The following is a 55246-nucleotide window of genomic DNA, read 5'->3' on the forward strand; positions in this document are numbered from 1 at the left end:
CCGGCCGAGCAGCCTGCCGAACAGGCGGCGCCCGCCAACGACAACGCGCCGCAGGACAAGCTGCGCAGGAAGAAGCGGGATCAGCAGCAGACCGAGACCGCCCCGTCCGAACAGGCGCCGAAGACCGAAGCCCCCGCCGGCGGGCCCGCACAGCAAGCCGAGCCGCAGCAGAACAATCGGCAAGCTGCGCCCGCCGAAGGCGAACAGCCTCTGGACAAGGCAAAGAAGCGCAGGAAGGCTCTCGGCGAGCAGCCCGGCGCCGGTCAGGCCGTGACGGGAGAGCAACCTTCGAGCAAGCAGCCCGCCAGCGAAGGCCAGGCAACCACCGGCGGCCAGCCCGCTACCGGCGAACAGCCAGCTGAAGGCGGCGCGAACGCCGGCGCTGCCGCGCAGGGCGAAGCGCCTGCCAACGCGAATGAGGCTCCAATCCTCGACAGCCAGAAAGACGTCGTTCGCAAGCGCAAGGGCCGCCAGCCGGCTGGCCCGAACGAGAATGGTCAGGCAGGCGTCGAGCAAGGCGGCAACCAGGCTGGACAGCAAGGCGGCAACCAGGCCGAACAGCAGGGAGGCCAGCAAGCGCAGCGGCCTGCCCCGGTCGATCAGGGGCCGCCGCCCACCGACGACAAGACGGCGCAGCAGGCGATCCAGCCTGAAAAGATCGCTCCCGTCACCGAGGAAAAGGGCAAGCGCGTCGAACTCACGCCGCAGGACGTTGTCCGCGAGCGCCGCCGGCCGCAGGGTGCTGATGTGGTCAGGCAGTTCGGCGACCGCGTGATCCTCCAGTTCAACAACCAGACATTCGTGGAAAGCAACGAGGCACCTCGCATCACGCGCGGCGCCAGAGATGTCTACTACGAGGATCTTTCGGGCGGCCGAACCCGTGAAATCGTGGAGCGCGACAACGGCATCAGGATCATCACGATCCGCAACCGCAATGGCGATGTCGTCAGGCGTTCGCGCATCATGCCGGATGGGCGCGAATATGTGCTGAGCTATGTCGACGAGCGCTACTACAACGACGTCGACGAGTGGCGCGATCCCGGCGACGACCTGCCGCCGATGCGGCTCACCATCCCGCGGCGGGACTACATCCTGGATTCGGAGGAAGTCGAGGATCCGGACGAGTATTACACCTTCCTCGAACAGCCGCCGGTGGAGAGGGTGCAGCGCCTCTACTCGATCGACGAGGTGAAGCGGTCGGCCCGCGTGCGCGACATCGCACGGCGCATCGATCTCGACACGCTTAACTTCGACTTCGGGTCGGCTACGATCTCCGACACCGAGGTGCAGAAGCTCGATGGCGTCGCCAACGCCATGGAAAGGCTGCTGAAGAAAAATCCGGCCGAGACCTTCCTGATCGAAGGCCACACCGACGCCGTCGGCACGCCGGATGCCAACCTCGCTCTGTCGGACCGTCGCGCTGAGGCGGTTGCCGAGGCACTTACCAATGCCTTTGGCATCCCGGCCGAGAACCTCACGACGCAGGGTTATGGCGAGGAATATCTCAAGGTAAACACGCCTGGCCCGAACCGTGAGAACCGCCGCGTCGCCATCCGCCGCATCACCTCGCTGGTGGCGCCGGTAGCGAGCAACGGCGAGCAGTGACCAATCCCATGTCGCCCAAAAGTGTGCAGCGGTTTTGGGACCACGACATGCATTGACAAGGACTAGAGCGTTTCACCGTTTCGCGGAAACTGCGAAATGCTCTATGTCTTTGTTTTGACGCAATTCCTGACGGAAAACCGTGTCACACTTTTCCTGGAATTGCTCTAAGGCGCGTCACCTGACTCCGGGTCAGCGCGACGCGCTTTGGCGTGTGATTTCAAGGTGCTGATCCGATTTTCGGAATCAGCGCCTCAGATGAGGGCCCGTCCGCATCGGACGGGCCTTTTTCCTAGCCGGCTCAAGAAGAATTGTCCTGCTTGACCCGGCCTGCTCATTGAATCGCCGCATTGCCGCACCCAGATTCTGGGCAGGGCGTTCCCTGCCCTGTCCCGACTCCAGCGGGACACACTGAGCCCCGCCGGGTCCCCCTCTCCGGCGGGGTTTTTCGTCTGTCTGGAAACTTCTGCGGAGCCCTCATGAATGGCGCTGGCCAAGGACACGAGGCCGAGACCGATCGAGACGGCCTGCGGCCAGTCAGTAGATTCTTCTGACTTTCGTCTGCGAGTTCGCGAAGACCTCGTCGGGGACGAAAAAGTCGCCCGCGAGCTGATCGGCCCCGCCCGGCGCATAGAGTGAAAAATCCGTGATGCCTTCGGCGCGCAGCACTTCCTCGTCGATGTAGAAATTGCCGGTCGCCTCGCGCGACGCCCGCATGAAGATTGCGCGCGCCGCATCGGCCATGATCTCGGGCGAGCGGCTCATCGCCGCTACCGTCGCGCCGCCGAGAAGATTGCGCACGGCGGCCGTATCGATGGTCGAGATCGGCCACAGTGAATTCACCGCGATACCGTCCTTGGCGAACTCGGCGCTCATGCCCAAAGTGCACATCGACATGCCGAACTTGGCCATGGTGTAGGCGACATGGTTCTTGAACCACTTGGCCTTCATGTCGAGCGGCGGCGCCAGATTCAAGATGTGAGGATTGCTGGCCAACTTCAGGTGCGGAATGCACGTTTTGGAAACCAGGAAGGTGCCGCGCGTGTTGATCTGGTGCATCAGATCGTAGCGCTTCATGTCGGTTTCCAGCGTGCCGGTGAGCTGGATGGCGCTGGCATTGTTGACGCAGATGTCGATGCCGCCGAACCGCTCGACCGTCTTGGCCACCGCAACGGCGACCTGCACCTCGTCGCGGATATCGCAAAGCACCGGCAGCGCCTTGCCGCCGGCCTCCTCGATTTCCTCGGCCGCCGTGTAGATCGTGCCCGGCAGCTTCGGATGCGGCTCGGCGGTCTTTGCCGCGATCGTCACATTGGCGCCGTCGCGCGCCGCGCGCAGTGCGATCGCCAGCCCGATGCCGCGCGATCCGCCCGAGATGAACAGCGTCTTGCCCTTGAGCGACATGTCTCGCCTCCCTGTCTTCCTCGCGCGATCCTTGCCTGCACCGCCCCCGGGACACAAGGGTCAGCGCGCCCAGTCCACGGTGACGCAACGGAGCCTCGCTATCTTGCGCAGCCTCGCGATCGGGACGATCGCCTTTGCTGGCGATCACGCCGCCGTCGCGCGCCAGGCCTTCCTTCGCTACGGCAAAGGCCGCATGCCGCGGCCCTGAACTTTGGCGACGGCGTCGCCTATGCGGCGCGGCTCGAAGCGATGCCGCTGCTGTTCAAGGGCGACAATTTCCGCCCGACCGATATCGAAGCGGCTGTCTACCTGGACGCATCAGACCAGCACCAGCCCCTGCCGCATCGCAATCGCAATCGCATCGGTACGGTTGGCGGCACCGAGCTTGATCAGGATCGCGGCGACATGGAACTTCGCCGTGTGGACGGAAATGTTGAGCCGCCTGGCGATCACCTTGTTCGGCGCGCCTTCGGCCAGCAGCGCCAGCACTTCCGCCTCGCGCGGCGACAACGCCGGGCGGGACTGATGGTCGTCCGGCACGTCCTCTTCCGCGGATCCATCGTGGAAATCGCCAGGCGCGACCTCCGGCGATCCCGACCTGCTGATGTGATAGCCCGAAGCGGCCAACCGCGCCGCGGCGGCGATCAGCTGACCATCCGCCGACGGCGGCAGCACGGCGAGCACGTTGCCGGGAAGCCGCTCGCTGCCGCTGTGTCGGGAAAGCAGGACGGTGGGTATGGTAGAAGCGACAGCTCGGCTTGCCAAAGCCGTGTCATCGGTCACCGCGACATCCGCCGCCTGACCCGTGATGCTCCCCGCCAGCGTCAGCAGCAGATCGTCACTGACGGCGAGCGCATCGGCAAGTTGTTCGGCGCGCCGGGCATCGCCGAGCGCCACCAACACCATCAGCCGGTGGGCCGACGGTTCTGGTCGCTCGATCGTTTTTGCAGCCGTGCTCGCCATCGATCCTCTCAGTTCAGCGGCTTTTCGCCGATGGTGATTGAAACGTCTCGCTGCACGCCGCCACTCGATACGCCGAGCGTCACGGACGTGCCGGCGCTGTCGGGACCGAGCTTGCGGATAAGCTCGCGTGGACCATGCACGGCCTCGCCATTCCAGGCGACGATGATGTCGCCGACATGCAGGCCGGCGGCCTTGGCCGGACCGTTGTCGTCGAGGCTCATCACCATGGCGCCTTTCGTATCGCCATTGCGGATCGGATGCAGCCCGGCACCGAGATAGCCGCGCGCCACATGGCCTTTCTCGCGCAGCGTCGCCACCGCGCGCTCGATCGTCTCGTACGGCATCACCAGCGCACGCCGGCGCGGCCCGAACAAGAGCATGCCGATGAGGCCGCCCCTGGCGTCGAGCACCGGGCCACCCTCGAAGCGACCTCCGGTGTTGATGGCGAGGTTGATGCGCCGATCGATGGTGCCGCCGCGCATCGAGCGCCAAGCCGGACCGACCTCGCCGACGGTGCCGAATACGGCAAGCGCGGCGCCTTCGCTGTTGCCGGCGGCAATCGCCAGATGACCGGGCCGCACGGCAGCGGCCGGCGACAGCTGCGGCAGGTCCGAGGCGGCGGAAGCCGGCTTCAGCAGTGCAACGCCCGTCGACGGATCGCGACCGACAAGCTCTGCCTTGACGGTTTCGCCGGAAGCCAGCGTCAGCTCGATCTCCTCGCCGGCTTCGACCGCTTCCTCGGCGGAGACGAAGTAGCCGTCACGCCAGTGAAAGGCGCTCGCGGTGCGGTGGTGGTGCGTCACGAAACTCGCCACTGCCGCAGCAGCACCGCCTGCAACGTCGGCAACGGCATCGGAAAAGGCACTGAGGTTGAAGTCGCTCATAAGAATATCTCCTGGGTTCAGTGACCCAGATATCGCTCCACGGCGCCGCCCCCGGTACTCGCCTGACGGCTAGTCTGCGGCCGGACTGGCCATTTGGTCAGGTCGCGGCGCCCGCGGCTGCTCCGCACATATAGTCATCATTCCACATGGGAACACGCCGATGGCTCTCGCGGCCGAAAAACTTCCACCCGACGACATCCTGCTCGATGCCTACTCAATGTCCGTCGCCGACGCTGTCGACCGCATCGGTCCGGCCGTCTGCCGCATCGAGCGCATCGGCGCCGGCGGCCACGGCTCCGGCTTCGTCATCGCGCAGGACGGGCTGGTCGTCACCAATTTTCACGTCGTCGGCGATGCGCGCGCCGTGCGCGTCACCATGCCCGACGGCGCCGCGCGCGAGGGCCAGGTGCTCGGCCGCGATCCCGACACCGACATCGCCCTGGTAAGGGCCGACGGCAGTTTCGCCGATGTCGCGCCGCTCGGCGATTCCAAGCGCCTGCGCCGCGGCCAGATCGCGATCGCGATCGGCAATCCGCTCGGCTTCGAATGGACCGTCACCGCCGGCGTCGTCTCCGCGCTCGGCCGTTCGATGCGCGCCTCGACCGGCAGGCTGATCGACGACGTCATCCAGACCGACGCCGCGCTCAATCCCGGCAATTCGGGCGGGCCGCTGGTGTCGTCGGCGGGCGAGGTCATCGGCGTCAACACCGCCATGATCCATGGCGCGCAAGGCATCGCCTTCGCGGTTGCCTCGAACACCGCCAACTTCGTCATTTCCGAAATCATCCGCTTCGGCCGCGTGCGGCGAGCCTTTATCGGCGTTTCGGCCGACACCACCAACCTGCCGCGCCGGGCGGCGCTGCTGTCGCAGGTGACCACGAATACGGCGGTGCGCCTGCGCAGCATCGAGAAGAACGGCCCGGCGGCCAAGGCCGGCCTGAAGGAAGGCGACATCATCGCCGCCATCGACGGCCGGCCTGTTACCGGCGTTGACGATCTGGTGCGCATGCTCGACGCCGAGCGCATCGGCCGCGAGACGCTCTGCACCGTGGTGCGCCGCACCGGCGTCAGCCAGGTGGCCGTGACGCCGGTGGCGCGGAGCTAAGCCGATCCTGGACCGACGATCCGACCGAGCAGCGACACCAGCAATCGCGCCATTTCGCCGCTCGGGTCGAGGTCCGGGTCGAAAATGGTCACGTCCATGCCGATGCAGCGCTGGTCCATCGCTAACGGCGACAGGGTGGCAACGAGGTCGTCGGGATCGATGCCGGGACTGCCGGGCGAATCGACGGCCGGCATCACCGTCTGGTCGAGCACGTCGACGTCGAGATGCAGCCAGTAGCGCAAGCCGGCGCGCGCCAACGCCGCCCTTGTCGTCTCCACCATTCCCACCGCGCCCAGTTGGCGGGCTGCGAAGACATCGATGCGGGTGATCGCGGTCGCGTTTATGTCGGCCCAGGCAAAGTCGGGATCGCGGCTGTTGCGCTCGCCGATCTGCACCACCGCCTCGTCCGCGACCAGCGGACCGGCAATGCCCGGCCATTCTGTGAGCAGCGGCTCACCCCGGCCGGTGACGAGCGCCAGGTCCATACCGGCGGCGGAGCCAAGCATGGCATTGACGTCATAATTGCCGGGATGGCGGAAGTCGCTGTGGCCGTCGACATGCACCAGCGCGACGGGACCCGACCGCCGCGCGGCGGCGAGTGCGCCGAGCAGCACCGAGCAATCGCCTCCGATGACCAGCGGCCACTCGCCTTTCCCGAGCGCGTTAGCGACGGCATCCGCCAGTTCGAGATTGAAACGGCGGATGGCATGGCCGTTGCGCAGCCGGGTGCCAGGCTCCGGTTCGGCGCTATAGGCCGGCCGCGCGAGATCGGCGATTGCCGCGGGCGTCAAGGCTTCGACCAGCCCGGCCTCGTTCAAGGCCTCAGGCGCGCGCCAGGTGCCGGGCACATGGCCCGGCCGCAATGGCCGCAGCCCGAGATTGGAGGGCGCGCCGATAAGGCAGATGTCACGCATGCGGCTGGGTCCGATTCAATTCGCTCCAGCATAGATCGCCGCGAAGGGCTGCGGCCATATGGGCGCGGCCAAATGCCGACACCTGCTGCCAGATCGAAGCTCACGCTCTCGCCACGCCGTCGGCATATTGCGCCAGGAATTCCTCGCTCGGCGCAATCGGCTTGATGACGTCGATCAGCACGCCGTTGGGATCTCTGGTGATGAAGTGGCGCTGGCCGAAGGGCTCGTCGCGCAGCGAGCGCAGGATCGGCAGTCCGGCGGCGACGACGCGCTCATAAACGGCGTCCGGATCGGGGACCTCGAAATTGATCAGCAGACCGGACGTACGTCCGCGCCCCTCTTCCGGAATTGTCTCATGGTCGCCCTCGACGATGCCGAGATTGACGCGCCTGTTCTCGCTGGACCGCAGATGCACATACCAGTTGCTCGTAAACAGCGGCTCGAAACGGAAATGCTTAACGTAGAAGGCCGCCGTGCCAGCGACATCGCCGGTCATCAGCACCGGATAGTAGCTCGTCGTCTTCATCTTTCCTTCTCCTGCCTCATAACATACAGTCTGTAGGTAAATGCAATAACATACAGGCTGCATGTATGCAACGTGAATCCGGACGCCGGTCCAACCGCGACCGCACCGAGGCGACACGCGCCGATCTGATCCGCGCAGCGCGAAAGCTGTTCACGGAAAAATCCTATGCCGAGACCGGCACGCCGGAGATCGTAGCCGCGGCCGGCGTGACGCGCGGCGCGCTCTACCATCACTTCGCCGACAAGCAGGCGCTGTTCGCGGCAGTCGTCGAGCGGGAGGCGGCGGCGGTGGCGGCGGAGATCGACCATGCGTCGCCGCCCTTGCTGTCCGCGCGCGACGCCTTGATCGCCGGATCGGACGCCTATCTGGCGGCGATGCGCGCGCCCGGCCGCACGCGGCTTCTGCTGCTCGACGGGCCGGCCGTGCTCGGCCGCGCCGTCATGGATGAGATCGACAACCGCCACGGCAACCGCTCGCTGCGCGAAGGCTTGGTCGCCGCCATGCGCGCGCAAGCGATGACCAGATTGCCGGTTGAGGCGCTGACCGCCCTGCTGGCGGCCGCCTTCGATCGCGCGGCGCTAGCCATCGAGGCCGGCGCGTCCGGCGCGGATTACCGCGCGGTGCTGGTCGCGCTTATCGACGGCTTGTCTCCGGCCCCTGCTCCGTCCACACGCCCGGCTCCATCTCGTTGAAGCAGCCGAGCTGCCGCTTGAACTCATCGATCAGCCAGGACGCCGCCGGCTTGGGGCTGCGGTCGGTGCGGTGCATCGCGTACATCGGCGAGCGCACCTCACGGTAAGGCTCGAGATCGAGTTCGACCAACCGGCCGCAGGCAAGGTCTTCGGCGATCAGCCAGCGCGGCAGGCCGCCCCAGCCGAGGCCTTCTCGCATCAGCGCGTGCTTGGTGCGTACATCCGTCAATCGCCAGGTGCGGTAGGCAAAGACGCCATAGTCGCGACCGCGCGTCCGCTCCGACTGGTCGGAGACGACGAGCTGGATATGCTCGCGCAGATCCTCGACCGCGACCGGCTTCGGCAGTTTCGCCAGCGGATGGTCGGGCGCGGCCGCCGGCACCATCGAGGTGAAGCCGATGTGTAGCAGATTGACCTCGGCATCGCCTTGCAGGCCGCCAAAGCCGAGATCCGCTTGGCCGTTGACCACCTGGTCGACGATCAGGCCGAGCGAGCCGATATAGAGCCGCAGCATGACCGCCGGGAACTGGGCCTCGAACGCCTTGAGCACGCGCACCAATGCCGGTGAAGGCAGCGCCACGTCGACCGACACCGCCACTTCCGCCTCCAGCCCTTGCCGGTAGCCGTCGGCGCGCGAGCGGATGCGCTGCAGGACGCCGATCATGCGCCGCGCGTCTTCCAGCATCGCCTTGCCGACATCGGTCAGCTGCGGCTCGCGCACACCTTCGCGCTCGAACAGTTTCAGGCCGAGCTGCGCCTCGAGATTGGCAATGCCGTAGCTGACCACCGACTGCGCGCGGTTGAGCTTGCGTCCCGCGGCCGAGAAGCTGCCGGTATCGGCCACCGCCACCAGGGTTTGGAGCTGATCCAGGGTCGGGTTTGGCTGCATGGCTTCAGCATCTATTTTATTGATGGATTATATCGATGTTATACCAGTTTTTTCGATTGGCTGGCAATCCCACATTGGCGGGGAAAGTTCACTCCAACCCCAAGGGGACACCGCCATGTCTATTCTGCTTGTTACGTCCAGCCCGCGCGGCGCTGCTTCGCATTCAACGCGCGTCGCCACCGATCTTGCCGAAAAGCTGGTTGCCGCCGATCCGTCCAACACGCTTGTCGTGCGCGACCTGGTCGCCAATCCGCTGCCGCATATCGACCCTGATTACGCCACCGGCATCTACACGCCGGCCGAGGCCCGCACGCCGCGCCAGGCCGAAGTCGTCGGCGTTTCCGACGACGTGCTCGACGAGCTCTTCGCCGCCGACACGGTGATCCTCGCCACCGGCTTCATCAACTTCAACATCTCCTCGACGTTGAAGTCCTGGGTCGACCATGTCGCCCGCTCGGGCAAGAGCTTTGCCTATGGCGAAGGCGGCCCGAAGGGTCTCGTCACCGGCAAGAAGGTCTATGTCGTGCTCGCCTCCGGCGGCATCTATTCCGAGGGTGCGGCAGTGCAGATGGATCATGCCGTTCCCTATCTGCGCAGCGTGCTTGGGTTCCTCGGCATGACCGACGTCGAAGTCATCCGCGTCGAAGGCGTTGGTATGGGCGCCGATGCCGTCACGGCAGCGCTTGCCAAGGCCACCGCCAAGGTCGATGCCATCGCTGCCGCGAGTGCAAATGCCGACCAGGTCGCCGTCGCCGCGTAGTCAGGCCGGGTCATCAGGATGAAAAGGCAGGTGCCGACCAGCGCCTGCCTTTTTTCATGTCATCAAGCGGTGCGATCTGGAACGACCATTTCTTCCCGCTGGTGCTGACCACCTCCGACGATTTGAAGACACTGCCGCAGGGGCTGACCGTGTTCGTCGGCGAATTCACCGCCGACGGGAGTGTTGTTCGCCGGGCTGACTCTGGCGGCGCTGCCGGCTACCTTGCTCTGCATTGCGTTGTCGAAGCAGTTCATTTCCGCCATTACCCAGGGGCGGTCAAATAGGGCGCGGTCAAACAGCGAAAGATCAGGGCATCACAACGTGGCAAACCGGAACAAGATCATCATCACCTGCGCGGTCACAGGCTCGATCCACACGCCGTCGATGTCGCCGCATCTGCCGGTAACGGCCGAGCAGATCGCGACCGCGGCCATCGAGGCGGCCGAGGCGGGCGCTGCGATCGTCCATCTTCACGCCCGCGATCCGCTCGACGGACGCCCCGACCAATCGACCGAGGCATTCGCCCATTTCCTCCAGGTCATCAAGCAGCGCTCCAACTGCGTCGTCAACATCACCACCGGGGGTGCCGCGACGATGAGCGTGGAGGAACGCGTCAAGCCGGCGAAGGTGTTCGCGCCCGAGGTCGCGTCGCTCAACATGGGCTCGATGAATTTCGCGCTGTTCCCGATGCTGGAGCGATTCAAGACCTTCGAGCACGATTGGGAGCGGCCTTATCTCGAGAGCTCGCGCGACCGGATCTTCCGCAACACCTTTGGCGACATCGAGCACATATTGCGGACCTGCGCCGACAACGGCACGCGCTTCGAGATCGAATGCTACGACATCGGCCATCTCTACACGCTGGCGCATTTCGTCGACCGTGGCCTGGTCAAGGCGCCGTTCTTCGTCCAGAGCGTGTTCGGCATCCTCGGCGGCATCGGCACGCATCCGGAGGACGTCGCCCATATGAAGCGCACCGCCGACCGCCTGTTCGGCAACGACTACCACTGGTCGGTGCTGGGCGCCGGCCGCCACCAATTGCCGATCGCCACCCAGGCGATCGCGCTGGGCGGCAATGTGCGGGTCGGCCTGGAGGACTCGCTGTGGATCGGCAAGGGCAGGCTCGCCCGCTCCAGCGCCGAACAGGTGACCAAGGTGCGCCAGATCATCGAAGGCCTCGGCGCCTCGATCGCCACGCCCGACGAGGCGCGCCAGATCCTGCAGCTCAAGGGCGGCGACAAGGTCGCCTTCTGATCGGGGCAAGAAATCTAGCGATTGGAAGCCTGATTGCTGCGATTTCAGCAGCTAGCCGAACATCCTCTCGCCCTGCTCGTCGACAAGCTGGATGCCCTTCTTGATCGAGATGTCGATGGCGTCATCCAGCCCGGCGAAACGGTCGGCGCGGATGAAGCGATGCTCCTTCATCACGCCGTCCACTTCCTTCGAGACGATACCGCAGGTCTGGTACTGGCCCTCGGCCTTGTAGGGCGTCGCGCTGATCAGGAACCCCTTGTGCTCGACCTGCTTTGCCGGCTTGGCAGTGCCGGTCTCCGTTGCCTCACCACCGCCACCGCCAAAAAGCCGTTTGAGAAAAGACATTTTTCAAAACTCCATCTCACTGGGAAGGCCGCGGAATCGCGGCGTCCCACGTTCACTGAGGCTTTGTCTCAGCATGCTCGAATGCGCCGCCGTGTTCCAGTCCCTTGACAAAAACGCCGACCAGAAGCTCGACCTGACGCCAGATCTCTTCGGCCTGCCGGCTGTCCGAATTCGCAACATAACCGCTGGTCACGATGCCGTGCACGCTTGACCATAAGGTCCGGGCCGCAAGCGCGCGGCGCTCGTCATCGAGGTCGAAATCTCCCGCCTTGAGCACGCCGGCGACGATGCCGAACAGTTCGTCGAGCAACGCGTCGTAGGCGTCGGGACCGGGCCGCGTCGCGCGGCGGCGGTTGAAGGCAAGCACCGCTGGCCAGCTGCCGGGATGCGCCTCGACGAAGCGCACATAGGCGGCAGCCATCGCCAGGATGCGGTGCCGGACATCGGTCACCCCCTGCCTTTCGAGATCGGCCATGGCCGCTATGCCTGCCGCGCCCAAGCGGTCGAGCAGCCGCATATTGACGGCGCGATGCACCTCGTCGAGATCGGCAAACAGATTGTAGACGGATCCGACCGAAATGCCGGCTTGCTCGGCGATGGTCCGCGCTTTCAGATTGGCAGCACCGCCCTCGTTGAGAAGCGCCTCGGCGATGGCGAGCACCTTCTCGCTCATTTCTTCCTTGTCCAGCGCCATGCTGTTTCCTGTCTTGTGAGCGGTACCGGGGCGCCCGACCCGGACTCCATTCCATTTGTTTGCGTTTACCATGTCCGGCACCCCATGAACAGCGTTCAAAATAGTTCTTGAACAATGTTCATTTCCTGTTATGTTGACTTCGTGAACATTGTTCATACAACAGGGAGAAGACCATGCTTAGCCTGATCAAGACATTGCTGGATGGCGCCAGCGCACGGGCCGAAGACAATCTGAAGGATCGTTTCGCGATAGACCTTCTGGCCCAGCGCATCCGCGACGCGGAGGCGGGCCTCGCCGCGGCGAAGCAGACGCTCGCTGCGCTGATCGTGCGCCAGCGTGCCGAGCAGACCAGCCTCGACCAGCTCGACCGCCGCATCGCCGACCTGGAAACTCGCACGCTCAGTGCGCTTTCCGCCAACAACCAGGCGCTTGCCGAGGGCGGCGCATCCGCAATCGCCGAACTCGAGAACGAGCGCGAGGTCCGCCGCGCCACGGTCAAGAGCCTCGGCGAGAAGACCTTGCGGATGCGCCTGTCCGTCGAACAGGCGCATCGCCGCATCATCGATCTCAACCAGGGCATGATTTCCGCCAGGGCAATCGATGCCGAACGCCAGGCACAGGCGCGTCTCAACCGTTCGATCGGCCGCACCGCAAGCCTCAACGAAGCCGAGGAACTGCTCGCCCGCATCAAGGAGAGCAGCGATCCGTTCGAGGAGGCCGGCATCCTCGACGAAATCGACGGCGAATTGCGCCACGAGGCGATCCGCGAGCGCCTCGCCGAAGCAGGCCACGGACCGGCCACCAAAGTGCGCGCCGAGCACGTCCTGGCGCGCCTGAAGTCCCTGAACTGAACCCGCAATTTTCCCGAAACAGATCAAATCCAGGGAGCAATACGATGAACGGCAATCAGACCTACATCCTGTTCAACACCGTGTCCGTGGGCGCCGCCTACTTCATGCTGGCCCTGTCGTTGTGGCTCGCGCCGGTCGACCTCTCGACCAAGGGCTACTGGGCCATGGGCGTCCTCCTGCTCACCGGCAGCCTGGTCAACCTCGTCAAGTACCGCACCGACGAGCGGATCGCGGCCGAGACCACCGCCAAGATCGAGAAGGCCCGCAATGAGAAGCTGATCAGCGAATATGTCGGCAAGGATTGATCCCTGCCCTTTGCCGATCGCCGACGAAATGCAAAAAGCCCGGAGTGATCCGGGCTTTTTTGGTTTCGATATGGAAATGCCTTAGCGACGCGCCAGCGCCTCGATCGCCTCGGCGGCGTCTTCCAGGATGCTGATCGCCTCGGCCTGCTTGTCTTCCGGCGCGTCGGCGATGTCGCCGAGCGCGGCACGGAGCCGGTGGCGCAGCGCGCGCAACTGGTCGCGCTTTTCCGAGCGGCCACGGCGCCAGCCGCCCTCGTCCTTGTCATCGCCCCAGCCGAACCATTCGCGCGCCGCGGCCATCTTGCGGCCGAAACGCTCGAGATGGTCGAGCACGCTGTCGATCATCTCGCGGTTCTCCTCCAGATGCGCCTTGCCGGCCTCGGTGATCGAAAACACCTTCTTGTTTCCTTCGCTCGAGGACACCGCATAGCCCGCCTCCTCCAGGAAGGTCAGCGTCGGATAGACCACGCCCGGGCTCGGGCTGTAGACGCCGCTGGTGCGCTCTTCCAGCGCCTTGATGATGTCGTAGCCGTGGCGCGGCGCGTCGGCCAGAAGCGACAGCGTGATCAGCTTGAGATCGCCGTCGGCTAGCATGCGCCCGGCGCGGAACATGTCGCCCGGGCCGCCGCGTCCGCCGCCCCTGCCGCCATGGCCGAATGGACCGAAGCCGCCACCGCGGCCGCCGAATTTGCCGGCCATGTGCATGAACATGCGCTCGCCGAAATGGTTGTGTCTGTGCATGGTTTGCTCCTTGAGCTATATCTTACGATATATCTTAGGTAAGGCGTACAGCTTGAGGATTCAAGATATATCTTAAGATGTATCTCACGCGGCGGAAAGACCGTTTTGCACGTCTGCGCGGCAAGGCCAAAGCCGCCTACCAGCGCCCCTTGCGGCGGTTCCAGGCATAGAGAAGATCCGCGAAGCGGTCATAGGCAAAGCGCGTCAGCGGAAGCGCGACCGCGTTGCCAAACAGCATTGCCAACCAACCTTCGCCCGGCGTGAGCTGCCAAACCGCAATCGCGACATCGGCGCCGACCAGCAGCCGTCCTTCGGCATCGGTCGCGTGCAGGCGCCGGCGGATATCCTCAAGCGAGGCGCCGAAGGCCGAAAGTGCCGCCGGCTCGAAATTGATGTCGCGGAATTCGACGCGGCCCGCCTTGACCGCTTCGATGAGCCGCCGCTTCTGGCGATTGATGCCGGCATCGCAGACCGGACAGCGCGTGTTGTACCAGACGGTCAGCGGCAGCTTGGGCATGGCGCGACTATCAGCGCGGGCCTTTTCGACTCGTCACCCGAGCGAACTGATGATCTCGCGGTAGGCGAATTCGGGGAACGCTTTCAGCGTCCGCGTTTTGACATTGCCGCCCGACGACAACATCAGCGCGAAGCGGGCGAGCACCGCATCGTCCGGCGCTTCGACGATGGCGACCATGTCGCATTCGCCCATGGTCAGATAGAATGCCTTGAACGAGCCGCCCATTTCCCCCAACAGCTTCTTGGCGGCATCGAGCCGCTTCGGCGACTCCCGCACGTTCTTGGCGCCCAGCTCGGTCCAGTTGATAAGCATGATATAGGTTGTCATGGCACACCTCCCTCCGGGCCACGGTGCGGGCGCCTGGCCGTTGACGGCCGGCGCCGGGCGGGCATCCGGCTTGTCGCCCACAATGCATCCGACGCCGGAATTATCCTCCTGTCGAGAGGCCCCGGCAAGGCGACGCTCGCGAATGAAAAAGGGCGCCCGAGGCGCCCTTTCGATTTGCTTGTCTGATTTCCGGATCAGCTGTCCAGGAAGCTTCTGAGCTTGCGGCTCCGGCTCGGATGCTTGAGCTTGCGCAGCGCCTTGGCCTCGATCTGGCGGATGCGCTCGCGCGTGACCGAGAACTGCTGGCCGACTTCCTCGAGCGTATGGTCGGTGTTCATGCCGATGCCGAAGCGCATGCGCAGCACACGCTCCTCGCGCGGCGTCAGCGAGGCAAGCACGCGCGTCGTCGTCTCGCGCAGATTGGCCTGGATCGCCGCGTCGATCGGCAGGATCGCCATCTTGTCCTCGATGAAGTCGCCGAGATGCGAATCCTCCTCGTCGCCCACGGGGGTTTCGAGTGAGATCGGCTCCTTGGCGATCTTCAGCACCTTGCGCACTTTTTCCAGCGGCATGGCGAGCTTCTCGGCCAGCTCCTCCGGCGTCGGCTCGCGGCCGATCTCGTGCAGCATCTGGCGCGAGGTGCGCACGATCTTGTTGATCGTCTCGATCATGTGCACCGGAATGCGGATGGTACGCGCCTGATCGGCGATCGAGCGGGTGATCGCCTGCCGGATCCACCAGGTCGCGTAGGTCGAGAACTTGTAACCGCGGCGGTACTCGAATTTGTCGACCGCCTTCATCAGGCCGATATTGCCTTCCTGAATCAGGTCCAGGAACTGCAGGCCGCGGTTGGTGTATTTCTTGGCGATGGAAATGACCAGGCGAAGGTTCGCCTCGACCATTTCCTTCTTGGCGATCGCGGCCTCGCGCTCACCCTTCTGCACCTGGTTGACGATCTTGCGGAATTCCAGGATCGAGATCGCCGTTTCGGTGGCGAGGTTCTGGATCTCGGCGCGCAGCTCCTTGATCGCGTCCTTCTCGTTCTTGGTGAATTCCTTCCAGCCGCGCGAGGTCAGGTTGGCGATCGAGCGCGTCCAGTTAGGATCGAGCTCCGAGCCCTGATATTCCTTCAGGAACTCCTCGCGGCGTACGCCATAGCTTTCGGCGAGGCGCAGCAGCTTGCCCTCGTTCTGCACCAGGCGCTTGTTGATGTCGTAGAGCTGCTCGACCAGCGCCTCGATGCGCGCCGCATTGAGAGACAGCGACTTCACCGCCTTGATCAGCTGGTCCTTCAGTTCCTTGAGCCTGCGGTCCTGGCTGGGTGAGAGCGTACCGGCGGCGGCGAGCCGGTTCTCGACCTGCTGGTCCTGCAGCTTCCTCAGCTTCTTGTAGGTGTCGGCGATGACGTCGAGCGTCTCCATCACCTGCGGGCGCAGTTCCGCTTCCATCGCGGCCAGCGACAAGCTCGCCTCGTCCTCGTCGTCTTCCTCTTCCTCCAACCCGCGCGTGTCGGCGCCGACGTTGGTGATGTCGTCTTCTTCCTCGCGAGCGGCCGCGCGGCCACGCGGCTTCTCTTCCGGCTTGGGCGCTTCCTCGATGCGTTCGACGACAGGCGCCTGCTTGGCCTCGGGGCCGGCATAGGTCGCCTCGAGGTCGATGATCTCGCGCAGCAGGATCTTCGATTCGTTGAGCTCGTCGCGCCAGATGATGATGGCCTGGAAGGTCAGCGGGCTCTCGCACAGGCCCGCGATCATCGTCTCACGGCCGGCCTCGATGCGCTTGGCGATCGCGATTTCGCCCTCGCGCGACAAAAGCTCGACCGAGCCCATCTCGCGCAGATACATGCGCACCGGATCGTCGGTACGGTCGGTCGGTTCTTTCTTGGTGGTCGTGGCGGCGACGGCTGTGCCGGTCTGCTCGGCAAGCTCGTTGGCGTCTTCCTCGGTGTCGGCCGGCGTTTCGGTCTCAGCCTCCTCGCCCACCTCGTCGTCCTCGACGACGTTGATGCCCATGTCGCTGAGCATCGCATTGATGTCTTCGATACGGTCCGGATCCGTCTCTTCCGAGGGGAGCACCGCATTCAATTCGTCGAGCGTGACATAGCCGCGTTTCTTCGCGGCCTTGATCATCTTCTTGACAGCATCGTCGGAAAGGTCGAGCAGAGGGCCATCGGTGGCGCCTTCACGTTCAGTCTCGACCTCTTCCTTTTCCTTTGTCGCCATTCTTTGTCGTCTCCAAGCGGCCCAATATCGAGGCCGCGTAAACTGCCGGACCGGTCATGCCGGGATGCGCTCGCACCGGAACGCTTTTTACCGGCCCGGTAACCGCATCATCTCTTTGTTCGGTGCGTGTCGTTGCCCCAAAACCTGTTTCCACTCTTGGGCGACATGCATTAAGTCCAGATTAACCCTGTATCTGGAGCGGGCACTTTGCCTGTCCAGCGTCACCAGTACCTCACATCGCTCGAATTTCCCGCCGACGCCGGGGCACGGTTAACGTTTCGAATCGTCCTGATTCCGCCAATCTGCCAGAAGGTCAAGCGCCTCTGGCATGATTCGCATGAAAAAAGCGAATCAATTACCCGACTTAGGGGCGTCGATTCGACGCGCCGCACGTTTCCACTTCATTTCCGGGCCAGTTCCGACCTAAACGCGTCCAACCCTGCCCGACGAAACGCCGAACCCTTCGATCAGCGCTTCCGTTGCCTGCACATCGTTGAATTGCGCTTGAATCTCGACGAGATGCCGGAAGTTTTCATCCGAAGGGTCTGCATCGAGCGCCGCCTGCGCCTGCTTCAGCTCTCTATGTAAGGTGCGCGCGCTGCGCTGCAAGTGCAGCGCTTGGTTGAAGGCGTCGCGGGCGTCGTCGAGCGCCGCGGTTTCGAGCGCCGGCCACTGCCGCGCCCGCTTGATCAGCTCCACGGCCCGCCCCCAGATGCCGCCGCACCCGGCGCGCTCGATAGTGGCTATGACGGCGCCGCGCTCGTTGGCCGCGTCATGCGCCATCGCATCGAGTATGGCTGCGTGGAGTTTCCGCAAATCCGAATTGGCAAGGTCGAGGAACTCGACATGCGCGAAATTCTCGTCGATCAGCGCCGGGTGGTTGACCAGGGCCACGATGATCGTCGCCTCGCGCACCGACATCCCCTCGCCGGCCCGCTTGACCAGCGCCGATCGCCCGAGGCTCTCGGTGATCGCGGCGCGCCCGCCGGCCGCAGCGCCTCGCCCGAACGCCCCGCCGGGGCCCGGCGCTTTGCCGCGCTCGCCGGGCCGGCCGGCGGAGCGTCCGCCCTGACCTTGCCGCGCGGCGCGCTGCGAGCCGAAGAAGCTCAGCACCCGCTCGCGCATTTCCTGCTGGTAGTGGTAGCGCAGGCTTTCGTCGCGGATGCGGCTGGTGAGTTCGCGCAACGTCTTTTCAAGCTCCGCCCGCCGCTCCGGCGTGTCGAAGACCCCGCCCGCCGTCTCGCGCATCCACAACAGGTCGGCAAGCGGCCGCGCTTCCGAAAGCACCGCGCGGAAGGCGTCCGGACCATCCGCCTTCACCAGATCGTCCGGGTCCTTGCCTTCCGGCAACAGCGCAAAGCGCGCCGAACGCCCGGGCTGGATCGCCGGCAGCGCCAGGTCGGCGGCGCGCCACGCCGCCTTCAGCCCGGCCTGGTCGCCGTCGAAGCACAGCACCGGCTCGCCGGCCATGCGCCACAGAAGCTCGAGCTGGTTTTCGGTGAGCGCGGTGCCGAGCGGCGCCACGACATTCTCGAAGCCGGCCTGGGCGAGCGCGATAACGTCCATATAACCTTCGACGGCAATCACCGTGCCGCCTTTGGCCAGGGCTTTGCGGGCGCGGGCGAAATTGTAGAGCACATTGCCCTTGTGAAAGAGCTCGGTGTCGGGCGAGTTCATGTATTTGGCCAAAGCGTCGGGGGCCAGCGCCCGCCCACCAAAGGCGATGATCTTGCCGCGCGAATCCGGGATCGGAAACATGATGCGGTCGCGGAACCAGTCATAGGAGACCGGAATATCGTCGCCGTGCCGCACCAGGCCGCAGGCCTCGATATCGGCCTTCGGCACGCCTTTGGCGGCAAGATGTTCCTTGAGCGCATTGCGGCTGTCCGGCGCGTAACCGAGCCGGAACGATTGTTGCGTCGCCGGGGTCAGCCCGCGGTCGCGCAGATACGCGCGTGCCTTGGCGCCTTCCGGCCCCTGCAACCGCTCCTGGAAGAAGGCCGTCGCCATTTCCATCACGTCGGTAAGGCTGGCGCGCTCCTTCTCGCGCTGTTCTTCCTGGGCGTCGCGCACCGGCATCGGCACGCCGGCCATCTCGGCGATCTTCTCGACTGCTTCCGGGAAGCTCATGCCGTCGAGCTCGGTGAGGAACTTGAAGTGGTCGCCCGACACCGAGCAGCCGAAGCAGTGAAAGCGGCCCTTCTTGTCCTCGCAATGGAAGGACGGGCTTTTCTCGCCGTGGAACGGGCAGCAGGCCCAGTAATCGCCGCGCGACGCGTTGGTCTTCTTCCTGTCCCATGCGACACGCGCGCCGATGACAGATGAAATCGGCACGCGGTCGCGTATCTCGTCGAGGAAGGCGGGCGGAAAGCGCATCGGGAAACTCGTTTGCCCTCCATATAAGCAGGCCGCTCGGGCGCGACGACTCTTAATGCCGATCGTACCCGCTTTTCACAGACGAAAAGAAGGCGGCCAGGTGGCCGCCTTCTTCGGTAGTCCGGATTGTCGCGGATTACCGCGCGGCGCTCGCGCCGAAGATGATGCCCGACAGCACACTGACCAACACATAGTCGTTGCCGACGCGAATCCATTCCTGGCCGGGGCCGGGGCGGCGCAGGCCGTAACGGTTCCAGTCGCGGACCGGCTGGTGACGCTTCCAGTTGGAGTATCTCTGGCCGCTGCGCCAATGGCTGCGCTTCACGATGACCGTGTTCTTCACGACACGCTTGTCGACATGCCGGCCCGGCTGCTGCCAGTCGACCTGCGTGTAGTTCGACTGCGGCACGCTCGGCTGAGGGAGCGGCGCGGCCTGACCCGAGAAGGCCGAGGCGGCCAGCATCGAGGCCGTGACGGCGGAGAGTATGAGGCGCTTCATGGTCGGTGCTCCGTGGTTGTCGATAGACTGAGGAGTATTCGCCGATGGATGAACCGAAACTGAACACTTGAATTACAATTCTGTAATGATTTCCGATGCTTGCGCAGACATCCTCAATGAACCGCCTGATCGCGCCCGGACATGCTCCCCCTGCTTTCGAGCATCCTGAGGCGAAGCGCCGCCGCAGGGCGCGTGCAACCAATGCGCCCGCCATTCATTTCCGACATGTTCCGTCGAGCGGAGACGATCATCGCATCAGAAAAATCTATTACTCGGCTAATCTTAATTGGTGTATTTCCATGCCTCGAGATGGCTAAGATTCGTACTCCTCTGCGCCCCGCCAATGCCGCCCCGCGAGGTCGGCTGTGAGCGGCTCCGTCGTCCTCCTGCACCTTGCCGGCGCGGTGGCGCTGATGCTGTTCGCCACCCGCATGGTGAAGACCGGGGTCGAGCGCGCCTATGGCGACGTGCTGCGCCACAGGCTGCGTGCCACCATGCGCAATCCGATCATGGCGGTGCTCGCCGGCTGCGGGCTGGCGGTCGCCCTGCAGAGCTCGACCGCGGTGACGCTGCTGGTCGGCTCCTTCGCCGGCGCCGGCATCGTTTCAGGCGCAGCCGGGCAGCTTGCCGTGCGCGGCGCCGAGATCGGTTCGGCGCTCGTGGTCAAGCTGCTCACCTTCGACCTCACGCTTTTGGTGCCGCTCTGCCTGATCGCGGGCACCGTCATGTTCATGGCCACCGAGCGGCGCGACTGGCGGCAGTTCGGCCGCATCCTGATCGGTATCGGCCTGCTGATCCTGTCGCTGGAGATGATCGGGCAGGCATCCGAGCCGCTGCGCAACAGCCAGTTGATGCCGCTGATCATCAATTATTTCTCGGGCGATTCCATCACGACCTATCTGATGGCCGCGCTGATCACGTGGCTGTTCCAGTCCAGCATCGCCGCGGTCCTTCTGATGGCGACGCTGGCGGGTCGCGGGCTGATAACGCCGGAACTGGGCGTGGTGCTCGTGCTTGGCGTCAACCTTGGCTCGTCGCTCATCGCGCCGATGCTGACGCGGTCGGCCGCGCCCGAGGTTCGTATCGTGCCGATAGGCAATCTTCTGATGCGCGGCCTCGGCTCGCTGGTCATGCTGGTCCTGATCATGACCTTCAAACCGGATTTCGCCTTCATCGGCAAAACCGCGCCCGATCAGATCGTCAATGCCCACATCCTGTTCAACGTGCTGATCTTGCTTGCCGGCCTGCCGCTGGCCGGTCTCGTCTACCGCGCTTCCGGCCGCATCGTGGCGCTGGCCAGCAAGCAACAGCCGGCCGCCACGCTCGAGGTCGTGGAGCTTTCGGCTCTCAACGAGAGCGCCCTCGACACACCGAGCCAGGCTCTCGCCAACGCGACGCGCGAAGTGGTGCGGGTGTGCGAGACGGTCGAGATCATGCTGAAGCGCATCATCGAGCTTTACGAGGATGCGGATCCCGCCAAGATCAAGGCGCTTGCCGCGCTCGACGACCGCGTCGACAGGAAACACGCCGCGATCAAGCTCTATCTCGCCAAGATCACCAGGAACCCGCTGACCGAGGACGAGGCGTTGCGGTGCCAGGAGCTGATCGGCGCCTGCGTCAAGCTTGAGCAGGTCGGCGACATCATCGTGCGCAACATGCTCGTGCACGTCAGGAAGAAGCTGGAGCGCGGCCTGGAATTCACGCCTGAGGGCTGGCAGGAGCTTTGCGCGTTCCATGCCTCGGTACTCGCCAACGCGCACCTTGCCTTCAACGTGCTGGTCTCGCGCGATCCGGAGACCGCGAGGCAGCTGGTGCTGGAGAAGGATCTCCTGCGCGAGCGCGAGAAGGAAACCAGCGCCAGCCATTTCATGCGCCTGCGCGAGGGCACCGCCAAAAGCGTCGAGACGAGCTCGATCCACCTCGACACCATCCGCGACCTGAAGCAGATCAACTCGCTGCTTGCCTCGATCGCCTATCCGGTGCTCGAGGAGCGTGGCCTGCTCGGTGGCTCGCGATTGAAGGCCGGCTAGCCGGCAGAGATTTGCCGTGCTGGCGCCAATTTGGGAACAAGGTTGCGCCATTCGCCCGCGACCTGCAAAATTAGTCTTTGCTCATCCAGCCATCCGTCGGCTAAGCATCGGGCTCAGCCGGAGGAAATCGATGGACACCCATTCGCGCAGCTTCGCCAAGGCGCTTTCGTGGCGCGCCACCGGCACGATCGACACGATGATCATATCGCTGGTGGTGACGGGCAGCATCAAGCTCGCGGCCACCATCGGGCTCACCGAGGTCATCACCAAGTCGCTGCTCTACTATCTGCATGAGCGGGCCTGGCTGAAGATCCCCTATGGGCGCAAAACGACCATCTAGAGCAATTCCAGGAAAAGTGTGACACGGTTTTCCGTCAGGAATTGCGTCAAAACAAAGAGATAGAGCATTTCGCCGTTTCCGTGAAACGGTCGAAAGCTCTAATGCATGCCGCGCAAAAGTGCGCGGCGGTTTTGCGAACGCGACATGCGCAAACAAGGCCTAAAAGCGCGACGCGCTTCGCGCCCTACGCTCAAGAAAAGCTAAAGCGGCGTCGACAATTTCTGCATTGCCCAGCCTGCCCAAGCGTGGTTTGAGGCGTGCATTCGTCGCTATGTTTTGAATCATGCTGCCGCTGATTGCCCTTTTCCTTGCCGCCTTCGCCTTCGGCACCACCGAATTCGTCATCGCCGGCGTGCTGCCCGAGGTGGCGCACGGCCTGGGCGTTTCGGTGCCCACTGCCGGCTATCTGGTCTCCGGCTATGCCTCTGGCATCGCCATCGGCGGCCCGCTCCTGGCGCTCGCCACCAGCAAGGTTTCGCGCAAGACATTGCTCATCACGCTGACCATTGCCTTCACTCTCGGCCAGGCAGCCTGCGCGCTGGCGCCGGACTTCACCTCGATGCTTCTGCTGCGCATTGCGACTGCCGTCGCGCATGGCTGCTATTTCGGCGTTGCCATGGTGGTTGCGGTCAGCCTGGTTCGCGAGGACCAGCGCGGCAGGGCCGTGGCGGTCATCCTTTCAGGGCTGACTGTTTCAAATGTCATCGGAGTCCCGGCCGGCACGGCGATCGGCAGCCTGTGGGGCTGGCGCGCCACCTTCTGGGTGATGGGCGCGCTCGGCATCGTAGCGATTGTCGCCATGCTGGCGCTGCTGCCGCGCACGGCGGGCGTCGCCAACCGGCCCGCCGGGCTGGCGCGCGAGGTGCGCGTGCTCGGCCGCCAGCAGGTCTGGACGTCGCTCATCCTGATGCTGATGCTGATGATCGGCCAGTTCGGCCTCTTCACCTACATCACGCCGACGCTGCTCGAAGTCACCGGCCTCGACGAAAGCCTGATCCCCTGGGTGCTGCTGCTCAACGGTGTCGGCGCCACGATCGGCGTTCTTGTCGGCGGCAAGCTCGCCGACTGGAGGCTGATGCCGTCGCTGATCACCATGCTTGCCCTGCAGGCCGTGATGCTTGCCGTCATTCACGTCGTCAGCCCCTACCCCGTGCCGATGATCGTCGCCATCGTTATCTGGGGCGGCCTCAACTTCGCCATCGGCGCGCCGATCCAGACGCGCATCCTCGCCTGGACGGCCGATGCCTCGAACCTCGCTTCCTCGCTGATCCCGTCCGGCTTCAATGTCGGCATCGCGCTCGCCGCCTCCCTGGGCGCGGCGATGCTCAATGCCGGCTATGGCTATCGCAGCCTGCCGTTGGCCGGCGCGCTGGCCATGCTGGTTGCGGTGGTCGTGGCGGTTGCCTCGCAAGCCTGGGAATGGCGCAGCCGCGCGGCACCGCCGCTGCCGGCGGCGGCGGAATAGCGCCCCCGCGCCGGGGCATCCGTTTTGAGACTTCCGACCTTGGCGAGCGGGAAGTATAGCTAAAGATCGATCCGGAATCTCAAGCTCTCCGCGCCGCCATAGGCGGCGTCCTCGAAGAAGCGGCCGACCAGCCTGCCGCGATTGGCTGTGATGACCTTCTGCGAAGCAGGATTGTCCGGTTTCGCGGTGATCTCGACATAGTCGAGCCCGACCGCCCTCGCCTCGTCCAGCATCAGCCGCAGCGCTTCGGTGGCATAGCCGCGGCCTCGCTTCCACGGCACCACCGCATAGCCGATATGGCCAAGCACACGCGAAGGTAGCGCCGAAGTGCCCTTCTGCCAGCGAAAGCCGATCGAGCCGGCAGCCTCGCCATCCCAGATCCAGCGCCGGAAGCCCGGCAGCCGCGGCACCTTGGTGCCGTCGGGCAAAGTGATGGGCGGTCCCTTCGCCTCGCGGTCGTCAAGGCTGGCGAGAAATTCAACTGGATCCTTCTCGATAGCCTCGAGCTGCTCGCGCGTCGCCTGCAGGAGCCGCACATTGTCGGGCGACCACCCGCGCTCCAGCGCCGCCTTGTAGGACGGCAAATGCTCGAGCGCGGGCCTGACGATTTCGATCATGGTTCATTTCCCTGTCGAGACCAGCAGGCATAACCGCCGCTCGGATCGCTCTCAAGCCGGCTGAAACTGGATTTCGCCCTTGTTGAGGAAACAAGCCTTGTCGAACAACGACAGGTCGAGCGGGTTCGGCAGCCGGATATCGCCGATATCCGGGACCGGTTTCCTGGAGGAATCATATGACCTGTCGACCTGCGATATGAAGACCAGGACCAGCCCGCGTTCCCGGGCGAACGATCTCAGCGCGCGTATCTGGGCCATGAGCTCGGGATTCTCGCGCTTCTGGTCGAGCAACTGCAGATAGTCGACGACCGCCAGCGTGCCGCGTGGCGCCGACCGCAACGTCTCGATGATGTAGCCGGCGCTGATCGAGTCGGAATTGTCGAACTCGAACAGGCGGTCGAAATCGGCCGGTTCGGTCCCGATGTCACGGAACCGGTCCAGGATGTCGGCGTACGTGTATTCCAAGGTGAAGAATACAGCGCGATTGCCTTGCTTCATGGCGGCCACGGCAAGTTCGAGGCTCATCAGCGTCTTGCCTTGGCCCGGCCGCGCCGCCACGAGAACCATATCGCCGGGCATCAGCCGTGCCAAAAGGCCGACGGCGGGCGTGGCTTCGGCGGCTTTGGCCGCAAGCATGCTCCAACTGCCAAAGCCTTCTTTGGCGGCGACGCGGTCGAGCGCATGATGGAGGGGAACATTCTCCCTGCGAGACATTAGCCTCGCCCGACGCTTCAGATGATAGACGGGTGCGGAAAGCCGCATCGAAAACCTCCTGCTGCGAGCAGTCCTTCGCAACCCCTCCTCATGCCTGGCGCTCGAACAGTCGGTTGAATGATCGACAGCCCCGCATGAACGATGCTTTCCCAATGGAGGGAGGAGGCGTGGGCGCGCCCGAATCGGATGATACTCCAATCCGCGCCGACCGAAAATCGCGGAGGTTGTACGGTGGCGGGGGCGACGCTTTTCGAAATGTCGTCACCGGAACCACGCCCCAAAAAGCGTCGCTAAACTAGAAGTGTTTCGCCGATGAATGCGAGATCTTCTATGATCGACCCGGGTGATTCACAGGTACGAGACACTTCGACAGGAGGGGCAAACCGGTGCGGTTGAGATCTGTTCCGCTGGGCGCGGCCATCCTGTGTCTTGTCGCGATCCTGGCCGCCTTGACGGCATCGGTCAGTTCGTTTGCGGCTTTACGACCATCGAGCATACCGGACTGGTTGCAGCGCCATGTCGGCGATGGTGAGGGCCAGATCTCGCAGGTCGTGTTGGAGCGGGCGCGCGCGCTCTACCAGAAGAAAGTCGGCGATGGTTCGGTCAGCAACCCCTGCTACTTCGCCATGGACGCCACGCGCCCCGGCGATTTGGGCAACAGCGTGCTCGGCCAGCGCTACTACATCATCTGCGAGGCCAAACAGCTCTTCCGCGCGGTGTCCTCGGGCCATGGCGGCGGCCGCAATTTGAAAGGCGTTGCCGATTTCTCCAACGGCAGGCGCTGCGCGAAAAACTTCGGCAACGCAATGGACTCCGAACTGACGGCCGGCGGTGCCTACATCACCGCCGAAACGAAAACCTCGTTCAAGGGCTACTACCGCGTCGGCGCCCAGAACGCGTTGTTCATGCGCACGTTCATCCAGTTCGACGGCGAAGGCGAAGCGGCGAACGCCAGGCAGCGTGTCATCGGCGGGCATCCGGCTGCGCTGCTCAGGGGCATGTGCCTGCGGAAAAATCCGAACAGTTCATACGCCGACCATGATGGCTTGGTCCCGTTCGGCAAGCTGGTGAATTATGCCGGCGGTCGCAGCAATGGCTGCACCAGTTGGTCGCCTGCCGATGCCGAGCAGATCATCCCGATTGTGAAGAACAACCCGACGACGCTCTACATCTATCCTGAATCGCGCGACATTGCCGCCGTTGCCCGCGCGAAATCCAGCGGCCAACCGCTCTCAGCCGCAGGACTTTACTGGAACGCTTCCTGCCTGAAGGAGATCGGCACGCCCAAATTCTGGCCGAGGAAGACGCTGGAGCCGATCATCGCGCAGTACAAGAAGGATCATCCGGCGCCGCCGCCGCAGCCGATCCCCATGTGCAAGGATCCGTGAAGCCGTAATCCCTACTGCAGCAGTCCCTTGATGATGGCGCTCGCCTTGGCGAAGTCCATCTGACCGGCATATTTCTGCTTCAGTGCGCCGATCACCTTGCCCATGTCCTTCTGGCTGGCGGCACCCGTCGCCGCGATCGCCTCGCGCGCTGCCGCCGTGATCGCCGCGTCGTCGAGCTGCGTCGGCAGGAACGCGCGGATGATTTCCATTTCGCCGCGCTCCTGCGCCGCCAGTTCCGGGCGCTTGCCATCCTCGAAGGCCTTGGCCGATTCCTCGCGCTGCTTCACCATCTTGGCCAGGATCTGCAGGATTTCCTCCTCGCTCGCCGGCGGCTTGCCGGCGCCGCGATTGGCGATGTCGCGATCGTGGATGGCGGCCTGAATCAGCCGCAGCGTCGGCAGGCGGTGCTTGTCTTGCGCCTTCATCGCGCTCTTCATGGATTCGGCGATTTTCTCGCGCATCGTGCTTCTCCTTCGAACGCGGCGGACAATAGCTTTGCCGGTCCGGTAACGCAAATCCCGACAAACCGCTGATATTGCTGGACGAATGGAAATCGGGCTTGGCTCGGGGCACCGCATTGACCGCTCCGACGCCTTCGCCTATGTACTCGGTCCTGCATGAGATGATGAGTTGATGCGCGGAGGGCGGAGAAATCTGCTTCGCGCTTTGCTGCGCAGACGGTCCTGTCGATCGTTGAAGCGCCTGACAGGAGTGCCGCCATGGCCACGACCACCGCCCCTTGGACCACCGAAAAGCCGACCGCCCTTTTGGTCCTCGCCGACGGCACGGTGATCGAAGGCCGCGGCCTCGGCGCCACGGGGTCGGCCGTTGCGGAAGTGTGCTTCAACACCGCGCTGACCGGCTATGAGGAAATCCTCACCGATCCCTCCTATGCCGGCCAGATCGTCACCTTCACCTTCCCGCATATCGGCAATGTCGGCACCAATGACGAGGACATCGAGGACCTCAATCCCGCGGCCCGTGCCGGCGCGGTCGGCGCCATCTTCAAGGCCAATGTCACCGATCCGTCGAACTATCGCGCCGCCGGTCATCTCGACCAGTGGCTGAAGCGGCGCGGCATCGTCGCGCTTTGCGGCATCGACACCCGCGCGCTGACCGTGTTGATCCGCGAGAAAGGCATGCCCAATGCCGTCATCGCGCATGCGCCCGATGGCGTCTTCGACATCGAGGACCTGAAGCGGCAGGCCGCGGCCTGGTCGGGCCTGATCGGCCTCGATCTCGCCAAGGAGGTCACCTCGGGTCAGTCTTCGGTATGGCGCGAAACGCCCTGGATCTGGAACGAGGGCTATGGCGAGCAGGACGAGCCTTCCATGCATGTCGTGGCCATCGACTATGGCGTCAAGCGCAACATCCTGCGCCTGCTGGCCGGTCTTGGCGCCAAGGTCACCGTCGTGCCGGCCAAGACAGGTGCGGAGGAAATCCTGGCCATGCAGCCGGACGGCATCTTCCTGTCGAACGGCCCCGGCGACCCGGAAGCGACCGGCGAATATGCCGTGCCGGTGATCCAGGATATCCTGAAGACCGACCTACCGGTGTTCGGCATCTGCCTCGGCCATCAGATGCTGGCGCTGGCGCTCGGCGGCCGGACCGAGAAGATGCACCAGGGTCACCACGGCGCCAATCATCCGGTCAAGGATCACACCACCGGCAAGGTCGAAATCGTCTCGATGAACCACGGTTTCGCTGTCGACGCCGACTCGCTGCCCGAGGGCGTCGAGGAAACCCACGTCTCGCTCTTCGACGGCTCGAACTGCGGCATCGCGCTGACCGGCCGGCCGGTCTTCTCGGTCCAGCATCATCCCGAAGCCTCGCCCGGCCCGCAGGATTCGCATTACCTCTTCCGGCGTTTCGTCAACCTCATCCGTGCACGTCGCGGCGAGGAAGCCCTGGCGGAACGCGCCTGACCAAAAGGACGCGGCTCAAGCCGCGTCGGTCACCGCCTCCTGCGTGTGCATGCGCTCGGCCTCCCTCGGCGTCGGCTTGGCCACTTTCGTGACGAAGACGACAACCGCCAGCGTCAGGAAAATCGCGCCGAGCACATAGGGTGCGCCGCCGAACACAACAGGCGCCGTCGGGCTCGTGAACCAGGAAAAGATCGCCGTATAGAGCAGCGGCGTGATGATCGAGGTGATCGAAAAGATCGAGGTCATCGCGCCCTGCAACTCGCCCTGCGCCGATGGCGGCACCTTGGCGGCGGCGAGGCTTCTGAGCGGCGGGTCGGCGAGCGCTTCCAGGCAACCGGCGACGATCACGGCATAGATCATCCAGCCCTGCGTCGAAAACGCGTAGCCGAAAGCGCTGAGCGCGGTGAAGGTCAGCCCGATCGCCGCCGTCTTCCACTCGCCGAGCCTGGGAATGACCCGCGGCAGCACCGTCGCCATGATGATTGCCCCGCACAGGCCGAAGACGCCGAGCGAGAAACCGATCTGCTGCTGGTTCCAGCCATAGCGATAGTTGGAGACGAACGACCAGACCGCCGGATACATCATGTGGCCGAGCGTCATCAGGAAGAAGACCAGTCCGATCCAGCCGATGCCCGGATAATTGCGCATCTGCATGAGCGTGCCCACCGGATTGGCCCGCTTCCACTCGAAGCGGCGGCGATGCTTTTCGTCCAGCGTCTCCGGCAGCAGGAATATCGCGATCAGAAAATTCACGAAGGCAAGCGCCGCGGCGAAATAGAACGGCACCCGCGGCCCGAAGGTGCCGAGCAGCCCGCCCAGCACCGGGCCGATGACGAAGCCGACGCTGAAGGCGATGCCGAGCAGGCCGAAATTCTTCGCCCGGTTTTCGTCGTTCGAGATGTCGGCGATGAAGGCGGAGGTCGTCGAATAGCTGGCGCCGGAAACGCCGGCGAGCACCCGGCCGACGAACAGCATCGGATAGGACCAGGCAATGGCGCAGATCAGATTGTCGATGGAGAAGGTCAGCACCGAGGCAAGCAGGATCGGCCGCCGCCCGAAACGGTCGCTCAAGCCCCCCATGATCGGCGCAAAGAAGAACTGCATGGCCGCGTAGACGAAGAACAGCCAACCGCCCTCGATCGCGGCCTGGCTGACGCTGACGCCGCTCAGTTCCTCCAAATAGGCTGGCAGCACCGGCATGATGATGCCAAAACCGATGATGTCGAGCAGCAGCGTGGTGAAAACAAGCGCAAGGCCCCGCTTGGCGGTCTTGGGGTCGATCATGGTGATAAGCTCCTCGGGCCGCCCCGGGGCAAAGGCCGCATGCACCTTATAAGCGAGGTTGCCGACAGGAACAATACGCGAACGAAGCCAACTGCCTTATGCTGACATCACTTGCGGGCCGGTCGTCGACCGCGGACCGCCCCCGGAAAAGAAGCCGATGCAGCGCCTCAGATCGGACCGCTCAGCGTATTGCAGTCGGACAGCTTGCCGCTCTTGTAGCCGCGCGCCAGCCATGTCTGCCGCTGCTGCGACGTGCCGTGGTTGAAGCTTTCCGGCACGACGTAGCCCTGCATCTTCTTCTGCAGCGTGTCGTCTCCGATCTGCTTGGCAGCGTTCAGCGCGCTTTCGATATCGCCCTGTTCCAAGATGCCCTTTTGCTGCGTGTAATGCGCCCAGACCCCGGCGAAACAGTCGGCCTGAAGTTCGATGCGAACCGACATCTGGTTGGCGTCTGCCTCGCTCATGCCTTGCCGCATCTGGTTGAACTTGCCCATGATGCCGGTGAGGTTCTGCACATGGTGACCGACCTCATGCGCGATCACATAGGCGCGCGCGAATTCGCCGGACGCGCCGAACTGCTGGTCGAGCTGCTGGAAGAAGGTCATGTCGAGATAGACCTTGCGGTCGCCCGGGCAATAGAACGGCCCGGCCGCCGCCGAAGCGAAACCGCAGGCTGAACGAACCTGGCCGCTGAACAGCACGAGCTTGGGATCCTGGTAGGTCAGGCCTTCGGATTTGAAAATGCCGGTCCAGGTGTCTTCGGTTTCGGCCAGCACCGTCGCGACGAACTGCTTCATCTCGTCCGAAGCGGGAGAACCGCCATTCTGCGCGCTGTTGTCCTCGGTGATCTGGCCGCCACCGCCCGGCAGCAGGCCGCCGCTGCCGTCGCCCAGGATCTGCGACGGATCGAAGCCGAAATACCAGCCGGCGAGCACAACCAGGATGACCAGGATGATACTGCCGCCGCCACCGGTGCGGCCGCCGATCGGAATGCGGAACTGACCGGGGCCGCCGCCCAGGCCGCCGCCTAAGCCGCCGCCGCTGTCGCCGCGCTCATCCTCGATATTGTCGCTCTGACGACGGCCTCTCCAAAGCATGGCAACTCCTCGCAATGCGAATGTCCTGGAGGGACCGGCCCGCAACCGCCCCCTGCAGACAATTATCGCAACGGCTGGCCCAAGTCACAGATTTTTTCGCAGCCGCGAAGCGCCTGACGCCCGGCAACTCCCGACAAACGCGACAGCTGGATGCGGCGCGCCGCTTCGTCGCTTGCATGCCTGGACCGCTACACCTGGCGATGCGTCATCGCCCGGCGAAAGGCCTCCAGCGTCTCGGCGCTGACATGGTGCTCGATGCCTTCGGCGTCGATGCGCGCGGTCTCGGCGCTGACGCCCAGCGAGCGCAGGAAGGCTTCCACGGTCTGGTGGCGGATGCGGCTTTCCTCGGCGACCTTCCGGCCCGCCTCGGTCAGGAACACGCCGCGATAGGGCTTGCGCGAGACCAGCCCATCGGCGCACAGCCTAGTCAGCATCTTTGCCACCGTCGGCTGCGCGACGCCGAGCCGGGCCGCGATATCCACCTGCCGCGCTTCGTTGCCGTCCTCGATCAGATCGGCGATCAGCTCGACATAGTCCTCGACCAGCGCGCTGCGGCGCGCTTCGCGCGTCTGTCGGAATCCTTCCGAATGGATTTCGGCATCGGGAAGCGGCTCTTCGCGTCGAACCGGTTTGTTCCTCAGCGCCAACACGCGCTCCTTCTTGGCTGCCCCGGGATGATGCCGAAGAGTGTGAAGCGGTTTTCGGACGATATCATGCTCCAACTCTTTCACTGAATCGGGATCGCATCCATAGCACGAACCCTTGATGGTCCGGCCGTTTATTTGCATTCCTGCGCTGGCGCAACCGGCGTGCGGCCGCCCCGTGCCTTCTCCCGGCCATCACGAAAGCATGATCAATGAAATATAGCATATTGCATAATGTTGAGCCGTGGCGTAGATAAGAGGGGCCACCGATACATTCCAGCGGAAATCCCCCATGTCCGACGCCGAAGCAGCAACCGTAGCCCGACCCGCATGGCGATTCGACAGGCCGGACGACGAGCAGCTCAGCCTGCGCGAGGTGAACGCCTCGATCACGGTACCCCAGACCGGCGTCTGGTTCCGTCGCCTGTTCGCCTTCATGGGACCGGGCTACATGGTCTCGGTCGGCTATATGGACCCCGGCAACTGGGCGACCGACCTCGCCGGCGGCGCCCAGTTCGGCTACGCGCTGCTTTTCATCATCATGCTGTCGAACCTGATGGCGATCCTCTTGCAGGCGCTGGCGGCGCGTCTGGGCATCGCCACCGGCCGCGACCTGGCCCAAGCCTGCCGGGCCTATTATCCGCGCCCGGTCAATTTGATGCTCTGGATCGCCTGTGAGCTGGCAATCATCGCCTGCGACCTCGCCGAGGTGATCGGCACGGCGATCGCGCTGCAGCTTTTGTTCGGCATTCCGCTGATCGGCGGCGCCGTGCTCACCGCGCTCGACGCGTTCCTGGTGCTGCTGCTGATGAACAAGGGCTTCCGCTACCTCGAGGCCTTCGTCATCGCGCTTCTGATCATCATCTTCGGCTGCTTTGCCATCCAGATCTTCGCCGCCGCGCCACCGGCCGGCACGATCCTGCATTCGATGTTCGTGCCGTCGTCCGAGATCGTCACCAATCCGGCGATGCTCTACATCGCCATCGGCATCATCGGCGCCACGGTAATGCCGCATAATCTCTATCTGCATTCCTCGATCGTGCAGACCCGCGCCTATGAACGCACCGATGCCGGCAAGCGCGACGCCATCAAATGGGCAACGACGGATTCGACCATCGCGCTGATCCTGGCGCTGTTCGTCAACGCTTCCATCCTGATCGTCGCGGCGGTCGCCTTCCACAACACAGGTCACCAGGATGTCGCCGAGATCGGCCAGGCGTTCGAGCTGCTGTCGCCGCTGCTTGGCTTGAGCATCGCCTCGATCCTGTTCGCGGTTGCGCTGCTGGCCTCCGGCCTCAACTCGACGGTCACCGCGACGCTCGCCGGCCAGATCGTCATGGAGGGCTTCCTGCGCCTGCGCATCCCGCAGTGGGCTCGGCGCCTGGTGACGCGCGGCATCGCCATCGTCCCCGTTGTGGTGGTCACCGCGTTCTACGGCGAGAAGGGCACGGCCCAGCTGCTGGTCTTCAGCCAGGTGATCCTGTCGATGCAACTGCCCTTCGCTGTCGTCCCGTTGGTGCAGTTCGTGTCCGACCGCGAGAAGATGGGCAGCTTCGCCATTTCGCGCACCGTCGCGGTCGTGGCCTGGGTGGTGGCCGCCCTTATCCTCGCTCTCAACTTCAAGCTGCTCTACGACACCGTCGCCGGCTGACCGCGACATTCGCGGTGGCCGCGCTATCTTCGCGCTATGGCCGACCCGGACGAAGCCCGCAGATTCTACGCCAAGCTTATGGCCGCACACGCGCAATCGGCGGATCCGCGCATCGAGCAAGTATTCGCCTCGGTGCCGCGCGAGGCTTTCCTGGGTCCAGGACCCTGGACCGTTTTTGCCGGCGAAGGGCGGTTCCAGACGCCGAGCGCCGATCCCGGCTACATCTACCAGAACGTGCTCGTCGTGCTCGATGCCGACAAGGGCATCAACAATGGCGAGCCGATGCTGCATGCCATGTGGATCGGCAAGGTCGAGCCGAAACCCGGCGAGACTGTCACCCACATCGGCGCCGGCACCGGATATTACACGGCGCTGCTGGCAAGGCTGGTCGAGCCGGGCGGCAGCGTCACCGCCTTCGAACTGGAGGCCGGCCTCGCCGACCGGGCCAAACAGAACCTTGCGGCGTACCGCAATGTGAATGTCATCCATGGCGACGCCGTCGCCGGCCCGCTGCCGCCGTCCGACGTCATCTATGTCAATGCCGGCGTCGCTGCGCCTCCCACGGCATGGCTCAGGCGACTGAAACTCGGCGGGCGTATGATCTTTCCCTGGCGACCGGCGGAACGCATCGGCCTCGCCGTGCTGGTCACCCGCATCGACGCGGGTTTCTCCTGCCTGCCCTTCATGGGTTCCTGGTTCATTCCCTGTGTCGGTGCCTCCGCTGCCGGATCCGGGGCGAAAATACCGACCCGTGAGCGTGCCGCCCGCACCCGCTCGATCTTCCTGACGGAAGACAAGCTGCCGGACCGGACGGCAACCGCGATATTTGGCGATGTCTGGTTCTCGTCACGCATCATTGGCGCCGGCCGCAAACGCTGAAAATATTTACCGGCCGGTGTCGACAAGCGGCCTGGTCGTTCGTCGTTACATTATTCCGGCCGCGACGGCACGGATTAGCCAAGAGGAGAAGCAAATGCGCAAGATCATCGCCGCCACCTTTGTCAGTCTCGACGGCGTCATGCAGGCGCCCGGCGGACCGGAAGAGGATCCGGTCGGTGGCTTCAAGTTCGGCGGCTGGACCTTCCATTACTTTGACGAGGTGGCGGGTGCGGCGCTGGATGAACTGTTCTCCAAACCCTTCGCCCTGCTGCTCGGTCGCAGGACCTACGACATCTTCGCCGCGTATTGGCCGTATCAGAAAGATCCGATCGCCGATGCCTTCAATCCCGCGACCAAGTATGTGGCGACGCATCGGCCGGATTCGCTGACTTGGCAGAACACCCAGTCGCTCGGGCCCGATATCGTTGCAAGGCTTAAGGAGCTCAAGCAGGAAAACGGACCTGACCTGCTCATTCAGGGCTCGGGCAATCTGATCCAGACCCTGCTCGCCAACGGGCTGATCGACGAGATCCGGCTGATGATCTTCCCGCTGTTGCTGGGCAAGGGCAAGCGGCTGTTCGGCGACAACGCGATGCCGGCGGCCTTCAAGCTCGTCAAGTCGCAGGCTTCCACAACCGGCGTCATCATGGCGACCTATGAGCGCGGCGGCGAAATCCGCACCGGCTCGTTTGCTCAGCAGGAGCCTTCCGAAGCCGAGCTCGAACGGCGCAAGACCTGGAAGTAGCGATAGATGGCGGGCGCGCCGGCCCGACCGGCGCCCGCCCGCGAACGATGCCTTCGCCGAACCACGATACCTTTGACGCCGTCACCAGGAACCTGCCGATGATGCCCACCATTACCGCCTTTGAACGGTCGCCCGATGGCGGCAGGGGGCTGGCGCGCGACATGCACGTGCGCTGGGCACTCGAGGAAGCGAGCCAACCTTATGACGTTCGTCTTGTTTCGTTCAGCGAGATGAAGCAACCCGCGCATCTCGCGCTTCATCCCTTCGGGCAGATCTCGACCTATCAAGAGGGCGATCTCGCTTTGTTCGAGTCGGAGGCAATCGTCTTCCACATCGCGGAGCGTCATGCGGGCCTTTTGCCCGACGATGCGAACGCGCGGGCGCGCGCAATCACCTGGATGTTCGCAGCGTTCAGCGCCGTGGAGCCGCCGATCCTAGCTAGAGCGCGTAACCGCCGTGATTCTGGAGCGCGATGCGACCGGGCGCGACCAGCGCCTGCCCTTGGTCGACGACCGGATCCGCAAGCGGCTGGCCGAACTTTCCCGCTGCTTGGGCGATTGCGACTGGCTCGATGGTGCCTTCAGCGCCGGCGACCTCGTCATGGTGGGGGGGCTGCGCCGGTTGAAGACATCGGGACTGTTGGACGAATTCCCGAACCTCGCCGCCTATGTCGCCCGCGGCGAGGCGCGGCCGGCCTTCAAGCGCGCGTTCGAGGCCCAATTGGCGGTTGCCACGGCGGCGTCGGCAGGTTGATCAGCATCCCTATGCGGCCCGGCGACGGCCGGAAAGTCCGGCGCGGATATGATCCGCGAACGCGCGCGCGGCGTGCGCGATGGCATGTTTGGGCAAATGCAAGTTGACGGAAAAATTCGGCAGGACCGGAAGGCCGGCATCGGACAGGATGTCGAGATCGGCCGGAACCGTCGAGGCGAGCCAGGTGGTCACGGCGAGGTCCGAGCGCACCGTCGCCGTCGTCGCATCGATGTTGCCGTTCTCGAACACGGTGCGCCAGTCGAGCCCGTGCTCGCCGAGTGCAGCGAGCACCGCCGGACGAAAGGCACATGTGTCGGCGACCATCGAGACCGGCAGCGGCCGCTTCAGGCGTGCCGAGCCGCCTCTTGCGCCGACCCAGACCAGCCTGTCGACGAGCAGGCATTCGCCGGCGGTGGGGCCGGCACGTTCCTCGATGACGGCAAGGTCGATGGTGCCCGCCGCCAAGGCCGCCGCGAGATCCGGCGAGGAAGCGCAGACCAGCGAAATCTCCACTTGCGGATAGGCTTCGGCATAGGCCTTGAGCACAGGAGCGAGCACCGTGCCGACGAGATCGTAGGGCACGCCGATCCGCACCTGTCCGGCAACCACCCTGCCCTTGATCTCGGTGAGGATCTCGTCGTTGAGCTGCAGCAGGCGCTTGGCCTTGTCGAGCAGGCGCTCGCCGGAACGCGTCAGCCTCAGGCCGCGGCGGTCGCGCTCGAACAGGCTTTGGCCGAGCATCTCCTCAAGCCGCTTGATCTGCTGGCTGACGGCGCCCTGCGTCAGGTGAAGCGCATTAGCTGCCGCCGTCATGCTGGCCTTGTCGGCCGTCGTGACGAAAGTGCGCATGAGGGTCATGTCGAGGTCGCGGATCATGATCGGCATTATAACCTCTAATGCAAACCATATCAAACATTGCATTTACTGATGTCGCGAAACGTCTGATCATGCCGGCTCCTTCGACTGGGAAGCCCGCATGTCCGAAACCATGATCCCCCTGGTCCTGTTCGCGCTGGTCTCGACCTCGACGCCCGGCATCGCCACGACATTGTCGACCGCGTCCGGCGCGCAGTTCGGCTTTCGCCGCTCTGTGCCGCTGATGGCGGGCAGCGCCGCCGGACTGGCTTCGGTGGCTGCTGCCGGGGCGGCGGGCCTGGCAGGCCTGCTCGCCGCCGTCCCTTCCCTGCAACTCGCCATGAAGATCGCCGGCTCGCTCTATCTGATCTGGCTGGCGATCAAGATCGGCCGCAGCGGCGCGCCCGATCTCGACATCAGCATGGCCAGGCCGAACAGCTTTTTCGGCGGCGCCGGCATCCAGTGGATGAACCCGAAAGGCTGGGCCATGGGGCTGGGCGCCGCCGCATCCTTCGCGGCGCTGGCGGACGGTCCGATACGGCTCGCGCTGCTGCTTGGCGCCGTGTTCGGCCTTGCGGCGGCTTTCTCGCTGTCGTTGTGGTGCGTGGCGGGAACCCTGCTTGCCCGCCTGCTCAAGACAGAGCGCCAGTGGCGCGCGCTCAACCTCATTCTCGGCCTGTTGCTGGCCGCCACGATCCTGCAGATGTGGCGGCCAGTTGCTTGAGCACTGTCGGAGACTAGACGGCGTAGCGCGCCGCCGGCTTGCCGCCGATCAGGCTGACATAGAAACTGTCCCGCGCGCCAAGATAAGCATCGAGCTTGGCCGGATCCGCAAGCCCTGGCGCGGTGATCGTCTCACCCTGGGAAAGGCCCGCAAGCGAGGCATCGACGAGATCGTCCACGCTCATAACCCAATCCTGGTTGAGGGAATCGATGTCGGCGCCGGAAAGCTCCCAGAATTCGGTGCGGATCGGCCCGGGCAGCACCACCTGCGCCCTCACCTCTGTGCCGGCGACTTCCTTCTGCACCGCTTCGGTGAAGTTGACGACATAGGCCTTGGTGCCGCTGTAGATTCCGCCGACGGCGATGCCATAGGCGGCAACCGAAGCGATGTTGACGATGCCGCCACGGTTGCGCGCGAGCAGTCCCGGCAACACCGCACGGGTCAGCCTGGTCAATGCTATGACATTGACCTTGATCATGCGCTCGACGGCGTCGGCGTCGGCCGTCGCAACCACCTGCTGCCCGCCAAGGCCGGCATTATTGATCAGCAGAGTCACGCTCTCGTCCGCCGCGACCGCCTGCTCGACGCGGCGCAGATCGGCATCGTCGGAAAGATCGGCGGCAATCACCTTGACCTTGCGGCCGTAGGCATAGGCAAGCTTATCCGCCAGTTCCTGCAGCCGGTCGGCGCGACGCGCCACCAGCACCAGATCGTAGCCCTGCCCGGCCAGCCGGTCGGCATAGACGGCGCCGATGCCCGACGAGGCGCCGGTGATGACGGCCGTGCCCTTGTTGTCCTTCGTGCTCATTGTCCTTTTCCTTTTTCGCTCGGTTCGCTCTGCGTCGGCTCCGATGACATCGTCATCCGCCGAGGACTCCAATTCTATTTAGTGGCATATGCCACTTCCGCGAAATAGGTATATGCCACTATCTTGTCAACAGCGGCGGCGAAAACTATTTTTCAGGATGACCGGCACATTCCTTCCCCCGGTAGGGAGTTTACATGAAACCCGGATTTAGCCGCTGCAACAACGCCACGCTGCGGCGTGCCGCGCGCAGCCTCGGCCGCTTCTACGACGACGCGCTGGCGCCGGCGGGCTTGAAGGGCACCCAGTTCGGCCTGCTCTTTCAGATCCATGTCGGCAGCGAGCCGACCATGGGAGACATTGCCGAGGCGCTGATCATGGACCTTTCCGCGCTTGGCCACACGCTGAAGCCGCTGATCCGCGACGGCTATGTCGAGACCTTCGCCGACAAAGACGACCGCCGGGTCAAGCGCGTGCGGCTGACGCCGCGGGGCGAGGTCAAGCTGAGCGAGGCGATCAAGCTGTGGAGCATTGCCCAGCAGCGGTTCGAGGACAAGGTCGGCGCGGAACAGGCGGCGAAGCTCCGCGCGGCGCTGGACGCGGTGGCTGATCTCGACCTGGAAATGCCGACGGCCGCTCCTTCGAATTGAAGAAGCGGCCTCCAATCAGGATCCCGCGCATGTCGCCCAAAGTGTCGGGCGGTCGAGAAGACGACACGCGCGAAGCCAAAGATCCTACTCGGCCGGCATTGCAACCGGTCGGGACAATGCCCGGCCGGCAAGCACGACGCCCAGCCCGGCGATCGGGAATGCCGCCGCGATCAGCCCGAGATCGGCCGGGGCGCCGAAGCGCAGCACCGCGGCCCCGACCACCGCGCCCAGGGCGACACCGAGATAGAGCGCCGAGGCATTGAGCGACAGCACGATGGGTGCGGCATCAGGCGCTATCTTGATGATGCGGCTTGCCTGCGCCGGCGGGAAAGCCCAGCCGACGATGCCCCACGGCACCATCATGGCCATCAGCGCCGGTCCGGCGAGGTGATGCGGCAGGAATGTCGGGATCAGCGAGAAGGTGAGGAGCATCGCGGCCGACAGCGCCAGCGACCAGGCGACGGTGCGGGCCGCGCCGAAGCGGTCGGCGGCCTGGCCGCCGGCGATGTTGCCGATGAAGGCGCCGACGCCGAAGGCGAGCAGCATGCCGGGCAATGCGATTGGGGAGAGCCCGCCGCCTTCGATGGCCAAAGGCGCGATGAAGGCGAAGACCGTGAAGGCGCCGACCAGCGCCAGCACCGTCGTCAGGAGGATTGGCATCACGCCGGGACGAACCGCCGCCGCCAGCCTGCGCTTCAGCGACAGCCTGGTTCCGATGATGCCGCGCGGCAGGCGCCACCACAGGATCGCACCGGCCAGCGCGCCGAGACCGGCAATGGCGAAGAAGGTGCCGCGCCAGCCGGCGATCGCCGCGACCAGCGCGCCGAGCGGCGCGCCGACCGCCACCGCCACCGTGGTGCCGCCGACGACGACGGCGATCGCGCGCGCCCGGTGATGGTCATCGACCAGCGCCACCGCCGTGCCTTGCGCGGTCGCTGCGAACAGACCCGACGACAACGCCATGACGATACGGGCGATCAGCAGCAGCTCGAAGGATGAACTGACCGCCGCGACCAGATTGCCGATGACGAAGAACACCAGCGTCCACAGGATGACGCGCCGCCGGTCCCATTCGCCGGTCAGCGTCGCCAGGACCGGCGCGCCGATCGCATAGGCGAGCGCGAAGGCCGTGATCAGCGAGCCCGCGAGCGGCACGGATATGCCGGCATCGGCGGCGATGTCGGGGAGAAGGCTTGAGATGACGAAGCCCTCGGTCGAGATCGCGAACGATCCGAGCGCAAGCCAGTAGATCCGCTTGTCCATGGGGAACTGTCCTTAGTTCAAAGGTTATTGAACAATTGGACATAGTGGGGCATGATGTCAACCGAGCCGGGCGAAAATAACTGAACCCTGCTGACAGCAGTGTGTCAGGACCAAATGAAAACGCAGTGTGTATCGGCAGAAAGGGGAGCCGCGTTGAAGTTCGCGCCGTTTGTGCTTAATTCTGGGTCATGAGCCTGCCCCATCCAACCACCGACCAGATCAGCCTGCCGATCGTGCTCGCCGTGCTCGGCGATCCGACCCGGCTTGCGATCGTGCGCTATCTGGCGAGCAAGGAAGGCGTGCCGCTAAACTGCAGCAAGTTCCTCGATCTCGCCTCCAAGACGAATCTCAGCTACCACCTCGCCAAGCTGCGCGAGGCGGGCGTGACCCGCAGCGAAGCGGTCGGCACCAGCCGCCTGATCACGCTTCGTCGCGACGATCTCGACAAGCGCTTCCCCGGCCTGCTCGACAGCGTCATCGCCGCGGCCGAGGGGGACAAGGCGCTGCCGCCGGTCGGCGTGTCCGAGGTCGAGGTCTCGGCCTGATCCATGCGCATCGCCGTTCTCGCCGACATCCACGGCAATTTGCTCGCCTTGGACGCGGTGCTCGACGACCTGCACCGGCGCGGCGGCGCTGACATCATCCTCAATCTCGGCGACTGTGTCTCCGGCCCGCTCTGGCCGCATGAGACGATGCAACGGTTGCAGGCGCTCAACCTGCCGACGGTGCGCGGCAATCATGATCGTCGCGTGGCGCAGGACCCGGCGGATGGCGCCATGTGGCCGTCCGACCGCTACGCGCAGGAGCGGCTGACCGCATCGCAGCGCGAGGCGCTGTTGGCCCTGCCGCTCACGCTGGCCGTAGCGCCCGGCGTCATCGCCTTCCACGCCCGGCCGGATCATGACGAGAGATATCTGCTCGACACCATTGTCGGCGGCCAGTTGGTGCGCGCGCCGCTCGCGGCCGTCAAGCGCCGGCTCAAGTCGCTCGATCCCGATTGCCGCCTGGTCCTTTGCGGCCACAGCCATCGCGGCGAACTGATCCGCATCCCCGGCGACCCGGTTGTCTTCAACCCCGGCAGCGTCGGCTGCCCGGCCTATGACGATGATACGCCGCCCGCGCATGTCTCCGAACAAGGCTCGCCGTACGCCCGCTACGGCATCGTCGAACTGCGGGGAGACGGCCGTCCCGATCGCTTCGAGAGCATCGCCGTGGACTACGACCATGAAGCCGCCGCAAAGCAGGCCGAACAAGCAGGCCGGCCGGAATGGGCGCACGCGCTGCGGACCGGTTTCATGACCGATTGAGTAGGGCTCATATCAACGATTGAGCGCAGCTCATATCCGCAATCGCCCAGGTGGTGTCCAGGATCGCGCGGCAGGCCGAAGCGTTCACTTTGGGGATGACATGTCACGGCAACCTCCCCTACAAACGCCTCCGGTGGACGTGGGGCGCATCGATTCCGGTCGCGCCTGGAGTTTGAAGTGCATTGCCCAATGGCCGAAGGATGAAGCGCGAAGCCAGGCTCCGATCGACGCTGCTGATGGCCGCTCCGTTGCTGCTGGCCGCATTGCCGGCCTTGGCCGAGGATGCGCCGGGACCAATCATCTCGATCATCGGCGGCCTCGCGCCGGACGATCTTCTCAACATCCGCGCCACGGCCTCGGCGAGCGCCAGGGTCACGGCGCGGCTGCCGAACGGCGTGGCGCTGAAGAATTTCGGCTGCAACCTCGTCAAGGGTTATCCCTGGTGCAAGGTCGAGGATACGCAGAACGCGCGCATCACCGGATGGGCGCCGGCCCGCTATCTCAGCCCCGGCAACCCGGCGCCGGCGCCTGAAGACGCCGCCGCGGCGGACAATGGCGCAGGGCCGTCGCAGGAAGCCGATACGCCGCAGCCTTCCGAATCGCCGTCGCCGGACATTGCGGCACGCCTGGGCGGCAGTGAGCCGGCCAATCCGCCATCGGCGGCCGATATCAGCGTGACCGCCATGCAGGACGCGTACGGCCTCGCCTTCGCGGCCTCGGCAAACGCTGGTTCCGACACCCCTGCCCCCGATGCCGCCGGCGGCATTCCCTGCGCGCGCGACGTCGGTCAACCGATGACCCGTTGCGAGATCAGCGTCGCACGTGAGGGTGGCGACAGCGTCGTGACGGTGACCTGGCCCGACGGCGGAACGCGCGTCATCACCTTCTATGACGGCAAGCCTGCGGGCTCGGACTCTGCCGACGAGTTCCGCTTCACCCGCGAGGGCAGCTTGAACATGATCCGTATCGGCGTGTCGGAGCGCTTTGAGATCACGGACCAGTTGGCATTGGGGAATTAGGTAGTAGGCAATAGGGATTAGGCAGTAGGGCAAGCGAGGGCGTCCTGCCTACTGCCTACTGCCTACTGCCTACTGCCTACTGCCTACTGCCTACTGCCTGATCCCGCATTTTCGGGGTTACATCCGCCAAAACTCTTCCCTATAAGGCCCTCCTAGCCTGATACCAGAATCGCAAGCACAACCGGCCGGGTCCTCCCGTCCCGGTTTTTCGTGCAAGCCGCTCGCCGAACGGAATCTTCGAATATGCCAAGACGCACCGACATCAAGTCGATCCTGATCATCGGGGCCGGCCCCATCGTCATCGGCCAGGCATGCGAGTTCGACTATTCCGGCACCCAGGCCTGCAAGGCGCTGAAGGAGGAGGGTTTCCGCGTCATCCTGGTCAACTCCAATCCGGCCACCATCATGACCGACCCGGAGCTGGCCGACGCCACCTATATCGAGCCGATCACCCCCGAAGTGGTGGCCAAGATCATCGCCAAGGAGCGCCCCGACGCGCTGCTGCCCACCATGGGTGGCCAGACCGCGCTCAACACCGCGCTATCCCTGCGCCGCATGGGCGTGCTCGACCGTTACAATGTCGAGATGATCGGCGCCGACGCGCATGCCATCGACAAGGCGGAGGACCGTGCGCTGTTTCGCCAGGCGATGAGCAAGATCGGCCTGGAAACGCCGCGCTCGATGCTGGCCAACGCCACCGACGTCAAGAACGCCGACCGCAAGACGCATGAGGCCGAGCGCGCCGCGCTGAAGGCGGAGAACCCGGAAAACCTCGATGCCGCGCTCGATGCGCTGGAAACGCGCTGGAACCTCGGCGAAGGCGACCGCAAGCAGCGCTATATCAGCCATGCCATGGCGATCGCCGCCCAGGCACTCGACCATGTCGGCCTGCCGGCGATCATCCGGCCTTCCTTCACCATGGGCGGCACCGGCGGCGGCATCGCCTACAACCGCGCCGAATTCTACGACATCGTCCAGTCCGGCCTCGACGCCTCGCCCACCACCGAAGTGCTGATCGAGGAAAGCGTGCTCGGCTGGAAGGAGTACGAGATGGAGGTCGTCCGCGACAAGGCGGACAATTGCATCATCATCTGCTCGATCGAGAACCTCGATCCGATGGGCGTCCACACCGGCGATTCCATCACCGTCGCGCCGGCGCTGACGCTGACCGACAAGGAATACCAGATGATGCGCAACGCCTCGATCGCGGTGCTGCGCGAGATCGGCGTCGAGACCGGCGGCTCCAACGTGCAGTTCGCCGTCAACCCGGCCGACGGCCGCCTCGTCGTCATCGAGATGAACCCGCGCGTCTCGCGCTCCTCGGCGCTGGCCTCCAAGGCAACCGGCTTCCCGATCGCCAAGGTCGCGGCCAAGCTCGCCGTCGGCTACACGCTGGACGAATTGGAGAACGACATCACCGGCGGCGCCACGCCGGCCTCGTTCGAGCCGACCATCGACTATGTCGTCACCAAGATCCCGCGCTTTGCCTTCGAGAAATTCCCCGGCGCCGAGCCGGTGCTGACCACGGCCATGAAGTCGGTCGGCGAAGTGATGGCGATCGGCCGCACCTTCCAGGAATCGCTGCAGAAGGCGTTGCGCGGGCTCGAAACCGGCCTGACCGGCCTCGACGAGATCGAGATCCCCGGCATCGGCCACGGCAGCGCGCCCGCCAGCCATGTCGACGACCGCAATGCGATCCGTGCCGCACTCGGCACGCCGACGCCCGACCGGCTGCGCATGGTGGCGCAGGCGATCCGCATGGGCACCTCGCTCGAGGACGTGCACGCCATGTGCAAGATCGACCCGTGGTTCCTCGAGCAGATCGCCGGCATCATCGCCATGGAAGAACGCATCCGCGAGCATGGCCTGCCGCAGGATGCGGAGAACCTGCGCATGCTGAAGGCGATGGGCTTTTCCGATGCCCGCCTCGGCTCGTTGACGAAGACCGACGCCGAAGCGGTCCAGAAGGCCAGGCAAAAGCTCGACGTCCGTCCGGTCTATAAGCGCATCGACACCTGCGCGGCCGAGTTCGCCTCGCCGACCGCCTACATGTACTCGACCTATGAAGTGCCCTTCGTCGGCGAGCCCGCCAACGAGGCCCGCGTTTCGTCGCGCAAGAAGGTCGTCATCCTCGGCGGCGGCCCGAACCGCATCGGCCAGGGCATCGAGTTCGACTATTGCTGCTGTCACGCCGCCTTCGCGCTGCGCGACGCGGGCTATGAAGCGATCATGATCAACTGCAACCCGGAGACGGTCTCGACCGACTACGACACCTCCGACCGCCTCTATTTCGATCCGCTGACGGCCGAGGACGTGCTGGAGATCCTGCGCGCCGAGCAGGCCTCGGGCGAGCTGGTCGGCGTCATCGTCCAGTTCGGCGGCCAGACGCCGCTGAAGCTGGCGGACGCGCTGGAGCAGGCCGGCATTCCGATCCTCGGCACCTCGCCCGACATGATCGACCTGGCGGAAGACCGCGACCGCTTCCAGAAGCTGTTGCACAAGCTCAACCTCAGCCAGCCGAAGAACGGCATCGCCTATTCGGTCGAGCAGGCCCGCCTCGTCGCCGGCGAGCTCGGCTTCCCGCTGGTGGTGCGCCCGTCCTACGTGCTCGGCGGCCGCGCCATGCAGATCATCCATGACGAGGGCATGCTGCAGACCTATCTGCTCGACACAGTGCCCGGCCTGGTGCCGGAGGACATCAAGCAGAAATATCCCAACGACAAGACCGGCCAGATCAACACGCTGCTGGGCAAGAACCCGCTGCTGTTCGACACCTATCTCTCGGGCGCCATCGAGGTCGACGTCGACTGCCTGTGCGACGGCAAGGATACGTTCGTCTCCGGCATTCTCGAGCACATCGAGGAGGCCGGCATCCATTCGGGCGACTCGGCCTGCTCGCTGCCCACGCATTCGCTGCACCCCGACCTCGTCGACGAGCTGGAGCGGCAGACGGCCGCCTTGGCTCGCGCGCTGAACGTCGGCGGCCTGATGAACGTGCAATACGCTATTCAAGACGGCACGGTCTATGTGCTGGAGGTCAACCCGCGCGCCTCGCGCACCGTGCCCTTCGTCGCCAAGACCATCGGCCGCCCGATCGCCAAGATCGCGGCCCGCATCATGGCCGGCGAGACGCTGGAAGACGCCTTCGCCCATTACGGCGCCATGCCCGACCCGCGCAGTCCCGGCCACATCGCGGTCAAGGAAGCCGTCTTCCCCTTCGCCCGCTTCCCCGGCGTCGACATCCTGCTCGGCCCGGAAATGCGCTCGACCGGCGAGGTCATGGGCCTCGACCGCGATTTTGCGCTCGCCTTCGCCAAGAGCCAGCTCGGGGCCGGCGTCGATCTCCCCCGCTCCGGCACGCTGTTCGTCTCGGTGCGCGACGAGGACAAGAAGGGCATATTACCTGCCGTGAAGCGCCTCGCCGGCCAGGGCTTCAAGGTGCTGGCCACCTCCGGCACCGCCCGCTTCCTCGCCGAGAACGGCGTGACGGCGGAAAAGATCAACAAGGTGCTGGAAGGCCGCCCCCACATCGAGGACGCCATCCGCAACCGCCAGGTCCAGATCGTCTTCAACACCACCGACGGCCAGAAGGCCGTGTCGGACTCGAAGTCGCTGCGCCGCGCCACGCTGATGCAGAAGGTGCCGTATTATACGACGCTGTCGGGGGCTGCGGCCGTGGCGGAAGCGATTGCGGCGTTAAGGGCGGGGAACCTGGAGGTGCGGCCGCTGCAGGAGTATTTTGGGTGAGGCAGATTACGCATTCTACCGAGAAATGGGGACCGTCGCTGCAGCTGAACCGCTCTCAGGTTTAGGTCTTCTTTCCACCAATGCAGGCGAAGGAGAAACTTTCAAACGATAGAATCTGGTATCGTTTATGAAATAAACTGAAAAAAAGTACGCGGAAGATAGACAAAAACCCAAAACCGCCTGATGCCAATAATACCCTATTACCTGCGTGGCATTGATCTCATAGATGTACTGCGACAAGAAAAACCACACCGAAGAAAAACAAACAACCAAAATGAGAGAAAGGCTATTAGGTATTTTTGAGGAAACCGCCGCAACTATAAGAGCCAGCCCAGCCGTCAAGGATGGTAAAAATATTTCGATCCAAATTTTCTTTTGATTTATAGCAATGAGCGTTCTTCCGAGTTCACCATCTTGACTTCTGGAGATTGTAACCAGAACAAAGGCCAAATTTATAACGAATGAGAAAATCGTAAGGAATGCAAAAACCACTCCGGCTGATTGAATTTCGCTCTCGACTTTCGAGTAATACCTCCGCCTCGAGGAAAACATATAGTAGCCAACACCAATTAGAAAGACGAAAGATAGCGATCGTTGCGCCACAGAGCTCGCCAGCGCGCTCATCTCGTCAATAGCTGGCCAATTGAACGGTTGAAATAAGTTTGGGTCGATGGACTCTATATATCGAAAATTGAATTCTGGAATAAAAAATATATATAAGCAGCATAGCACACTGTATATTATCACTGAAGCAACTAGATAAAAATTCATTATCTTATAAATCTCGTCCGGATCCACGTCAGGCATTAGTTCTTTAACACCAATCCGTTTTGCAATGCCCTTAAGGGAGTTTACCAAATTGAGTTGCGGAAACTCCGTAGAAGAGAGGTACAACAATTTGTATGAAAATTTCTCGACGTCGCTCGACTCAGCCAGCTCAATAGGCAACGGAGTATCTCGGAATTCGCTATCAAGGGCCCGTTCGGAATTATCAAAGCCACCCAAATCGCTCAATATATCAGTACCCGCCCGTATTGTGATTACGTCGACGCGCTGCCTAGTGCCGGCAGCACGGAGAAGAAGCTGAGCCAGTACCACAAAAGGTGCTCGCAGGATCGGAGCAAAAATCAAAAGAGACACTAATAAAACAAATATTGGAGAAAGAGACGCCGGCAGATTTTTGAGCGCAGATTGAAAGTTGCCTGATGGATCCTGACCCAATACGGCATCGAGCTTCGATATCAGAAAGTCTTTCGCTGGCGAAACAACTGAATCTGCATAGAGTGAGACATACAAATAAATTAGCGCGAACGGAATCGAATAGGCAAAGGAAATTAAAAAAACTCGACTTTTGGAAGATATTTGCCGAACAGAGAAGAAACTGGAAGGACTCGACGGGTCGACCGGTACGCGCGACTCGACAATAATATCTCGCAGTATTATTATTATTAGTATGAAACCAACAATGGAAGTTAAAATTAAAATAGCCATATCAAGATACATCTTCTTGGGCCTAGATTGTAAATCCAGATTGTTGGCGATTTATATGCATTTATTATTCGGGCATGCATCAGCCTGCGCCGAACTCCACTGAGTCGACGCCGCTATGCTGACAGTGAGAGCCATAAAAAGAAATAGAGCTAGCTTTGAGAATCTAGTCAAAGGGAATTGCGGTCTCATGGAGGAGTCCCCCTTCACAACTATTTAGCTGAAACTTATACATTAATTTTTGGCTACTGGAAATGCCTATCGCAGGTGATCGAACGATCCGCTGGTTGGCAAGGCGCTGAAGCATTGATTTACCTATTTTTTTTGTGTAGGTACAGCTTATAGAATCGGCTCATTTTTTGGTTGCTCAAGAGCATCCGTCTGACCCATATTCTTCACGTTTAGCGTGGGAGCACGAGACAACGTCTTTGAGGCTCTATGGTGATTCATTCTCAAGGTGGCTGCCGTCTTCGGCTAAGCGATTGTAAACTATCGCCCTTGCCACTTGCTCTCGATCGAGGCCGGGCAGTCTTGGAGGCCAGCCCCAATTTTTCCGTCCCGCCCTTCTATCCACGGCGCTCTAAGGGTGAAGAAGCTTCAAGCCACCGCCACGCACTCAATCTCGATATCGAACTCCATCGGCCAAGACGCCACCGGCACGAAACTCCGCGCCGGCGGGTTGGTCGCAAAATACGTCGCATAGATCCGGTTGATCGCGGTGTAGAAGCCGGAATTGACGGCGTAGATGCGCACCATCACCACCTTGTCCAGGCAGCTGCCGGCCGCTTCCAGGCAGTGCTTCAGCGCCTTCAGCGACGCCTCGGTCTGGGTCTCGATGTCGCCGCGCACCATCTCGCCGGTCACCATGTCGACTGGCGGCGTCGCCGAGATGAACACGAAGCCGTTGGCCCGCACCGCCGTCGAGCACGGCAGGCCGAGCGCCCGCACCTTCGCCGACATCACGGGCACTTCGATGACTTCCTTGTCCATGGTGGTCCTCCCCTTGTTTGACGGGAGCTTATCGCGGCGCCGGCGGAACGCCAGCGGCGTTCTGCCCTTCTCGGTGGCGCGAAGTTGGGGTGCGATGAACGCGCAACGAAGCGCTCTACGGCGCCCCCCTCTGTCGTGCCGGACATCTCCCCCACTTGGTGGGAGATCGGCAGCTTCAGCGCCCCGCTTGTCCAGCAACGTCGGCTATTGGCGAAGCCCGAGGCGACATCCAATCTCCCCACCCGTGGGGGAGATGTCCGGCACGACAGAGGGGGGCGCCGTAGAGCGCGATCGTTCGCCGTTGCAGCGCTTACGACCCCCTCACCCCTGATGCGCGACCGCCAGTTCCTTCACGTGCTTCTCGTGCATCTTCAGCACCGGCAGCGTTTTCTTGGCGAATTCCTTCATCGTCGGGTCGTCGCCCGAATTGGCATAGGTGGAAAACAACGCGACGGCATCCTTGTGCGCGTCGGTCTGCATCTTGATGTATTTGGCGTCGAAGTCCTTGCCGGTGGCAGCCTTCAACTCGTCGAGCATCTGCTGCTCCTTCGGCTGCAGCGCCGGGCCGGCGGGCTTGATCGACGCGGTGGTCTGGCCCTGGCTCATCGCCGCCTTGAAATCTTCGCCCGCCTTGGTGTGATCCTTGATCATCTGAGCGGCAAAAGCCTCGACGTCGGCCGATGCCGACTTTTCTTCAGCCAGCCTGCTCGACTGGATCTCGAACGTATTGGCGTTGGGCACGGTCGTCACGAAGGTCTGGGTGTCGACCTTGTTGTCGGTCACCATCGGCCCGACCGCATCCGTGTCGTCCGATTGGGCGAACGCGGCGGGCGCGCCGGCAAGAAGCGCGACGGCGACCAGGGGCAGCAGCGTTTTCATCTCCATCTCCGATCCGAAACAGCCCCTCTGCCATCCCCAACGCGGCACCGGCGACCGGGTTGCCTGGGAGGTTGCCGAAACGCGCGGGCTGGGCGCCCGCGACGCGCCTCAATGGCAATGCGCGGCAGGCTGTCCGGCATACTGCAGTTGCTCGTGCCAGTCCGGGCGGCCTTCGGGCGTGAAATCCATCAGGTTCCACAGGATCTCGCAGGTGCCGATCGCGCGCGGGTCCTGTCCCGGCTCGGACGGCGCGAAGTCAAGCTCCGACGACCAGAAATGGCGGATGCCGTCAGCGTTTCGATGGAACACCGAAAGCAGCGGTATCTGCGCGCCCTCCGCGGTCTCGGAATTGTAGTCGCGCTTGAAACTGTTGCCGGCCGACGAGACGAGCCGCATGTTACGCCAGCCGCGGTCGCGGGCGAGCGCCGTCAGGTTGTCGAGCGCGGTCTTGGCCACCACGGCGAAGTTGAAGCCCGCCGCCTGCAGATGGCCGATCGCGCCGTCGAACTGGTCGAGCAGCGCGGTGCAGGACGGGCACGGCTGGTCCTGCCGGGCAAGCTTTGCCGTCTCGCCGCCGGTCGCCACATCGCGCGTTTCCTGCGGATGGCGCGGGAACATCATCTGGTAAAGGATCAGCGAGTCCTTGCCCGGCGCGAACAGGTCGGCCAGCTTCACCTTCGCCGGCTTGCCCTCGGCATCCAGGGCATCGAACACATAATGCTGCGGCACCAGCCCGCCCGGCGGCAGGGTGCGCCTCGCTTCGGCGACGGCCTCCATGGCGCGGCGCAATTCGATTTCCTTCTTCAGCAGTTTTTCGCGGGCAGTGCGGTATTTGGCGGATTCGTTGGGAAAGGTGATCATGATCGTCTCCTGGCCTTCGCGCCGGCGTCCCGGCGCGGGTTGCTCTACCGCCTAAGGACGGGCCACACGGGGACGTTCCGACATTTCGGCACATGCCGTCCGGTTACTTTTTGCCTCCCGTCAGCCCTTCACCCCGCCGGCGGTAAGCCCGGAGACGATGCGGCGCTGGAAGATCAGCACCAGCACCACCAGCGGCACGGTGACGATCACCGAGGCGGCCATGATGTTGCCCCAGGGGATCTCGAACTGCGAATTGCCGGAGAGCAGCGCGATCGCCACCGGCACGGTGCGTTGCGCGTTGGTGGAGGTGAAAGTCAGCGCGAAGAGGAATTCGTTCCAGGCGCTGATGAAGGCGAGCAGTCCGGTGGTGGCTAAAGCCGGCCACATCAGCGGCAGGAAAATGCGGGTCAGGATGGTCCAGGGTCCGGCGCCGTCGAGGATCGCCGCTTCCTCGATCTCGACCGGCAGGTCGCGCACGAAAGTGGTCAGCACCCAGACGGTGAACGACAGCGTGAAGATCATGTAGGACAGGATGAGCGCCAAGAGCGAATTGTAGAGATGCAGCGCCCTGACGATCTCGAATAGCCCTGCCAGTGCCGCCACCTGCGGAAACATCGACACCGACAGGATGGCGAGCATCAGCGCCGAGCGCCCGCGGAAGCGGATGCGCGCCAGCGCGTAGGCCGCGGTGACGCCGAGCAGCAGCGAGACCGCCACGACCGCGCCGGAGACGATGAGCGAATTGACGAGATTGCGCAGGAAGGGCCCTTCGGTCAGCACGTTGCGGTAATTGGCCAGGCTGAACGATCGCGGCCAGAGGCTCGCCTGGAACAATTCGGTCCCCGATTTCAGGCTGGTGACGATGGCGTAGTAGAACGGGAACACCGCGACGAAGACGATCGCTAGAAGCAGGAGATAAAAGGCGGCGCGCTTCAGCATTTTCATGTCAGCGGCCTCCGTCCAGGCTCAACCGGCCGATCCGGATATAGGCGATGGTGAGCAGGCCGATGATCAGGAAAAGCAACGTCGAGGCGGCCGAGCCATAGGCGAACTTGTCGAACTCGAACAGGTTCTCGCGCGCGAAGACCGACATCGACTTGGTCTGCAAATTGTTGGGCGTCAGCACATAGATCAGGTCGAAGATGCGTAGCGCGTCGAGCGCGCGAAAGATCACCGCAACCATCACCGCCGGGCGGATGAGCGGCAGGGTCACCCACCAGAAGACCTGCCACGGATTGGCGCCGTCGAGCCTGGCCACATCGACGATCTCGCGCGGCAGCATCTGCAGCGCGGCGAGGATCAGCAGCGCCATGAACGGCGTCGTCTTCCAGATGTCGACGATGAGCACCGCGATCATTGCCGTGTCGGCACTGGCGGTCCAGGCGATCTTGGCATGGATCAGGCCGAGGCTGAGCAGCACGGCATTGATGATGCCGAACTGGTCGTTGAGCATCCACTGCCACATCTTGGCCGAGACGATGGTCGGGATTGCCCAGGGAATGAGGATCGCGGCCCTGACGATGCCGCGTCCCGGGAATTCGGCGTTGAGCGCAAGCGCTACGACCATGCCGAGCACCGTCTCGCACGCCACAGAGAGCACGGCGAAGCGCACCGTGTTCCACACCGCGCGCCACCAGACCGGATCGACGAGCAGGCCGTCATAGAGCACCCGGCCGCTCGGCAAGCCGAGGACCGAGAAGTAATTGTCGAAGCCCACCCATTGCCGGGCGTCGAGATCGGCCAGCGAGGCGTCGGTGAAGCTGTAATAGACCGTGCGCAGGAACGGCCAGCCGGCAACGGTGGCGAGCACGAAAAGCATCGGCGCGAGAAACAGCCATGCCGTGCGCACGCGCCGGCGCATCAGCGGCGATCGCCGTGCCGCGCTCACCAGCCCTTGCCTTTCAGCCTGGTCAGTCTCGCCTCGAGGTCGGCCAGATTGTCGGCGGCGGCGCCGTCGCCCGAGATCGTCTTATGCACGGCCGTCCAGAACTGGCTGGATGCCTCATTGTATTTGATCCTGGCGGTCGACGAGGGCCGCGGTTGCGCGTTGAGAAAGATCTGCTTCCAGCGCGGCACGATCGGCTGTTGCCTGGCGATGTCGGGGTCGTCGTAGAGCGCTGCGATGGTCGGCAGGTTGGCGGTTTTGAGCGTCCGGTATTTCTGCATCTCGGGTGACGCGATGAACTTGACCAGGTCGATCGCCGCATCCGGATGTTTCGAATATTTGGAGACGGCAAGGTTCCAGCCGCCGAGCGTCGCGACCGGCCGGGCGCCTTCACCGGTCCCCGCCGGCAGCGGCGCCACGTCGAACCTGCCCTTGATCGGCGAATTCTCGCTGTTGCCGAGCGCATAGGCATAGGGCCAGTTGCGCATGAAGACCGCGTTGCCGGTCTGCCAGACGCCGCGCGCCTCCTCCTCCTGATAGGCGAGCACGCCCGGCGGCGCGATGGTGCCGATCCAGCCCTTGACCATGTCGAGCGCCGCTGCTGCCTTGGGATTGTTGATGGAGATGCTGCCATCCGGCTCGATGATACCGCCGCCGCCATTCGACATCACCCATTCGAGCGCATTGCAGGTGAGCCCCTCATAGGCATTGCCCTGGAAGACGAAGCCCCAGATGTCCTTGTTGCCGGCCGCCCGCTCCTTGTCCGTCACAAGCTTCGCGGTATCGGCGAGTTCCTTCCAGCTTGTCGGTACCTTCAAGCCATATTTGTCGAGCAGATCCTTGCGATAGTAGAGCGCCGGCGCGTCGGTGAAGATCGGCAGCGCCACCAGCCTGCCGTTGACCGTCTGCGACTTGATGATCGACGCAAAATGCCCGGCCACCACATCCTTGGTCGCCTCGGTCAGGTCGACCAATTGGCTGGCAAGCTGCGGGGCCCAGATGACGTCGGTCTGGTAGACATCGATGTCGCTGCTGCCGGCGGCAAGCCACAGCCTGTATTGCCCGAACTGATCGGTGGTCGAAGGCGGGATGACGACGATGTCGACCTTGTTGCCGCTTTTCTTCTCGTAGCGATCCAGTATCTCGCGCAGTACCTTGATGCCGTTGCCGGTGTCGCCCGACACTATCGACAGCTCGACCGCTCGCGCCGGCGCAGCCGCGAGCATGATGCCGGTTACGAACGCCAGGAATGCAGTAAGGAATTTCACCGGCGGCTGATCTCGCTTCAAAGCCGGCGAGACGAACTTTTGCGCGTCGCCAGCTCATCGGAACCCACCCCGCGTTGAATGCGGAGCGCCGCTTTCGGTTCCCATGATGCCTTCAGTGCTGGTCAGGACGGCGAGTCGGTGAAGCCGATCTCGGTCGGCTCGGCCGCGTTGCGATGCCCCTTGCTTCCGCCTCGCGTCCCGCAAAGCGGGCGGGCTCCGAAACCCCCGCCCCGGAGCCCGCCTGGGAGTGGCTGACGCATGCCGGCACAGCCGCCTCCGACGCCTTGCCAGCGTCGATCCGCCGATCGGCCGCCCGGCACGACGACGAATTAGCATGTCCTAACGTCAGCCTATGTGAAGGAGTTCACAATGCGATTGAGCGGGGGCTTGCAATGCCGCGTTCACAACCGCGCCACCTCAACCTTCCCAGCCGACCGGGATCATGCCGAGCCGCTCGTAGAGCCTGAAGGCCGCGGTGTTCTCCACCGTATTGGTCTTGAGATCGACATGGTCCGCCCCGCGCTCGCGGAAAGTCCAGAACACGTGCCGCATCAGCGCCTCGCCAAGGCCCAGCCTTCTGGCCTCCGGATGGACGGCGAGATCCTTGACGAAACCGGACGTCCAGCACAGCGCCGCGCCCGCCAGCAGGCCCTTGCCGTCGATCGCCAGGAAACACAGAGAGGGATCGAACTCGGCATCGCCGGCAATGCGCGGCCACCATTCCTCGAACGGCCCGTCGGCGCCGTCGTCGAACACCTCTGCCAGCAGCGCGTGAAGGGCCTGCGCATCCCGGTGTTCGAACACGCGCATGGCGAAGCCCTCCGGCCAATGCGGCGCGGCCAGCGTGTCGTCGAGGACCTTGCGCAGGCGGATATCGTTGGGAGTTGGCGACCGGGGCGTCTTGTTTTCATGCATGGCGCTGTCTCGAAACGCCGTGGGACAGACCGGTCCGCTCAGGCGCCTGGCGGCAAGCGGTGTCGATTGCGGTCGACGCCAAGGCCCGTCGCCTCGAGCAGGCCCTTGCGCTTGGCGTCGTAGTAATAGCCGGTCTGGTAGAGCATGTCGGCCCGCTTGGCGTTGCCGCCCGCAACCAGCCAGGCACCGCGCAGGTATTTCACCGCGTATTTGAGATTGGTCTCGGCGTCGAACAGGCCGGCCGCCGGTCCGTCATAGCCCATGCCGCGCGCCGTCGCGTGCTTGATCTGCATCAACCCCCAATGGCCGTGATTGTAGGCTTTCGGGTTGAAGGTGCTCTCGCGGTTGACGACATGGCGCACCAGGTCGACCGGCACCTCGTAGATCGCCGAATATTTCTCGATCAGCCGCTCGATCTCGCCGCGCGGACCGCTGGCGTGCTGCTCGGGCTGGCCGGGCGCCGCCAGCAGCGCCGGATTTCCCGGCACCACATAGGCGACCTGCTGGACGCCGGGCATCGGAGCCATTTTCGCCGACTGGCCGGTGAGCGGCATGGCGACGCCCGCGGTCGTATAGACCGCCGCCTGCTTGATCGATCCCGGGCCGGTCGGTGAACCGCCGGCCGTCAGCACCGGCGGCGGCGGAAACGGGCCGGCGAGCGGCGTCGAACCGGCGAAAGCCGCGGGTTGCGCCAGCGCCGCGCCGGACAGCGGCGCGCCAGGCTGGACAGGTGGCGGCAACAGCGCGCTTTGCGCCGCCGGCGCGCCCGGCGTGGTTGCCATGGCAACGGCATCGCCCGCCAGCGCCGCGGTCTGCACCTGGGCGAGGCCGGAAGGCTCAGGCAACACGGCCACCGTTTCGGGCAGCGCCAGCGTCGGCGTATCGTCCGCGACCGCAGGCGTCGAGGCTTCCGCAAGCGCGGGCGCGGCCTTCATCTGCGAGGTCGAGGTGCACCCGCTCAGACCAGCAGCGGCAACGAGCACGCCGATCGCGGTGAATATGATTTTTGCTGGCAAGCCGTGCGGGTCCGGTTTGTCGGTTGTTAAGAAGTCCTTACACCAGCGATTCACACCCCGCAATCGGGGCCACCAGGCGGTTTTCGGGTGGCGACGGCAAGGCGGAAATGCCATATTGTTCTGGATATGTACTCGTTTTTTCGCTGTTTTGCGGAAGGATTACGCCATGAAA

At 64.0% G+C, this 55246-nt stretch carries 55 protein-coding genes and 1 pseudogene (1 of these 56 running past the window's edge); 24 read left to right on the forward strand and 32 right to left on the reverse strand.

Going from position 1 to position 55246, the window contains the following annotated elements; genetic code table 11:
* Window positions 1-1605 (forward strand): OmpA family protein (locus F3H96_RS04440; protein ID WP_244619907.1); only part of this gene is annotated, 1605 nt, incomplete at its 5' end.
* 534 nt (window positions 1606-2139) lie between these two features.
* Here F3H96_RS04440 and F3H96_RS04445 read toward each other — a convergent pair.
* The 3 genes from F3H96_RS04445 to F3H96_RS04460 all read right to left on the reverse strand — a co-directional run bounded on the left by F3H96_RS04445 (window position 2140) and on the right by F3H96_RS04460 (window position 4853).
* Window positions 2140-3006: an NAD(P)-dependent oxidoreductase gene (locus F3H96_RS04445; protein ID WP_149790734.1), complete on the reverse strand. Its 867-nt coding sequence runs from the start codon at window positions 3004-3006 to the stop codon at window positions 2140-2142.
* A 318-nt stretch (window positions 3007-3324) separates the two neighbouring features.
* On the reverse strand, window positions 3325-3969 hold the full coding sequence (locus F3H96_RS04455) for a helix-turn-helix transcriptional regulator (RefSeq protein WP_149790735.1): 645 nt from the start codon (window positions 3967-3969) through the stop codon (window positions 3325-3327).
* A gap of 8 nt (window positions 3970-3977) precedes the next feature.
* Window positions 3978-4853 (reverse strand): S1C family serine protease, encoded by an 876-nt coding sequence (locus F3H96_RS04460; protein ID WP_149790736.1) that lies wholly within the window; start codon window positions 4851-4853, stop codon window positions 3978-3980.
* 160 nt (window positions 4854-5013) lie between these two features.
* Here F3H96_RS04460 and F3H96_RS04465 point away from each other — a divergent pair, with 160 nt between their 5' ends.
* Complete coding sequence (locus tag F3H96_RS04465) at window positions 5014-5958, forward strand: trypsin-like peptidase domain-containing protein (protein ID WP_149790737.1); 945 nt, start codon at window positions 5014-5016, stop codon at window positions 5956-5958.
* Here the strand turns inward: F3H96_RS04465 and F3H96_RS04470 are convergent.
* Both F3H96_RS04470 and F3H96_RS04475 read right to left on the reverse strand, forming a co-directional pair.
* Window positions 5955-6872, reverse strand: coding sequence for an arginase family protein (locus F3H96_RS04470; RefSeq protein ID WP_210248147.1), 918 nt, complete (start codon window positions 6870-6872; stop codon window positions 5955-5957). The genes F3H96_RS04465 and F3H96_RS04470 overlap by 4 nt on opposite strands.
* Before the next feature lie 100 nt (window positions 6873-6972).
* Window positions 6973-7398 carry a VOC family protein gene (locus F3H96_RS04475; protein WP_149790738.1) on the reverse strand — a complete coding sequence of 142 codons (426 nt, stop codon included), beginning with the start codon at window positions 7396-7398 and terminating at the stop codon, window positions 6973-6975.
* Between the two features lie 65 nt (window positions 7399-7463).
* Here F3H96_RS04475 and F3H96_RS04480 point away from each other — a divergent pair, with 65 nt between their 5' ends.
* Entirely contained in the window at window positions 7464-8090 is a 627-nt protein-coding gene (locus tag F3H96_RS04480; RefSeq protein WP_149790739.1) for a TetR/AcrR family transcriptional regulator, read from the forward strand.
* Here F3H96_RS04480 and F3H96_RS04485 read toward each other — a convergent pair.
* On the reverse strand, window positions 8032-8979 hold the full coding sequence (locus F3H96_RS04485; protein ID WP_149790740.1) for a LysR family transcriptional regulator: 948 nt from the start codon (window positions 8977-8979) through the stop codon (window positions 8032-8034). The genes F3H96_RS04480 and F3H96_RS04485 overlap by 59 nt on opposite strands.
* 115 nt (window positions 8980-9094) lie before the next feature.
* Between F3H96_RS04485 and F3H96_RS04490 the strand changes: the two genes are divergently transcribed.
* Genes F3H96_RS04490 through F3H96_RS04500 form a run of 3 tightly spaced genes read left to right on the forward strand, consistent with a single transcriptional unit; the run spans window position 9095 to window position 10993 of the window.
* Window positions 9095-9739 carry an FMN-dependent NADH-azoreductase gene (locus F3H96_RS04490; protein ID WP_149790741.1) on the forward strand — a complete coding sequence of 215 codons (645 nt, stop codon included), beginning with the start codon at window positions 9095-9097 and terminating at the stop codon, window positions 9737-9739.
* Between the two features lie 56 nt (window positions 9740-9795).
* Window positions 9796-10023, forward strand: coding sequence for a hypothetical protein (locus F3H96_RS04495; protein ID WP_244619908.1), 228 nt, complete (start codon window positions 9796-9798; stop codon window positions 10021-10023).
* 37 nt (window positions 10024-10060) lie between these two features.
* Entirely contained in the window at window positions 10061-10993 is a 933-nt protein-coding gene (locus F3H96_RS04500) for a 3-keto-5-aminohexanoate cleavage protein (RefSeq protein ID WP_149791156.1), read from the forward strand.
* Window positions 10994-11044: 51 nt separating this feature from the next.
* Here the strand turns inward: F3H96_RS04500 and F3H96_RS04505 are convergent, their stop codons facing one another.
* The gene (locus F3H96_RS04505) at window positions 11045-11338 is read right to left on the reverse strand and encodes an HlyU family transcriptional regulator (RefSeq protein ID WP_149790742.1); all 294 of its coding nucleotides are present in this window, start codon (window positions 11336-11338) and stop codon (window positions 11045-11047) included.
* Window positions 11339-11390: 52 nt separating this feature from the next.
* Complete coding sequence (locus F3H96_RS04510) at window positions 11391-12032, reverse strand: TetR/AcrR family transcriptional regulator (protein ID WP_149790743.1); 642 nt, start codon at window positions 12030-12032, stop codon at window positions 11391-11393.
* Between the two features lie 173 nt (window positions 12033-12205).
* Here F3H96_RS04510 and F3H96_RS04515 point away from each other — a divergent pair, with 173 nt between their 5' ends.
* A complete protein-coding gene (locus F3H96_RS04515) occupies window positions 12206-12883 on the forward strand; it encodes a PspA/IM30 family protein (RefSeq protein WP_149790744.1) in 678 nt (225 codons plus the stop codon).
* A 44-nt stretch (window positions 12884-12927) separates the two neighbouring features.
* Entirely contained in the window at window positions 12928-13188 is a 261-nt protein-coding gene (locus F3H96_RS04520; RefSeq protein WP_140675897.1) for a YiaA/YiaB family inner membrane protein, read from the forward strand.
* An 81-nt stretch (window positions 13189-13269) separates the two neighbouring features.
* On the opposite strand, the gene F3H96_RS04525 is transcribed toward F3H96_RS04520, so the two are convergent.
* The 6 genes from F3H96_RS04525 to F3H96_RS04550 form a co-directional block, all read right to left on the reverse strand.
* On the reverse strand, window positions 13270-13929 hold the full coding sequence (locus F3H96_RS04525) for a PadR family transcriptional regulator (RefSeq protein WP_149790745.1): 660 nt from the start codon (window positions 13927-13929) through the stop codon (window positions 13270-13272).
* 136 nt (window positions 13930-14065) lie between these two features.
* On the reverse strand, window positions 14066-14446 hold the full coding sequence (locus F3H96_RS04530; RefSeq protein WP_149790746.1) for a DCC1-like thiol-disulfide oxidoreductase family protein: 381 nt from the start codon (window positions 14444-14446) through the stop codon (window positions 14066-14068).
* Between the two features lie 33 nt (window positions 14447-14479).
* Window positions 14480-14773 (reverse strand): GYD domain-containing protein, encoded by a 294-nt coding sequence (locus F3H96_RS04535; RefSeq protein ID WP_149790747.1) that lies wholly within the window; start codon window positions 14771-14773, stop codon window positions 14480-14482.
* Window positions 14774-14967: 194 nt separating this feature from the next.
* Window positions 14968-16995, reverse strand: coding sequence for an RNA polymerase sigma factor RpoD (rpoD, locus tag F3H96_RS04540; protein WP_149790748.1), 2028 nt, complete (start codon window positions 16993-16995; stop codon window positions 14968-14970).
* A gap of 423 nt (window positions 16996-17418) precedes the next feature.
* The gene (gene dnaG, locus F3H96_RS04545) at window positions 17419-19371 is read right to left on the reverse strand and encodes a DNA primase (protein WP_149790749.1); all 1953 of its coding nucleotides are present in this window, start codon (window positions 19369-19371) and stop codon (window positions 17419-17421) included.
* A gap of 136 nt (window positions 19372-19507) precedes the next feature.
* Entirely contained in the window at window positions 19508-19870 is a 363-nt protein-coding gene (locus tag F3H96_RS04550) for an RcnB family protein (RefSeq protein WP_149790750.1), read from the reverse strand.
* 365 nt (window positions 19871-20235) lie between these two features.
* On the opposite strand from F3H96_RS04550, the gene F3H96_RS04555 reads away from it, so the two are divergent.
* From F3H96_RS04555 to F3H96_RS04565, 3 genes are all read left to right on the forward strand, one after another.
* Window positions 20236-21900, forward strand: coding sequence for a Na/Pi cotransporter family protein (locus tag F3H96_RS04555; RefSeq protein WP_149790751.1), 1665 nt, complete (start codon window positions 20236-20238; stop codon window positions 21898-21900).
* 130 nt (window positions 21901-22030) lie between these two features.
* A complete protein-coding gene (locus F3H96_RS04560; protein WP_149790752.1) occupies window positions 22031-22240 on the forward strand; it encodes a DUF2061 domain-containing protein in 210 nt (69 codons plus the stop codon).
* Window positions 22241-22520: 280 nt separating this feature from the next.
* The gene (locus F3H96_RS04565) at window positions 22521-23705 is read left to right on the forward strand and encodes an MFS transporter (protein WP_149790753.1); all 1185 of its coding nucleotides are present in this window, start codon (window positions 22521-22523) and stop codon (window positions 23703-23705) included.
* Window positions 23706-23764: 59 nt separating this feature from the next.
* Here F3H96_RS04565 and F3H96_RS04570 read toward each other — a convergent pair whose 3' ends face one another.
* Window positions 23765-24322: a GNAT family N-acetyltransferase gene (locus F3H96_RS04570; protein WP_149790754.1), complete on the reverse strand. Its 558-nt coding sequence runs from the start codon at window positions 24320-24322 to the stop codon at window positions 23765-23767.
* A 51-nt stretch (window positions 24323-24373) separates the two neighbouring features.
* Complete coding sequence (locus tag F3H96_RS04575; protein ID WP_149790755.1) at window positions 24374-25084, reverse strand: DNA helicase; 711 nt, start codon at window positions 25082-25084, stop codon at window positions 24374-24376.
* Between the two features lie 338 nt (window positions 25085-25422).
* Here F3H96_RS04575 and F3H96_RS04580 point away from each other — a divergent pair, with 338 nt between their 5' ends.
* Window positions 25423-26424: a hypothetical protein gene (locus F3H96_RS04580; protein ID WP_149790756.1), complete on the forward strand. Its 1002-nt coding sequence runs from the start codon at window positions 25423-25425 to the stop codon at window positions 26422-26424.
* A gap of 11 nt (window positions 26425-26435) precedes the next feature.
* Here F3H96_RS04580 and F3H96_RS04585 read toward each other — a convergent pair whose 3' ends face one another.
* Window positions 26436-26885 carry a GatB/YqeY domain-containing protein gene (locus F3H96_RS04585; RefSeq protein WP_149790757.1) on the reverse strand — a complete coding sequence of 150 codons (450 nt, stop codon included), beginning with the start codon at window positions 26883-26885 and terminating at the stop codon, window positions 26436-26438.
* 258 nt (window positions 26886-27143) lie between these two features.
* Here F3H96_RS04585 and carA point away from each other — a divergent pair, with 258 nt between their 5' ends.
* Window positions 27144-28349 (forward strand): glutamine-hydrolyzing carbamoyl-phosphate synthase small subunit, encoded by a 1206-nt coding sequence (gene carA / locus F3H96_RS04590; RefSeq protein ID WP_149790758.1) that lies wholly within the window; start codon window positions 27144-27146, stop codon window positions 28347-28349.
* A gap of 15 nt (window positions 28350-28364) precedes the next feature.
* On the opposite strand, the gene F3H96_RS04595 is transcribed toward carA, so the two are convergent.
* From F3H96_RS04595 to mntR, 3 genes are all read right to left on the reverse strand, one after another.
* Window positions 28365-29633, reverse strand: a complete 1269-nt coding sequence (locus F3H96_RS04595) for a TCR/Tet family MFS transporter (protein WP_149790759.1) — start codon at window positions 29631-29633, stop codon at window positions 28365-28367.
* A gap of 167 nt (window positions 29634-29800) precedes the next feature.
* Window positions 29801-30730 (reverse strand): neutral zinc metallopeptidase, encoded by a 930-nt coding sequence (locus F3H96_RS04600; protein ID WP_149790760.1) that lies wholly within the window; start codon window positions 30728-30730, stop codon window positions 29801-29803.
* A 188-nt stretch (window positions 30731-30918) separates the two neighbouring features.
* Window positions 30919-31377 carry a manganese-binding transcriptional regulator MntR gene (gene mntR, locus F3H96_RS04605; RefSeq protein WP_149790761.1) on the reverse strand — a complete coding sequence of 153 codons (459 nt, stop codon included), beginning with the start codon at window positions 31375-31377 and terminating at the stop codon, window positions 30919-30921.
* 289 nt (window positions 31378-31666) lie between these two features.
* Between mntR and F3H96_RS04610 the strand changes: the two genes are divergently transcribed.
* From F3H96_RS04610 to F3H96_RS04625, 4 genes and pseudogenes are all read left to right on the forward strand, one after another.
* On the forward strand, window positions 31667-33025 hold the full coding sequence (locus tag F3H96_RS04610; RefSeq protein WP_149790762.1) for an Nramp family divalent metal transporter: 1359 nt from the start codon (window positions 31667-31669) through the stop codon (window positions 33023-33025).
* 36 nt (window positions 33026-33061) lie between these two features.
* On the forward strand, window positions 33062-33904 hold the full coding sequence (locus F3H96_RS04615; RefSeq protein ID WP_149790763.1) for a protein-L-isoaspartate O-methyltransferase: 843 nt from the start codon (window positions 33062-33064) through the stop codon (window positions 33902-33904).
* Window positions 33905-33998: 94 nt separating this feature from the next.
* The gene (locus tag F3H96_RS04620) at window positions 33999-34649 is read left to right on the forward strand and encodes a dihydrofolate reductase family protein (protein ID WP_149790764.1); all 651 of its coding nucleotides are present in this window, start codon (window positions 33999-34001) and stop codon (window positions 34647-34649) included.
* Window positions 34650-34747: 98 nt separating this feature from the next.
* Window positions 34748-35402: pseudogene (locus tag F3H96_RS04625) on the forward strand (glutathione S-transferase family protein).
* A gap of 9 nt (window positions 35403-35411) precedes the next feature.
* On the opposite strand, the gene F3H96_RS04630 reads toward F3H96_RS04625, so the two are convergent.
* Complete coding sequence (locus F3H96_RS04630) at window positions 35412-36278, reverse strand: LysR substrate-binding domain-containing protein (RefSeq protein WP_149791157.1); 867 nt, start codon at window positions 36276-36278, stop codon at window positions 35412-35414.
* Window positions 36279-36378: 100 nt separating this feature from the next.
* On the opposite strand from F3H96_RS04630, the gene F3H96_RS04635 reads away from it, so the two are divergent.
* Window positions 36379-36981 (forward strand): LysE family translocator, encoded by a 603-nt coding sequence (locus F3H96_RS04635; RefSeq protein ID WP_149790765.1) that lies wholly within the window; start codon window positions 36379-36381, stop codon window positions 36979-36981.
* 13 nt (window positions 36982-36994) lie between these two features.
* Here the strand turns inward: F3H96_RS04635 and F3H96_RS04640 are convergent, their stop codons facing one another.
* Entirely contained in the window at window positions 36995-37789 is a 795-nt protein-coding gene (locus tag F3H96_RS04640) for an SDR family oxidoreductase (protein ID WP_149790766.1), read from the reverse strand.
* A 194-nt stretch (window positions 37790-37983) separates the two neighbouring features.
* Here F3H96_RS04640 and F3H96_RS04645 point away from each other — a divergent pair, with 194 nt between their 5' ends.
* Entirely contained in the window at window positions 37984-38436 is a 453-nt protein-coding gene (locus F3H96_RS04645) for a MarR family winged helix-turn-helix transcriptional regulator (protein ID WP_149790767.1), read from the forward strand.
* An 84-nt stretch (window positions 38437-38520) separates the two neighbouring features.
* On the opposite strand, the gene F3H96_RS04650 is transcribed toward F3H96_RS04645, so the two are convergent.
* On the reverse strand, window positions 38521-39699 hold the full coding sequence (locus F3H96_RS04650) for an MFS transporter (protein WP_149790768.1): 1179 nt from the start codon (window positions 39697-39699) through the stop codon (window positions 38521-38523).
* Window positions 39700-39887: 188 nt separating this feature from the next.
* Between F3H96_RS04650 and F3H96_RS04655 the strand changes: the two genes are divergently transcribed.
* From F3H96_RS04655 to carB, 4 genes are all read left to right on the forward strand, one after another.
* Window positions 39888-40244 carry a helix-turn-helix transcriptional regulator gene (locus tag F3H96_RS04655; protein ID WP_149790769.1) on the forward strand — a complete coding sequence of 119 codons (357 nt, stop codon included), beginning with the start codon at window positions 39888-39890 and terminating at the stop codon, window positions 40242-40244.
* Between the two features lie 3 nt (window positions 40245-40247).
* Window positions 40248-41006 carry a metallophosphoesterase family protein gene (locus F3H96_RS04660; RefSeq protein ID WP_149790770.1) on the forward strand — a complete coding sequence of 253 codons (759 nt, stop codon included), beginning with the start codon at window positions 40248-40250 and terminating at the stop codon, window positions 41004-41006.
* Window positions 41007-41206: 200 nt separating this feature from the next.
* Window positions 41207-42025: an SH3 domain-containing protein gene (locus F3H96_RS04665; protein ID WP_149790771.1), complete on the forward strand. Its 819-nt coding sequence runs from the start codon at window positions 41207-41209 to the stop codon at window positions 42023-42025.
* 243 nt (window positions 42026-42268) lie between these two features.
* Window positions 42269-45772 (forward strand): carbamoyl-phosphate synthase large subunit, encoded by a 3504-nt coding sequence (gene carB, locus F3H96_RS04670; protein ID WP_149790772.1) that lies wholly within the window; start codon window positions 42269-42271, stop codon window positions 45770-45772.
* A gap of 15 nt (window positions 45773-45787) precedes the next feature.
* Here the strand turns inward: carB and F3H96_RS04675 are convergent, their stop codons facing one another.
* From F3H96_RS04675 to F3H96_RS04720, 9 genes are all read right to left on the reverse strand, one after another.
* Window positions 45788-47275, reverse strand: coding sequence for a hypothetical protein (locus F3H96_RS04675; RefSeq protein WP_149790773.1), 1488 nt, complete (start codon window positions 47273-47275; stop codon window positions 45788-45790).
* A gap of 582 nt (window positions 47276-47857) precedes the next feature.
* Window positions 47858-48250, reverse strand: a complete 393-nt coding sequence (locus tag F3H96_RS04680) for a RidA family protein (protein ID WP_149790774.1) — start codon at window positions 48248-48250, stop codon at window positions 47858-47860.
* A 321-nt stretch (window positions 48251-48571) separates the two neighbouring features.
* Window positions 48572-49129 carry a DUF4142 domain-containing protein gene (locus F3H96_RS04690; RefSeq protein WP_149790775.1) on the reverse strand — a complete coding sequence of 186 codons (558 nt, stop codon included), beginning with the start codon at window positions 49127-49129 and terminating at the stop codon, window positions 48572-48574.
* A 108-nt stretch (window positions 49130-49237) separates the two neighbouring features.
* Window positions 49238-49990 carry a DUF899 family protein gene (locus F3H96_RS04695; RefSeq protein WP_149790776.1) on the reverse strand — a complete coding sequence of 251 codons (753 nt, stop codon included), beginning with the start codon at window positions 49988-49990 and terminating at the stop codon, window positions 49238-49240.
* A gap of 120 nt (window positions 49991-50110) precedes the next feature.
* Window positions 50111-50935 carry a carbohydrate ABC transporter permease gene (locus F3H96_RS04700; RefSeq protein ID WP_149790777.1) on the reverse strand — a complete coding sequence of 275 codons (825 nt, stop codon included), beginning with the start codon at window positions 50933-50935 and terminating at the stop codon, window positions 50111-50113.
* Between the two features lies 1 nt (window position 50936).
* The gene (locus F3H96_RS04705; RefSeq protein ID WP_149791158.1) at window positions 50937-51851 is read right to left on the reverse strand and encodes a sugar ABC transporter permease; all 915 of its coding nucleotides are present in this window, start codon (window positions 51849-51851) and stop codon (window positions 50937-50939) included.
* Window positions 51852-51874: 23 nt separating this feature from the next.
* The gene (locus F3H96_RS04710; protein WP_149791159.1) at window positions 51875-53101 is read right to left on the reverse strand and encodes an ABC transporter substrate-binding protein; all 1227 of its coding nucleotides are present in this window, start codon (window positions 53099-53101) and stop codon (window positions 51875-51877) included.
* A 459-nt stretch (window positions 53102-53560) separates the two neighbouring features.
* The gene (locus tag F3H96_RS04715) at window positions 53561-54058 is read right to left on the reverse strand and encodes an N-acetyltransferase (RefSeq protein ID WP_149790778.1); all 498 of its coding nucleotides are present in this window, start codon (window positions 54056-54058) and stop codon (window positions 53561-53563) included.
* Window positions 54059-54096: 38 nt separating this feature from the next.
* Window positions 54097-55074, reverse strand: a complete 978-nt coding sequence (locus tag F3H96_RS04720; RefSeq protein WP_149790779.1) for a lytic transglycosylase domain-containing protein — start codon at window positions 55072-55074, stop codon at window positions 54097-54099.
* A gap of 166 nt (window positions 55075-55240) precedes the next feature.
* On the opposite strand from F3H96_RS04720, the gene F3H96_RS04725 reads away from it, so the two are divergent.
* On the forward strand, window positions 55241-55246 hold the 5' portion of the coding sequence (locus F3H96_RS04725) for a methylated-DNA--[protein]-cysteine S-methyltransferase (protein WP_149790780.1). 564 nt of this gene lie beyond the right edge of the window; 6 of the gene's 570 nt are visible here — the first part of the coding sequence; its start codon is at window positions 55241-55243; the stop codon falls past the right edge of the window.

This window comes from Mesorhizobium sp. NFR06 (genome assembly GCF_900115245.1).
Classification (GTDB): Bacteria; Pseudomonadota; Alphaproteobacteria; order Rhizobiales; family Rhizobiaceae; genus Mesorhizobium.

Coding starts and splice junctions, on each gene's coding strand:
- F3H96_RS04550 (WP_149790750.1), bottom strand. CDS start 19,870: ATGAAGCGCCTCATACTCTCCGCCGTCACGGCCTCGATGCTGGCCGCC.
- dnaG (WP_149790749.1), bottom strand. CDS start 19,371: ATGCGCTTTCCGCCCGCCTTCCTCGACGAGATACGCGACCGCGTGCCG.
- rpoD (WP_149790748.1), bottom strand. CDS start 16,995: ATGGCGACAAAGGAAAAGGAAGAGGTCGAGACTGAACGTGAAGGCGCC.
- F3H96_RS04465 (WP_149790737.1), top strand. CDS start 5,014: ATGGCTCTCGCGGCCGAAAAACTTCCACCCGACGACATCCTGCTCGAT.
- F3H96_RS04490 (WP_149790741.1), top strand. CDS start 9,095: ATGTCTATTCTGCTTGTTACGTCCAGCCCGCGCGGCGCTGCTTCGCAT.
- F3H96_RS04525 (WP_149790745.1), bottom strand. CDS start 13,929: ATGCACAGACACAACCATTTCGGCGAGCGCATGTTCATGCACATGGCC.
- F3H96_RS04455 (WP_149790735.1), bottom strand. CDS start 3,969: ATGGCGAGCACGGCTGCAAAAACGATCGAGCGACCAGAACCGTCGGCC.
- F3H96_RS04470 (WP_210248147.1), bottom strand. CDS start 6,872: ATGCGTGACATCTGCCTTATCGGCGCGCCCTCCAATCTCGGGCTGCGG.
- carB (WP_149790772.1), top strand. CDS start 42,269: ATGCCAAGACGCACCGACATCAAGTCGATCCTGATCATCGGGGCCGGC.
- F3H96_RS04635 (WP_149790765.1), top strand. CDS start 36,379: ATGTCCGAAACCATGATCCCCCTGGTCCTGTTCGCGCTGGTCTCGACC.
- F3H96_RS04680 (WP_149790774.1), bottom strand. CDS start 48,250: ATGGACAAGGAAGTCATCGAAGTGCCCGTGATGTCGGCGAAGGTGCGG.
- F3H96_RS04620 (WP_149790764.1), top strand. CDS start 33,999: ATGCGCAAGATCATCGCCGCCACCTTTGTCAGTCTCGACGGCGTCATG.
- F3H96_RS04660 (WP_149790770.1), top strand. CDS start 40,248: ATGCGCATCGCCGTTCTCGCCGACATCCACGGCAATTTGCTCGCCTTG.
- F3H96_RS04560 (WP_149790752.1), top strand. CDS start 22,031: ATGGACACCCATTCGCGCAGCTTCGCCAAGGCGCTTTCGTGGCGCGCC.
- F3H96_RS04445 (WP_149790734.1), bottom strand. CDS start 3,006: ATGTCGCTCAAGGGCAAGACGCTGTTCATCTCGGGCGGATCGCGCGGC.
- F3H96_RS04505 (WP_149790742.1), bottom strand. CDS start 11,338: ATGTCTTTTCTCAAACGGCTTTTTGGCGGTGGCGGTGGTGAGGCAACG.
- F3H96_RS04710 (WP_149791159.1), bottom strand. CDS start 53,101: ATGCTCGCGGCTGCGCCGGCGCGAGCGGTCGAGCTGTCGATAGTGTCG.
- F3H96_RS04655 (WP_149790769.1), top strand. CDS start 39,888: ATGAGCCTGCCCCATCCAACCACCGACCAGATCAGCCTGCCGATCGTG.
- F3H96_RS04715 (WP_149790778.1), bottom strand. CDS start 54,058: ATGCATGAAAACAAGACGCCCCGGTCGCCAACTCCCAACGATATCCGC.
- F3H96_RS04705 (WP_149791158.1), bottom strand. CDS start 51,851: ATGCGCCGGCGCGTGCGCACGGCATGGCTGTTTCTCGCGCCGATGCTT.
- F3H96_RS04610 (WP_149790762.1), top strand. CDS start 31,667: ATGTCCGACGCCGAAGCAGCAACCGTAGCCCGACCCGCATGGCGATTC.
- F3H96_RS04485 (WP_149790740.1), bottom strand. CDS start 8,979: ATGCAGCCAAACCCGACCCTGGATCAGCTCCAAACCCTGGTGGCGGTG.
- F3H96_RS04645 (WP_149790767.1), top strand. CDS start 37,984: ATGAAACCCGGATTTAGCCGCTGCAACAACGCCACGCTGCGGCGTGCC.
- F3H96_RS04510 (WP_149790743.1), bottom strand. CDS start 12,032: ATGGCGCTGGACAAGGAAGAAATGAGCGAGAAGGTGCTCGCCATCGCC.
- F3H96_RS04650 (WP_149790768.1), bottom strand. CDS start 39,699: ATGGACAAGCGGATCTACTGGCTTGCGCTCGGATCGTTCGCGATCTCG.
- F3H96_RS04585 (WP_149790757.1), bottom strand. CDS start 26,885: ATGCGCGAGAAAATCGCCGAATCCATGAAGAGCGCGATGAAGGCGCAA.
- F3H96_RS04630 (WP_149791157.1), bottom strand. CDS start 36,278: ATGATCCGCGACCTCGACATGACCCTCATGCGCACTTTCGTCACGACG.
- F3H96_RS04700 (WP_149790777.1), bottom strand. CDS start 50,935: ATGAAAATGCTGAAGCGCGCCGCCTTTTATCTCCTGCTTCTAGCGATC.
- F3H96_RS04535 (WP_149790747.1), bottom strand. CDS start 14,773: ATGACAACCTATATCATGCTTATCAACTGGACCGAGCTGGGCGCCAAG.
- F3H96_RS04530 (WP_149790746.1), bottom strand. CDS start 14,446: ATGCCCAAGCTGCCGCTGACCGTCTGGTACAACACGCGCTGTCCGGTC.
- F3H96_RS04495 (WP_244619908.1), top strand. CDS start 9,796: ATGTCATCAAGCGGTGCGATCTGGAACGACCATTTCTTCCCGCTGGTG.
- carA (WP_149790758.1), top strand. CDS start 27,144: ATGGCCACGACCACCGCCCCTTGGACCACCGAAAAGCCGACCGCCCTT.
- F3H96_RS04575 (WP_149790755.1), bottom strand. CDS start 25,084: ATGCGGCTTTCCGCACCCGTCTATCATCTGAAGCGTCGGGCGAGGCTA.
- F3H96_RS04600 (WP_149790760.1), bottom strand. CDS start 30,730: ATGCTTTGGAGAGGCCGTCGTCAGAGCGACAATATCGAGGATGAGCGC.
- F3H96_RS04695 (WP_149790776.1), bottom strand. CDS start 49,990: ATGATCACCTTTCCCAACGAATCCGCCAAATACCGCACTGCCCGCGAA.
- F3H96_RS04515 (WP_149790744.1), top strand. CDS start 12,206: ATGCTTAGCCTGATCAAGACATTGCTGGATGGCGCCAGCGCACGGGCC.
- F3H96_RS04480 (WP_149790739.1), top strand. CDS start 7,464: ATGCAACGTGAATCCGGACGCCGGTCCAACCGCGACCGCACCGAGGCG.
- F3H96_RS04475 (WP_149790738.1), bottom strand. CDS start 7,398: ATGAAGACGACGAGCTACTATCCGGTGCTGATGACCGGCGATGTCGCT.
- F3H96_RS04615 (WP_149790763.1), top strand. CDS start 33,062: ATGGCCGACCCGGACGAAGCCCGCAGATTCTACGCCAAGCTTATGGCC.
- F3H96_RS04595 (WP_149790759.1), bottom strand. CDS start 29,633: ATGATCGACCCCAAGACCGCCAAGCGGGGCCTTGCGCTTGTTTTCACC.
- F3H96_RS04570 (WP_149790754.1), bottom strand. CDS start 24,322: ATGATCGAAATCGTCAGGCCCGCGCTCGAGCATTTGCCGTCCTACAAG.
- F3H96_RS04460 (WP_149790736.1), bottom strand. CDS start 4,853: ATGAGCGACTTCAACCTCAGTGCCTTTTCCGATGCCGTTGCCGACGTT.
- F3H96_RS04665 (WP_149790771.1), top strand. CDS start 41,207: ATGAAGCGCGAAGCCAGGCTCCGATCGACGCTGCTGATGGCCGCTCCG.
- F3H96_RS04640 (WP_149790766.1), bottom strand. CDS start 37,789: ATGAGCACGAAGGACAACAAGGGCACGGCCGTCATCACCGGCGCCTCG.
- F3H96_RS04690 (WP_149790775.1), bottom strand. CDS start 49,129: ATGAAAACGCTGCTGCCCCTGGTCGCCGTCGCGCTTCTTGCCGGCGCG.
- F3H96_RS04520 (WP_140675897.1), top strand. CDS start 12,928: ATGAACGGCAATCAGACCTACATCCTGTTCAACACCGTGTCCGTGGGC.
- F3H96_RS04675 (WP_149790773.1), bottom strand. CDS start 47,275: ATGTATCTTGATATGGCTATTTTAATTTTAACTTCCATTGTTGGTTTC.